Annotated in this window: 54 protein-coding genes and 1 tRNA gene (1 of these 55 only partly in view); 26 read left to right on the top strand and 29 right to left on the bottom strand. The window is 69.7% G+C overall.

Annotation, left to right across the window (positions count from 1 at the left end; genetic code table 11):
• Positions 1-933, bottom strand: partial view of an NAD(P)H-quinone dehydrogenase gene (locus tag IPV10_RS10945; RefSeq protein ID WP_207483683.1) — the 5' portion only. 516 nt of this gene lie to the left of the window's left edge; the window shows 933 of its 1449 coding nt (coding positions 1-933); the start codon lies at positions 931-933; the stop codon falls past the left edge of the window.
• Between the two features lie 48 nt (positions 934-981).
• Here IPV10_RS10945 and IPV10_RS10940 point away from each other — a divergent pair, with 48 nt between their 5' ends.
• From IPV10_RS10940 to IPV10_RS10930, 3 genes are read left to right on the top strand one after another with little or no spacing between them, the layout of a single operon-like run.
• The gene (locus IPV10_RS10940; RefSeq protein WP_207483680.1) at positions 982-1815 is read left to right on the top strand and encodes a purine-nucleoside phosphorylase; all 834 of its coding nucleotides are present in this window, start codon (positions 982-984) and stop codon (positions 1813-1815) included.
• The gene (locus IPV10_RS10935) at positions 1812-3482 is read left to right on the top strand and encodes a phospho-sugar mutase (protein ID WP_307861109.1); all 1671 of its coding nucleotides are present in this window, start codon (positions 1812-1814) and stop codon (positions 3480-3482) included. Before IPV10_RS10940 ends, IPV10_RS10935 begins: the two co-directional genes overlap by 4 nt.
• A gap of 14 nt (positions 3483-3496) precedes the next feature.
• Positions 3497-3760: an HPr family phosphocarrier protein gene (locus IPV10_RS10930; protein WP_207483677.1), complete on the top strand. Its 264-nt coding sequence runs from the start codon at positions 3497-3499 to the stop codon at positions 3758-3760.
• Positions 3761-3793: 33 nt separating this feature from the next.
• Here the strand turns inward: IPV10_RS10930 and IPV10_RS10925 are convergent, their stop codons facing one another.
• Positions 3794-5707: a transcription antiterminator gene (locus IPV10_RS10925; protein ID WP_207483675.1), complete on the bottom strand. Its 1914-nt coding sequence runs from the start codon at positions 5705-5707 to the stop codon at positions 3794-3796.
• 166 nt (positions 5708-5873) lie between these two features.
• Here IPV10_RS10925 and IPV10_RS10920 point away from each other — a divergent pair, with 166 nt between their 5' ends.
• Genes IPV10_RS10920 through IPV10_RS10895 form a run of 6 tightly spaced genes read left to right on the top strand, consistent with a single transcriptional unit; the run spans position 5874 to position 11289 of the window.
• A complete protein-coding gene (locus tag IPV10_RS10920; RefSeq protein ID WP_207483672.1) occupies positions 5874-6194 on the top strand; it encodes a PTS sugar transporter subunit IIB in 321 nt (106 codons plus the stop codon).
• The gene (locus IPV10_RS10915; RefSeq protein ID WP_207483670.1) at positions 6191-6475 is read left to right on the top strand and encodes an HPr family phosphocarrier protein; all 285 of its coding nucleotides are present in this window, start codon (positions 6191-6193) and stop codon (positions 6473-6475) included. Before IPV10_RS10920 ends, IPV10_RS10915 begins: the two co-directional genes overlap by 4 nt.
• Entirely contained in the window at positions 6472-8157 is a 1686-nt protein-coding gene (gene ptsP / locus IPV10_RS10910) for a phosphoenolpyruvate--protein phosphotransferase (RefSeq protein ID WP_207483667.1), read from the top strand. Before IPV10_RS10915 ends, ptsP begins: the two co-directional genes overlap by 4 nt.
• Positions 8154-9701 (top strand): PTS mannitol transporter subunit IICB, encoded by a 1548-nt coding sequence (locus IPV10_RS10905; protein ID WP_207483664.1) that lies wholly within the window; start codon positions 8154-8156, stop codon positions 9699-9701. The genes ptsP and IPV10_RS10905 overlap by 4 nt, the downstream gene beginning before the upstream one ends.
• A complete protein-coding gene (locus IPV10_RS10900; protein ID WP_207483662.1) occupies positions 9701-10132 on the top strand; it encodes a PTS sugar transporter subunit IIA in 432 nt (143 codons plus the stop codon). Before IPV10_RS10905 ends, IPV10_RS10900 begins: the two co-directional genes overlap by 1 nt.
• On the top strand, positions 10132-11289 hold the full coding sequence (locus tag IPV10_RS10895; RefSeq protein WP_207483659.1) for a mannitol-1-phosphate 5-dehydrogenase: 1158 nt from the start codon (positions 10132-10134) through the stop codon (positions 11287-11289). The genes IPV10_RS10900 and IPV10_RS10895 overlap by 1 nt, the downstream gene beginning before the upstream one ends.
• A 13-nt stretch (positions 11290-11302) precedes the next feature.
• Here the strand turns inward: IPV10_RS10895 and IPV10_RS10890 are convergent, their stop codons facing one another.
• From IPV10_RS10890 to IPV10_RS10845, 10 genes are all read right to left on the bottom strand, one after another.
• Positions 11303-12163 (bottom strand): carbohydrate kinase family protein, encoded by an 861-nt coding sequence (locus IPV10_RS10890; RefSeq protein ID WP_307861108.1) that lies wholly within the window; start codon positions 12161-12163, stop codon positions 11303-11305.
• Between the two features lie 26 nt (positions 12164-12189).
• Positions 12190-13293 carry a polysaccharide deacetylase family protein gene (locus IPV10_RS10885; RefSeq protein ID WP_207483657.1) on the bottom strand — a complete coding sequence of 368 codons (1104 nt, stop codon included), beginning with the start codon at positions 13291-13293 and terminating at the stop codon, positions 12190-12192.
• Between the two features lie 2 nt (positions 13294-13295).
• Positions 13296-14411, bottom strand: a complete 1116-nt coding sequence (locus IPV10_RS10880) for an adenosine deaminase (protein WP_207483654.1) — start codon at positions 14409-14411, stop codon at positions 13296-13298.
• Between the two features lie 52 nt (positions 14412-14463).
• Complete coding sequence (locus tag IPV10_RS10875; RefSeq protein ID WP_207483652.1) at positions 14464-15774, bottom strand: thymidine phosphorylase; 1311 nt, start codon at positions 15772-15774, stop codon at positions 14464-14466.
• Positions 15771-16169: a cytidine deaminase gene (locus IPV10_RS10870; RefSeq protein WP_207483650.1), complete on the bottom strand. Its 399-nt coding sequence runs from the start codon at positions 16167-16169 to the stop codon at positions 15771-15773. The genes IPV10_RS10875 and IPV10_RS10870 overlap by 4 nt, the downstream gene beginning before the upstream one ends.
• A gap of 2 nt (positions 16170-16171) precedes the next feature.
• Positions 16172-17458 carry an ABC transporter permease gene (locus tag IPV10_RS10865; RefSeq protein WP_207483648.1) on the bottom strand — a complete coding sequence of 429 codons (1287 nt, stop codon included), beginning with the start codon at positions 17456-17458 and terminating at the stop codon, positions 16172-16174.
• Positions 17455-18693 (bottom strand): ABC transporter permease, encoded by a 1239-nt coding sequence (locus IPV10_RS10860; RefSeq protein ID WP_307861107.1) that lies wholly within the window; start codon positions 18691-18693, stop codon positions 17455-17457. Before IPV10_RS10860 ends, IPV10_RS10865 begins: the two co-directional genes overlap by 4 nt.
• Positions 18690-20222: an ABC transporter ATP-binding protein gene (locus tag IPV10_RS10855; RefSeq protein WP_207483646.1), complete on the bottom strand. Its 1533-nt coding sequence runs from the start codon at positions 20220-20222 to the stop codon at positions 18690-18692. The genes IPV10_RS10860 and IPV10_RS10855 overlap by 4 nt, the downstream gene beginning before the upstream one ends.
• A gap of 81 nt (positions 20223-20303) precedes the next feature.
• The gene (locus IPV10_RS10850; RefSeq protein ID WP_207483644.1) at positions 20304-21410 is read right to left on the bottom strand and encodes a BMP family protein; all 1107 of its coding nucleotides are present in this window, start codon (positions 21408-21410) and stop codon (positions 20304-20306) included.
• A gap of 148 nt (positions 21411-21558) precedes the next feature.
• Positions 21559-22674: a mannose-1-phosphate guanylyltransferase gene (locus IPV10_RS10845; RefSeq protein WP_207483641.1), complete on the bottom strand. Its 1116-nt coding sequence runs from the start codon at positions 22672-22674 to the stop codon at positions 21559-21561.
• Between the two features lie 217 nt (positions 22675-22891).
• Between IPV10_RS10845 and sdhC the strand changes: the two genes are divergently transcribed.
• The 7 genes from sdhC to IPV10_RS10810 are packed head-to-tail and all read left to right on the top strand — an operon-like array spanning position 22892 to position 28941.
• Entirely contained in the window at positions 22892-23326 is a 435-nt protein-coding gene (gene sdhC, locus IPV10_RS10840; protein ID WP_192628033.1) for a succinate dehydrogenase, cytochrome b556 subunit, read from the top strand.
• Positions 23326-23769 carry a succinate dehydrogenase hydrophobic membrane anchor subunit gene (locus tag IPV10_RS10835; protein ID WP_207483638.1) on the top strand — a complete coding sequence of 148 codons (444 nt, stop codon included), beginning with the start codon at positions 23326-23328 and terminating at the stop codon, positions 23767-23769. Before sdhC ends, IPV10_RS10835 begins: the two co-directional genes overlap by 1 nt.
• 19 nt (positions 23770-23788) lie before the next feature.
• A complete protein-coding gene (gene sdhA / locus IPV10_RS10830) occupies positions 23789-25615 on the top strand; it encodes a succinate dehydrogenase flavoprotein subunit (RefSeq protein WP_207483636.1) in 1827 nt (608 codons plus the stop codon).
• Positions 25616-25617: 2 nt separating this feature from the next.
• Positions 25618-26376 carry a succinate dehydrogenase iron-sulfur subunit gene (locus IPV10_RS10825; RefSeq protein WP_207483634.1) on the top strand — a complete coding sequence of 253 codons (759 nt, stop codon included), beginning with the start codon at positions 25618-25620 and terminating at the stop codon, positions 26374-26376.
• A gap of 47 nt (positions 26377-26423) precedes the next feature.
• Positions 26424-27263 (top strand): exodeoxyribonuclease III, encoded by an 840-nt coding sequence (locus IPV10_RS10820; protein WP_207483632.1) that lies wholly within the window; start codon positions 26424-26426, stop codon positions 27261-27263.
• 59 nt (positions 27264-27322) lie between these two features.
• Positions 27323-28327 (top strand): tryptophan--tRNA ligase, encoded by a 1005-nt coding sequence (trpS, locus tag IPV10_RS10815; protein ID WP_207483631.1) that lies wholly within the window; start codon positions 27323-27325, stop codon positions 28325-28327.
• Positions 28328-28350: 23 nt separating this feature from the next.
• The gene (locus IPV10_RS10810; protein WP_207483630.1) at positions 28351-28941 is read left to right on the top strand and encodes a hypothetical protein; all 591 of its coding nucleotides are present in this window, start codon (positions 28351-28353) and stop codon (positions 28939-28941) included.
• A 46-nt stretch (positions 28942-28987) separates the two neighbouring features.
• On the opposite strand, the gene pth is transcribed toward IPV10_RS10810, so the two are convergent.
• Positions 28988-29569 (bottom strand): aminoacyl-tRNA hydrolase, encoded by a 582-nt coding sequence (gene pth / locus IPV10_RS10805; RefSeq protein WP_207483629.1) that lies wholly within the window; start codon positions 29567-29569, stop codon positions 28988-28990.
• A gap of 130 nt (positions 29570-29699) precedes the next feature.
• Positions 29700-30311 carry a 50S ribosomal protein L25/general stress protein Ctc gene (locus IPV10_RS10800; protein WP_207483628.1) on the bottom strand — a complete coding sequence of 204 codons (612 nt, stop codon included), beginning with the start codon at positions 30309-30311 and terminating at the stop codon, positions 29700-29702.
• A gap of 227 nt (positions 30312-30538) precedes the next feature.
• On the opposite strand from IPV10_RS10800, the gene IPV10_RS17195 reads away from it, so the two are divergent.
• The 5 genes from IPV10_RS17195 to IPV10_RS10780 all read left to right on the top strand — a co-directional run bounded on the left by IPV10_RS17195 (position 30539) and on the right by IPV10_RS10780 (position 35428).
• Positions 30539-30664, top strand: coding sequence for a hypothetical protein (locus IPV10_RS17195; RefSeq protein ID WP_278249335.1), 126 nt, complete (start codon positions 30539-30541; stop codon positions 30662-30664).
• A gap of 457 nt (positions 30665-31121) precedes the next feature.
• Positions 31122-31565 carry an NAD-binding protein gene (locus tag IPV10_RS10795; RefSeq protein ID WP_242684876.1) on the top strand — a complete coding sequence of 148 codons (444 nt, stop codon included), beginning with the start codon at positions 31122-31124 and terminating at the stop codon, positions 31563-31565.
• Between the two features lie 57 nt (positions 31566-31622).
• Positions 31623-33071 carry an NADP-dependent phosphogluconate dehydrogenase gene (gndA, locus tag IPV10_RS10790; protein ID WP_207483627.1) on the top strand — a complete coding sequence of 483 codons (1449 nt, stop codon included), beginning with the start codon at positions 31623-31625 and terminating at the stop codon, positions 33069-33071.
• A 126-nt stretch (positions 33072-33197) separates the two neighbouring features.
• Positions 33198-33926, top strand: a complete 729-nt coding sequence (locus IPV10_RS10785) for a response regulator transcription factor (protein ID WP_278249334.1) — start codon at positions 33198-33200, stop codon at positions 33924-33926.
• A 26-nt stretch (positions 33927-33952) separates the two neighbouring features.
• A complete protein-coding gene (locus IPV10_RS10780) occupies positions 33953-35428 on the top strand; it encodes a cell wall metabolism sensor histidine kinase WalK (RefSeq protein WP_207483626.1) in 1476 nt (491 codons plus the stop codon).
• A gap of 107 nt (positions 35429-35535) precedes the next feature.
• On the opposite strand, the gene IPV10_RS10775 is transcribed toward IPV10_RS10780, so the two are convergent.
• The 8 genes from IPV10_RS10775 to IPV10_RS10740 form a co-directional block, all read right to left on the bottom strand.
• Positions 35536-37086, bottom strand: a complete 1551-nt coding sequence (locus IPV10_RS10775; protein ID WP_307861106.1) for a flavodoxin reductase — start codon at positions 37084-37086, stop codon at positions 35536-35538.
• 15 nt (positions 37087-37101) lie between these two features.
• Positions 37102-38001, bottom strand: a complete 900-nt coding sequence (locus tag IPV10_RS10770) for an FAD:protein FMN transferase (protein ID WP_207483624.1) — start codon at positions 37999-38001, stop codon at positions 37102-37104.
• A 17-nt stretch (positions 38002-38018) separates the two neighbouring features.
• The gene (locus IPV10_RS10765; RefSeq protein WP_207483622.1) at positions 38019-38489 is read right to left on the bottom strand and encodes a hypothetical protein; all 471 of its coding nucleotides are present in this window, start codon (positions 38487-38489) and stop codon (positions 38019-38021) included.
• A gap of 100 nt (positions 38490-38589) precedes the next feature.
• On the bottom strand, positions 38590-39624 hold the full coding sequence (locus IPV10_RS10760) for a ribose-phosphate diphosphokinase (RefSeq protein WP_207483620.1): 1035 nt from the start codon (positions 39622-39624) through the stop codon (positions 38590-38592).
• A 6-nt stretch (positions 39625-39630) separates the two neighbouring features.
• Positions 39631-41061 carry a bifunctional UDP-N-acetylglucosamine diphosphorylase/glucosamine-1-phosphate N-acetyltransferase GlmU gene (glmU, locus tag IPV10_RS10755; protein WP_207483618.1) on the bottom strand — a complete coding sequence of 477 codons (1431 nt, stop codon included), beginning with the start codon at positions 41059-41061 and terminating at the stop codon, positions 39631-39633.
• A gap of 1 nt (position 41062) precedes the next feature.
• Positions 41063-41134, bottom strand: a tRNA-Gln gene (locus tag IPV10_RS10750).
• A gap of 86 nt (positions 41135-41220) precedes the next feature.
• Positions 41221-42741: a gluconokinase gene (locus IPV10_RS10745; protein WP_207483616.1), complete on the bottom strand. Its 1521-nt coding sequence runs from the start codon at positions 42739-42741 to the stop codon at positions 41221-41223.
• Position 42742: 1 nt separating this feature from the next.
• Positions 42743-44125, bottom strand: a complete 1383-nt coding sequence (locus IPV10_RS10740; RefSeq protein ID WP_207483614.1) for a GntP family permease — start codon at positions 44123-44125, stop codon at positions 42743-42745.
• 122 nt (positions 44126-44247) lie between these two features.
• Between IPV10_RS10740 and IPV10_RS10735 the strand changes: the two genes are divergently transcribed.
• On the top strand, positions 44248-44943 hold the full coding sequence (locus IPV10_RS10735) for a FadR/GntR family transcriptional regulator (protein WP_207483612.1): 696 nt from the start codon (positions 44248-44250) through the stop codon (positions 44941-44943).
• Positions 44944-44950: 7 nt separating this feature from the next.
• Positions 44951-45445 carry a MarR family winged helix-turn-helix transcriptional regulator gene (locus IPV10_RS10730; RefSeq protein WP_207483610.1) on the top strand — a complete coding sequence of 165 codons (495 nt, stop codon included), beginning with the start codon at positions 44951-44953 and terminating at the stop codon, positions 45443-45445.
• A gap of 72 nt (positions 45446-45517) precedes the next feature.
• Here the strand turns inward: IPV10_RS10730 and IPV10_RS17335 are convergent, their stop codons facing one another.
• Positions 45518-46459: an NADP-dependent oxidoreductase gene (locus IPV10_RS17335; protein ID WP_207483608.1), complete on the bottom strand. Its 942-nt coding sequence runs from the start codon at positions 46457-46459 to the stop codon at positions 45518-45520.
• Between the two features lie 108 nt (positions 46460-46567).
• Here IPV10_RS17335 and IPV10_RS10720 point away from each other — a divergent pair, with 108 nt between their 5' ends.
• Entirely contained in the window at positions 46568-47503 is a 936-nt protein-coding gene (locus IPV10_RS10720; protein WP_207483606.1) for a GlxA family transcriptional regulator, read from the top strand.
• Positions 47504-47519: 16 nt separating this feature from the next.
• Positions 47520-48440, top strand: a complete 921-nt coding sequence (locus tag IPV10_RS10715; RefSeq protein ID WP_207483743.1) for a pseudouridine synthase — start codon at positions 47520-47522, stop codon at positions 48438-48440.
• A 9-nt stretch (positions 48441-48449) separates the two neighbouring features.
• On the opposite strand, the gene IPV10_RS10710 is transcribed toward IPV10_RS10715, so the two are convergent.
• The 6 genes from IPV10_RS10710 to IPV10_RS10685 form a co-directional block, all read right to left on the bottom strand.
• Positions 48450-49112 (bottom strand): methionine ABC transporter permease, encoded by a 663-nt coding sequence (locus IPV10_RS10710; RefSeq protein WP_207483604.1) that lies wholly within the window; start codon positions 49110-49112, stop codon positions 48450-48452.
• A complete protein-coding gene (locus IPV10_RS10705) occupies positions 49112-50155 on the bottom strand; it encodes a methionine ABC transporter ATP-binding protein (RefSeq protein WP_207483602.1) in 1044 nt (347 codons plus the stop codon). The genes IPV10_RS10710 and IPV10_RS10705 overlap by 1 nt, the downstream gene beginning before the upstream one ends.
• Positions 50156-50242: 87 nt before the next feature.
• Positions 50243-51151 (bottom strand): MetQ/NlpA family ABC transporter substrate-binding protein, encoded by a 909-nt coding sequence (locus IPV10_RS10700; RefSeq protein WP_207483600.1) that lies wholly within the window; start codon positions 51149-51151, stop codon positions 50243-50245.
• A 91-nt stretch (positions 51152-51242) separates the two neighbouring features.
• Positions 51243-52955: a Na+/H+ antiporter gene (locus tag IPV10_RS10695; RefSeq protein WP_207483598.1), complete on the bottom strand. Its 1713-nt coding sequence runs from the start codon at positions 52953-52955 to the stop codon at positions 51243-51245.
• 43 nt (positions 52956-52998) lie between these two features.
• A complete protein-coding gene (locus IPV10_RS10690; RefSeq protein WP_207483596.1) occupies positions 52999-54825 on the bottom strand; it encodes an ABC-F family ATP-binding cassette domain-containing protein in 1827 nt (608 codons plus the stop codon).
• Positions 54826-54861: 36 nt separating this feature from the next.
• The gene (locus tag IPV10_RS10685; protein WP_207483594.1) at positions 54862-55590 is read right to left on the bottom strand and encodes an alpha/beta hydrolase; all 729 of its coding nucleotides are present in this window, start codon (positions 55588-55590) and stop codon (positions 54862-54864) included.
• Between the two features lie 100 nt (positions 55591-55690).
• Between IPV10_RS10685 and IPV10_RS17035 the strand changes: the two genes are divergently transcribed.
• Positions 55691-57039: HNH endonuclease signature motif containing protein (locus tag IPV10_RS17035; RefSeq protein ID WP_242684875.1), on the top strand; the 1349-nt coding region annotated here is incomplete at its 3' end.

Raw genomic sequence — 57039 nt, 5'->3', positions numbered from 1 at the left:
GACGTGCCCGGTCTCGTCGAGTTCCACGCCCGCCTCCGCGAGGCCGATGCCCGCGGTGTTCGGGATCGAGCCGACGGCCATCAGGCAGTGGCTGCCGTCGACGGTGCGGCCGTCGGAGAGGGTGACCGTCACGCCCTCCTTCGTCACCTCCACCTTGTCGGCACGCGACTTGGAGAGCACCTGCATCCCGCCGCGCTTGAACACCTTCTCGAGCACTCGTGCGGCGTCCTGGTCCTCACCGGGGAGCACCTGGTCACGGCTGGAGACGAGAGTCACCTTCGCGCCGAGGTTCATGTAGGCCGAGGCGAACTCCGCGCCGGTCACGCCGGAGCCCACGATGATGAGGTGCTCGGGAAGCTGCTTCATGTCGTACAGCTGGGTCCAGGTCAGGATGCGCGTGCCGTCGGGCTTCGCGGAGTCCAGCTCCCGCGGCGAGGCGCCGACCGCCACGACGATCGTGTCGGCCTCGACGCGGTCGAAGTCGGTGCCGCCCTGCCCGGTCGAGACGACGATCGCGTTCGGGCCCTCGAGCCTGCCGTGGCCGGAGAGGATCCGCACGCCGGCCTCGAGCAGCGTCGAGCGCATGTCCTCCGACTGCTGGCCGGCGAGCGCGATGAGCCGCTTGTTCACCGCGGCCAGGTTGATCGCGATCTCGGGCTTGAGCGGCTTGCCGTTCTCTCCCTTGGCGTAGAACTGCACGCCGAGGTCGCTCGCCTCGGAGATCGCGACGGCCGCATCGGCCGTCGCTATCAGGCTCTTCGACGGGACGACGTCGGTCAGGACCGCGGAGCCGCCGACGCCGACTCGCTCCACCAGGGTCACCTCGGCTCCGAGCTGTGCAGCGGCCAGAGCCGCCTCATAACCGCCGGGACCGCCGCCGAGGACGGCGACGCGCTGGGTGCGCTCGAAAGTGGTGGAAGACATGGAATCCATTCTCCCGCAATCCTGGCGGGGAGCCTTCCACCTTCCTAGAGTGGATCCATGCCCGAGACTCACAGCAACCCTCTCGACGACCCGGCTGCGAACCCGTTCGAGGTCGCAGCCATCGCAGCCGCGGACATCGCCCGGCTCAGCGGCGTCGAGCACCACGACATCGCCCTCACACTCGGCAGCGGGTGGGGCAAAGCCGCCGATCTCCTCGGAGAGACGGTCGCGAGCATCCCCGCCACCGAGGTCACCGGCTTCTCCAAGCCCGCACTCGAGGGCCACGTCGGAACTCTCCGCAGCATCCGCACGCCCGGCGGCAGGCACGTCCTCGTGATCGGCGCCCGCACCCACTACTACGAGGGTCACGGTGTCCGTCGGGTCGTGCACTCCGTGCGCACAGCCGCCGCCACGGGCGCGAAGATCATGGTGCTCACGAACGGCGCCGGCGGCATCCAGGAGACCTGGAGCCCCGGCCAGCCCGTGCTGATCAGCGACCACATCAACCTGACCGCCGACTCCCCCCTCGAGGGGGCGACGTTCATCGATCTGACCGATCTGTACTCGAAGCGACTCCGCGATGTCGCGCGCACGGTCGACGCGAGCCTCGACGAGGGTGTGTACACGCAGTTCCGGGGCCCGCACTACGAGACCCCGGCGGAGGTGCAGATGGCGAAGCGCATCGGCGGCGACATCGTCGGCATGTCCACGGCGCTCGAGGCCATCGCCGCACGCGAGGCCGGCATGGAGATCCTCGGCTTCTCGCTGATCACGAATCTCGCCGCCGGAATCCAGCAGACGCCACTCAGTCACACCGAGGTGATCGAAGCCGGCCGCGAGGCGGAGCCCGTGATCTCGGCGCTCCTCGCCCGAGTGGTCGAGGCGCTGTGAGCGAGGACCGCCTGGCACAGGCCCGCGCCTGGATGCGGCAGGATCCCGATCACGAGACCCGCGACGAGCTCGCCTCCCTGATCACGCGCTCCGCGGCCGGCGACGAGCACGCGGCAGCTGAGCTCGACGACCGATTCGGATCGCGTCTGGCGTTCGGCACCGCGGGCCTGCGCGGAGAACTGGGGGCCGGCAGCAACCGGATGAACCGGGTGCTCGTGGCGCAGGCCGCCGCGGGCTTCGCGTCCTACCTGCGCGAGAAGTCCTCCGGCGGGCGGCCGGCGGTCGTCATCGGGTATGACGGCCGTCGCAACTCCCGGGTGTTCGCCACGGACTCGGCCGAGGTGTTCGCCGGCGCCGGCCTTCGGGCGATCCTGCTGCCTCGCCTGCTGCCGACCCCCGTGCTCGCGTTCGCCGTGCGCCACCTCGGCGCGGACGCCGGCGTGATGGTCACCGCGAGCCACAACCCGCCGAACGACAACGGCTACAAGGTGTACCTCGGCGGCGCCGACGAGGGCTCGCAGATCGTGTCTCCCGCCGATGCCGAGATCGCCGCGCACATCCAGCGCATCGCCGACGCGGGCGACGTGTCCGCACTGCCGCGCTCGAGCGACTACGAGACCGTCGGGGAGGATGTCGTCGAGGCGTACATCACCGCGACGGCGGCCGTCGCCCCGGCTCCCGGCGCGGCTTCCGGGCTCCGCTGGGTCTACACGGCCATGCACGGCGTCGGCTGGGAGACCCTGTCGCGCATCCTGCGGTCGGCGGGGTATCCGCAGCCGTCCGTGGTGGACGAGCAGCTCCGGCCGGACGCGACGTTCCGCACCGTGGCCTTCCCCAATCCCGAGGAGCCGGGGGCGATGGACCTCGCCTTCGCCCGCGCGCGCCGCGCGAAGGCGGACTTCATCCTGGCCAACGATCCCGACGCAGACCGGCTCGCCGTGGCGATCCCGGACGGCACGGCCGATGGCGGCTGGCGCCGCCTGACCGGCAACGAGGTGGGACTGCTGCTCGGCGCACGTGCGGCACGCGCCGCCGAGGGCACGCCCGGCGCGTCGCTCGCCTGCTCCCTGGTCTCCTCCCCCGGCCTCGCGGCCGTCGCGGCGCACCACGGCCTCGACTTCCATGAGACGCTCACCGGGTTCAAGTGGATCTCGCGGGCTCCCGGCATCGTCTTCGGCTTCGAGGAGGCTCTCGGATACCTCGTGAACCCGGGAACCATCCGTGACAAGGACGGCATCTCGGCCGCCGTCGCCGTCCTCGGACTCGCCGCCGACGCACGCGAGCGCGGACTGACTCTCGCAGACCTGCTCGCCGAGCTCGGCGACACCTACGGTCATTTCGCGAGCGGACAGGTGTCGGTGCGCGTGGAGGATCTGTCCGTGATCGCGAACGTGATGCTCTCGCTCCGATCACTGCCCCCCACGCAGTTCGGCGGGCACGCGATCGCGGCGACCGAGGATCTGCTGGCAGCTGCAGCCGGTCAGCCCTCGGGTGACGTGCTGCGCTACCGGCTGACCGACGGCTCGCGCGTGATCGTGCGCCCGAGCGGAACCGAGCCGAAGCTCAAGGTGTACCTCGATGCGAAGGGCGAGTCCGCCGAGAGCGCGAAGTCGCTGATCGCGGAGCTCGAGGCCGGCGTGCGCGCGCTCCTGGAGGAGCGCTCCTGACCGCGGCGGCGCCGATGCCCAGCCGTCGTGTGAGGATCACCGCCCACAACGGCGCACATGCGCGCCCGGTGGCGGAGCTCGCGCGCCTCGCGATCGCGCACGCCGACCCGATCACCCTGACGACATCGGGCGGCGTCGTCGTCGACCTCTCCAGCATCCTCGCGGTGATGGACCTCGCACTCACCGAGGGTGACGAGGTGGTGTTGGAGACGCGCACGTCGGCCGGTGCCGAGACGCTGCTCGACACGATGGCCGCGGTGCTCGCGCCACCACGCTGACGGCCGCCGTCGATCGCTCAGCCGTCGACCGGCTCAGCCGTCGATCACGGCGACCAGCTCGTCGAGGAACGCCTCGAAGGTCGTGCCCCGGCGGACGATCCGCTGCACGCTCTCGCGCTCGCTGAACACCTCGACCAGCTGCTCGAACACGGTCTGGAAGGCCGCACGGTCGCTCTCGCTGAACGCGGCGAGCGCGACCACCTGGACCCGCCCGTCGCCCCAGGCGACCGAGCCGTCCGCCACGCCGATCGCGATCGCCGTGCGCTGCGCGGTCATCTGCAGCGCGTGCGGCACCGCGAGGGCGTCGGTGAACGCGGTGGACGACATCCGCTCGCGCACGATGGTGTTCTCGATGTACTCCTCGTCGATCCGGCCGGCCTCGACCAGCATGCCGCCGAGCGTCCGGATGATCGTCTCCTCCCCGGCATCCGCGAGCGGGAAGAGGAAGGCGCGGGCGTCGAAGTAGCGTGACAGCTCGGCGCGCAGCCGGGTCAGCCGGCGGCTGCGGCGCAGTCGCGCGGCCGCCTGCTGGATGCGCTCGACGTCCGCCTCGCCGAGGAACGGCTGGATCCGCACGAAACGATCACCCGTGACTCCGGGGGGAATCGTGCTCAGCACGAGGTCAGTGCCGAACGACGTCCATTCGGGGTCGACCGAGGTGACCACGCTGGTGACCTCGATCCAAGACCCGAGCGAGCGGTCGACGCTGGAACGCAGCAGCTCGTGCAGCTCGTAGTACCCGGGGCACACGATGGTGGCCGTCAGGATGGACTCCGCCTTGCGGCTGCGCTCCAGGCGCCCGCCGACGTGCATCGCGATGTAGGCGATCTCGTCGTCGTTCACCGGCATGCCCAGCCGGTCGTGCAGTCCGCTCGAGATCGAGACCGCCATCTCGAAGATCATCGGATACGAGGACTTCAGCGACCGCGTCAGCGGATTGCGCGTCCACGCCTGGGCCTGCGCCCGCCGGAGCAGGTTCTGCACGTGCAGGGCGAGCCGCAGCACGAACGCGTCGTCGGCCAGGTCGATCTGGAAGTCGTTCGCCGCCCTCTGGATCTCCGCCCGCACCGCGTCCTCGACAGCCGTCTCGACGCCGCTGCGCGCGACCTCCGACCCGGTCCCCTGTCCCGGTGCCACCACACGCGTGAGCACGAGCGTCGCCAGGTGGGCGCTGTCGCCGTCGCCGAGCGCGACGCCGAAGTGCTCGCCCGCGAGCCGGGCGATGGCGGCGCCGATGCGGGTGATCTCCTCCCGCGCGTCGCCGGGCACGGTCTCGAGTGCGTGACCGGCGGCGACGCGGTCGGCGGCGATCGCGATGTGCAGCAGCACGTCGGAGATCGCCAGCTCGTTCACGTAGTAGCCGAGCGCGCCCAGTTCTCGCACGAGCGCGGCCTTGAACGGCCCGACCGCATCGGCGGCGAAGGCGTCGCCCGTGAGGGCGCGGCGGATGCTCTCCGGGTGGAACGAGCCCGCGTCCATCTCATCGTGCGCCAGCCTGCTGAGCAGGCGCCGCTGCGCCGCCTCAGGACCACGAAGGCGGAAGAGTTCCCGGTCCCTCTCCAGGGCGAGCTCAGGCCGGTCGAGCAGGCCCCGGACCCGCGCGAGATCCGCCTCGACGGTCGCCTCGCTCACGTGCAGCCGCTCGGCGGTGTCGTAGAGATCGATGCCCTCAGGGTGCTCGAGCAGCAGACGCACGAGAGTGTGCAGACGATCCCGCGGCGCGGATTCGCCGGCGCGGGTGTGCAGAGCCGCTCGCGCAGCCGGACCCGCGCGGTACCCGGCAGGGCCTGATTCCACTGCACCGGTGGCCCTCCCGTTGAGGGCTGCGGCATAGGAGCGGATGCTCCGAGGCGTCACGCCCATCAGGTCGGCGAGACTCGCCGCGGTCGACCAGTCGTCGAGACGGAGCAGAGCCTGCAGGAGCTGGTCCTGGCGCTGACGCGACATGATCCCTCCGACTCGTTCCGGTGCGGCGACGACATCGTGCCGGCGTCTCCATGATGTCAGCAACCGGCGCCACCGGGGCCTGGCGGAGCTTTCCGCAGGGGCGGAAAGGATCCTGGTGGCACCGCCCGCTGCCCGTTTCCACAATGGAGGCAGGAAGGTGGCATCGATGAGGATCCTGGTGGTCTGCGGCGCGGGTGCGTCCAGCACATTCGTCGCACTGCGGCTGCGCCGCGCGGCTGAGGCGGCCGGTCTGGAGTGGGACTGCTCCGCGGGCAGCGCCGACGCCGTGGCAGGCGCCGACGCCGATCTCATCCTCGTCGGCCCGCATCTCGCCGACCGGCTGCGCGCCATCCGCGACGAGGCGGCTGGCGCCGTGCTCCCCCTGCCAGAAGACGTCTTCACCGACCGTGACGGCGGGCGCACCCTCGCGCTCGTGAGATCGGCACTGGCCCTCGACGCCGAGGCCTCCGAGAAGGGAACATCATGACCGCTGAATCGCGCACCGTCCGGATCGGATCATCGCACGGGCTGCACGCCCGCCCGGCGAAGCTCTTCGCCCAGGCGGCGAAGGAATCGGGCATCCCCGTCACGATCGCGAAGGACTCCGGTAAGGCGGTCAACGCCGCCAGCATCCTCGGTGTCATCGCCCTCGGTGCCGAGCACGGCGACTACGTGACGCTCTCCGCAGACGGCGAGGGCGCCGAGGCGGTGCTGGACACGCTGTCCGGGCTCCTCACCACCGATCACGACGAGGAGGGCGCCGGATGAGCATCCTGCGCGGAGTGGGAATCGGCGCGGGCGTCGCCCAGGGGCCCGTCGCGCGCATGGCCGAGGCGCTGCCCGCCCCGGAGAACGTCCCGAGCGCGCTCGGGGCCGAAGCCGAGCGCGCTCGGGTCCGCGAGGCGATCGCGGACGTGTCCGCCGAGCTGACCGCGCGGGGTGCTTCCGCCGGCGGCGCCGCGCAGGAGGTGCTCGAGGCGCAGGCGATGATCGCCGAGGATCCGACCCTCCTGGACGAGGTGGATGCCCGCATCGACGACGGCCGAACCTCCGAATGGGCCGTGCACGACGCGTTCGCCGGCTTCCGGGCCACCCTCGAGGCGGTCGGCGGGTACCTCGGCGAACGCGCGGCAGACCTCGACGACATCGCCCAGCGGGTGCTGGCGCGGCTGCGCGGCGTGCCCGCTCCCGGTGTACCCGATCCGGGCCATCCGTTCGTGCTGGTGGCCCGTGATCTCGCTCCGGCCGACACCGCGCTGCTCGACCTGACGCAGGTGCTCGCGCTCGTGACGACCGACGGCGGGCCCACGTCGCACACCGCCATCCTGGCGCGCGAGAAGGGGATGGTCGCGGTGGTGGGCACCGCCGAGGCCAGGGACCTCGAGAACGGCGCGACGGTCATCGTGGATGCCGCCGCCGGCACGGTGACGACCGATCCGGCCGCCGACGAGCTCACCAGGGCCGCGCAGCGGGCGGCCGCGAGGCAGTCCGCCGACGCGCTTCCCGCGTCGCCGGGAGCGTTCGCCGACGGCACTCCGATCGCGCTGCTCGCGAACCTCGGCAAGCCGTCCGATGCGGCGGATGCCGTGGCTCGCGGCGCCGAGGGCGTCGGGCTCTTCCGCACCGAGTTCCTGTTCCTCTCGTCGGCGCAGGCGCCCACCGTCTCCCAGCAGCGCGAGGCCTACCGGGAGCTGCTCGCGGCGTTCCCGAGAAAGAAGGTGGTCGTCCGGATGCTCGACGCCGGCGCCGACAAGCCGCTGGCGTTCCTGAACGACGCGCACGAGGAGAACCCGGCGCTCGGCCTGCGCGGACTGCGTGCCCTGCGCGCGAGCGAGGACATCCTCCGGGAGCAGCTCACCGCGCTCGCGGAGGCGGATGCCGAGACCGAGGCCGAGCTCTGGGTGATGGCGCCGATGGTGGCGACCGTCGAGGAGACCCGCTACTTCACGACGCTCGCGCGGGAGTACGGGCTGAAGACCGCCGGCGTCATGGTCGAGATCCCGGCGAGCGCCCTGCTCGCCGACCGCGTCCTCGCGCACGCCGACTTCGCGTCGATCGGGACCAACGACCTCACCCAGTACACGATGGCCGCCGATCGGATGCTCGGCTCCGTGGCCGGGTTCCAGGACCCGTGGCATCCGGCGGTCCTCCGCCTGGTGCGCGAGGTCGGCGACGCCGGCGCCAGGCTCGGCAAGCCGGTCGGCATCTGCGGCGAGGCCGCCGCGGATCCGCTGCTCGCCGTGGTCCTGACAGGTCTGGGAGCGACGAGCCTGTCGATGGCCCCGTCCGCGCTCTCCGACGTGCGGCTGGCGCTCTCCGAGCGCACCCCCGACGAGGCCAGACGCCTCGCCGAGATCGCACTGGCGGCGGACGACGCCGCCGGTGCACGCCTCGCCGTGGCGGAAGCCGCCGCGGCACTATCCCCTCACCAGAAGGAGACGACATCATGACGACGACGTCAGCAGCCGCACCGAGCACGGGCGGGATCCGTGTGGGCGTGCAGCGATTCGGCACGTTCCTCTCGGGCATGGTCATGCCCAATATCGCGGCGTTCATCGCCTGGGGATTCATCACCGCGCTGTTCATCCCCGACGGCTGGCTGGGCAGCAACAGCCCGGTCGAGGCCTGGCGGTGGGCGGACTCCGCGATCCTCGGCGGCGGCGAGGTCGGCGGTGTCGAGTACCCGGGCCTCGTCGGCCCGATCATCACCTACCTGCTCCCTGCCCTGATCGCCTACACGGGCGGTCGCATGGTGCACGGCGTGCGTGGCGGGGTCGTCGGCGCTGTCGCCGCGTTCGGCGTCATCAGCGGCGCCACGGGCACGGTCATGTTCCTCGGCGCGATGATCGCCGGCCCCCTGACGGCCCTCATCCTGAAGTGGGTGGAGAAGCCCTGGCAGGGTCGGATCAAGCCGGGCTTCGAGATGCTGGTCGACAACTTCTCGGCCGGGTTCGTGGCGTTCTTCATGGCTCTCGCCTCGTTCTTCTGGCTGGCGCCGATCATGCGCTGGCTGACCGACCTGCTCGGCGGGGCCGTCGGCTGGCTGGTCGAGACAGGACTGCTCCCGCTCGCGAGCATCATCGTGGAACCCGCGAAGGTGCTGTTCCTGAACAACGCCATCAACCACGGCGTGTTCACTCCTCTCGGCACCGAGCAGGTGCAGGAGGTCGGACGCAGCCTGCTGTTCCTCGTCGAGGCGAACCCCGGCCCCGGTGCCGGCATGCTCCTCGCGATCACCCTGTTCGGCGTGGGGGTTGCCCGCGCCACCGCGCCGGGTGCGTTCATCATCCAGTTCCTCGGCGGCATCCACGAGGTGTACTTCCCGTACGTGCTGGCGAAGCCGCTGCTGATCGTCGGCCTGATCGCCGGCGGCGCGACGGGCGTGCTCACCAACATGCTGTTCCAATCGGGGCTCGTCGCACCGGCCGCCCCCGGCTCCATCTTCGCGGTGCTCATCCAGACCGCGCCAGGCAGCCACATCGGAGTCATCTGCTCTGTGGTGTTCTCCGCCGCCGTCAGCTTCGCGATCTCGGCGCCGATCCTGCTGGCATCGCGTCGGCGCGACATCCTCGCGGAGGCCGCCGCCGGCGACCCGCTCGCTGCGGCGATCGCCAGGACCGAGGCGAACAAGGGCAAGTCCTCCAGCGCACTCTCGGGTCTCTCGGCTGCGGCAGCGGGCGGCACCGCGGTGCTCACCTCGCCCATCCGGAACATCGTGTTCGCGTGCGACGCCGGCATGGGATCGTCCGCGATGGGCGCGAGCGTGCTGCGCAACAGGTTCAAGAAGGCGGGCATCGAGGACGTCACGGTCGTCAACCAGGCGATCGCGAACCTCGACGGAACTGCCGACCTCGTGATCACGCAGCAGCAGCTCACCGACCGCGCCAAGGCGCAGTCGCCGAAGTCGATCCATGTCTCGGTCGACAACTTCATGAACGCGCCGCAGTACGAAGAGGTCGTCGAGATGGTGCGCGAGCAGCGGAAGGAGGCATGATGGACGTCCTCACCCTCGGACAGGTCCGCATCCACAACGGCGGAGCGACTCAGGAGACCGCCCTCCAGGAGGCCACCGACATCCTCGTGTCGGCCGGGGCCGTCACGCCCGCTTACGTCGACGCGATGCGCCAGCGGGAGGAGACCGTGTCCACCTACATGGGCAACGGCCTCGCCATCCCGCACGGCACGAACGAGACGAAGGACGCGATCCTCGCATCCGCGCTCTCGGTCGTGCGATACGACGGAGGCGTGAACTGGGCAGGTGACCCGGTCACGTTCGTCGTCGGCATCGCCGGGCGCGGCGACGAGCATCTCGAGATCCTCTCCCAGATCGCGATCCTGTTCTCCGATGAGGACGAGGTCGAGAGGCTCGCCGCCGCGCAGACTCCGGACGAACTGTTCGCCCGGCTCTCGGCGGTGAACGACTGATGAAGGCTGTCCACTTCGGGGCCGGCAACATCGGACGCGGATTCGTCGGCCTGCTGCTGCATGAGGGCGGCTACGAGGTCGTGTTCTCCGACGTCGCCGATGCGCTGGTCGATGCCATCAACGCGGTGGACTCGTACACCGTGCGTGAGGCCGGCCCCGGAGGGACCGACCATGTGGTCACCGGCTTCCGAGCCGTGAACAGCAGGACGGATCCGGATGCCGTGGCAGCGGAGGTCGCATCGGCCGACGTCGTCACGACCGCGGTCGGACCGACGGTGCTGCGGTTCGTGGCGCCGGCGATCGTGGCGGGACTGGCCCGCCGCTCTCCCGACTCCGCACCGCTGCAGGTGATGGCATGCGAGAACGCGATCGGTGCGACCGACCTCCTTCGGGAGGAGGTCGGTGCAGCCGCCGGACCGGACGCGGACGCGATCCTCTCCAGGGCCGTGTTCGCCAACACCGCGGTCGACCGGATCGTCCCGGCGCAGCCGGAGGACGGCGGCGTCGACGTCACCGTGGAGCCGTACTTCGAGTGGGCGATCGAATCGGCGCCGTTCGGCGGCGCGCTGCCGCATATCCCCGGCGCCCACTTCGTCGGCGACCTCGCTCCGTACATCGAGCGAAAGCTGTTCACGGTGAACACGGGACATGCGGCGACGGCTTACTTCGGCGCCCTCGCCGGCATCGAGCGGATCTCCGACGCGCTCGCAGACCCCGGCATCGCCGCGCGGGTCACGGCGGCGCTCGAGGAGACGTCGGCGGTGCTGGTGGCGGAGCACGGGCTGGACCCCGCCGATCTCGCCGAGTACCGCACCACGATCCTCGAGCGGTTCCGCAACCCCGCGCTCGTCGACACCGTGCAGCGGGTCGGCCGTCAGCCGCTGCGCAAGATCTCGCGGCACGAGCGGTTCATCGGCCCCGCGGCGATGGCCGCGGAGCGGGGTCTGCCGGCGCAGGCCCTCGTCTCGGCCGTCGCCGCGGCGCTCGAGTTCGACGACCCGGCCGACGAGCAGTCCGTCGAGCTGCAGACGCTGCTGCGCAGCACGGAGGCGACGGCGTTCACGACCCTGGCGACGGGTCTGGATCCCGAGCATCCGCTGTTCCCCGCTGTCCGCGATGCCGTGACGGTGCGTCAGGACGCGCTGCGCGAGCCCTGAGATCCGGGGAACCTCAGCCCAGCACCGCATCCAGGAGCGGATGCAGGTGACGGGTGCCGAGCACGGCGGATGCCGATCGCGCCCCGACGGCCAGGGCCACAGGAACCGGCTCACCGGACAGGCGCGCGTCGAGCACGCCGGCGAGGAACGCATCCCCCGCCCCGTTCGTGTCGACGACCTGCACCGGCACCGCGGCCACGCGATGCTCGACACCGTCGGCGTCCACCGCCACCGCGCCCTCCGCACCCAGTGTGCAGACGGCGAGCGTGGCACCGCCGGCGATGCATGACCGGAGGAATGCCACCGGGTCGTCGAGCCGGTCCGCATTGCAGAAGACGGCGTCGGCTGCCGCGAGGAACGGACGGTGGAACTCGGACTCGCCGTCGTAGTCGTGCACATCGACCCAGATAGGCCGGCCGGTGGCCTGCGCGAGCGGAAGCAGACGCAGCGGCTCGGCCGCGAGATCGAGGACGAGGACGTCGGCGGCCGCCATGGCGACGCCCAGGGCCTCGTCGTCACCGCCTGCGGTGGCGGACGGCGAGGAGAGATACAGCGACACCCGCCCGCCCTCGCGGGTCATCAGGTTGAGGTGCCGTTCGGTCGCATCGCCTCGCGCCCAGCGCGTCCGCACGCCGGCTGCCGCGAGCGCCGCCCTGACGCGCCCGCCCGGCTCGTCGTCGGCCGTGAGCGCGTGGAGGACCGTCGATCGTCCGAGCGCGGTGAGGCTCAGGGCCTTGCCGGCGCTCGTGCCGCCGACCGTCTCCCAGCTGTCCTCGGCGAACTGCATGTGGGGCACGGGGTCGGGAAGGCGGTCGAGGACCACGATCGAGTTCCACGATGCGGGGCCGGCGATGAAGACGGATGCTGCGCTCACCTCTCCATCCTGCCGCCTGCCGCGCCTCAGCCGATGCGCCTGATGAGCGAGTCGAGCCCCATGCCGTAGTCGATGCGCACGACCGGGAGGGCGAGCTTGTCCGTGCCGATCTCGACGTATCCGGGCTCGATCGTCCGCGCCATCTCGAAGCCGGCCTGCGTGACGCCCTGCTTGGCCGTGTCGTTGTGGTGCCCGAACGGGTAGGCGATCACCTCGCTCACGCCGAGAACGCCCGCCGACGCGCTCAGATCCGCGGCGATCTGCTCCGCCGTCCAGTTGACCATCCGCCCCTTGCCGTCGTCACCGGCCTGGTGCATATCGTGCGTGTGCGAGCGGCGCAGCACGTAGATCGACGGCGGCGGATCCTGCCGGTACGCAGTGACCATGAACGACGTCGTCAGCACCCCGTGCTTCTCGACGACGGGAACTGCGAGGTCGAACCAGGTCTGGTCGGCGTCATCGTCGGTGATGATCACCGAATGTGCCGGGAGGAAGAGCCTGCCGTCGATGAAGGCGCCGAGCTCGTCCCACGTCGGAAGATAGAAGCCCGTCGTCGCGATGTGATTCATCTGCGCCTCGAAGTCGCCGATGTACGCGTAGTTGCCGCGCAGCCATCCGGACTCCCCCTCCGGGTCCGCCGTGAACTGGTGGTACATCAGGATCGGGATCTGCGCGTTCTCCGCGACGTTCTCCTCGGGGCTCTTCCACCCGGCGAACAGCTCGACCTGCTGATCGGCGCACACGACGGGGTCCGCGCCGTTCACGCGGGCGGCGACGATGAAGGCCGCGGCATCCGCCTGCGTGGCGTACCAGCCGCCGAACACTCGACCGTCCTGCACCGGGATCGGCAGCATCTGGTAAAGCGCGTCCTGCCGCTGCAGCATCGGCGCCTCCGGCGCCCCCTCGCCGACGAACGTGACGGCGCACGCCAGCGGATCGTCCGCATCGGCGACGAGCTGCTGGGCCGGGGTGAGCGGATGCTCGAGAGCCGCGAAGCCCTCCCTCTGAAGCGGGTCGGCCGGAACGCGGTTCACCCACGCGAACGCGGCAGCAGCACCCCCGGCGAGCAGCACGGCACCGCAGACGATCAGTGCGACGCCGATCCGGCGCCGCTTCCCCCCGGAAGCCACCGTCAGATGTCGAAGCCCTCGGCGATCATCTCGACGAGCTCTTCCCGCTCCTCGACGGGCAGGAAGGCCGCGGAAGCCGCATTGAACTGGAACGCCTCGAGATCGTCGAGATCGTACTCGAACGCCTCGACGAGCAGCGCCAGCTCACGCGTGAGCGACGTCGCGCTCATCGTGCGGTTGTCGACGTTGACGGTGACGGCGAAGCCGAGCTGGTACAGGAGGTCGAAGGGGTGATCGGCGAGGGTCTTGCCCCACGCCGCGATCGCGCCCGTCTGCAGGTTCGACGACGGCGAGATCTCCAGCGGGATCTCCCGGTCGCGCACCCAGCGCGCGAGGTCGCCGAACTGCACCTGCACCTCGTCGCCCTCCTCTGTCACGACCTGGAGGTCCTCGGCGATGCGCACGCCGTGTCCGAGGCGCAGCGCGCGCCCGTCCAGCAGCGCCGAGCGGATGGAGGCGAGCCCTGCCGCCTCGCCGGCGTGCACGGTCACCGGGAAGAAGTTCTCGGCGAGGTAGTCGAAGGCGGCACGGTGGTTCGACGGCGGGAAGCCGTCTTCCGGACCAGCGATGTCGAAGCCGACGGCACCGCGTCCGCGGAATCCGACCGCGAGCTCCGCGATCTCTCGCGCGCGGTCGGTGTGACGCATCGCGGTGATGAGCTGGCCGACGCGGATGCTGTGGCCTGCGCGGTCAGCCGCATCCTCGCCCTCCTCGAGTCCCTGCTGCACGGCCTCGACGGTCTGCTCGAGCGTCAGCCCGCGGGTGAGGTGCTGCTCGGGCGCCCAGCGGACCTCGCCGTAGATGACGCCGTCTGCGGCGAGATCCTGCACGAACTCCCGCGCGACGCGGGTGAGGCCCTCCTGCGTCTGCATCACCGCGGTCGTCAGATCGAAGGTCTTCAGGTACTCGACCAGCGAGCCGGAGTCGCTCTGCGTCGCGAACCACTTCCCGAGCGCCGCGGCATCCGTCTCCGGAACCGCGACACCGGCGGCATCCGCCAGCTCGATGATCGTGGCCGGGCGCAGGGCACCGTCGAGGTGGTCGTGCAACGACACCTTGGGCAGGCTGCGCAGGGACGCGCCCTGGATCGTGACATCGCCGTTCGCATCGATCGACATGGGATTCCTCTCGGTCGCGGAAGTGCTCAGTTCAGGCTAGTGGTCGCGGACGTCAGGCAGTGATGCGCTCGCGCACGATCGACCCAGCCTCATATCCGGTCCCTGAGCCTGACGAAGGGTCGCCGATCTCCCACGAGCCCTCGAGCGCCTCGAGCGCGCGCGGGAACCGCGCCTCATCGGCCGCCGAGAGGGTGAAGAGCGGCTGCCCCGCGGTGACGCGATCGCCGGGCTTGGCGTGCAGGTCGATGCCTGCCTCGAAGATCACGGGGTCCTCGGCCCTTGCGCGCCCTGCGCCCAGCCGCCAGGCGGCGATGCCGAACGGCAGCGCCTCCATGCGGGTGAGGACGCCGTCCGCCTGAGCCGTCACGACGTGCGTCTCCCGGGCCGTCGGCAACTCTGCGTCCGGATCGCCGTCCTGCGCGCGGATCATGGCCTTCCAGCTGTCCATCGCACGGCCGTCGTCGAGAGCGGCCTCGACGTCGGCATCCGGCTGCCCCGCGAGTGCGAGCATCTCGCGGGCGAGTGCGACGGTCAGCTCGCGCACATCGGCAGGTCCCCCGCCGGCGAGGATCTCTACGGACTCGCGGACCTCGTTCGCGTTGCCGATGGCGAGGCCGAGCGGCACGTTCATGTCGGTGAGCAGCGCCGTCGTCGCGACGCCGGAGTCGGTGCCGAGCGCGACCATCGTGCGCGCGAGCTCCCTGGCGCGGTCGATGTCCTGCATGAACGCGCCGGAGCCGAACTTCACGTCCAGCACCAGAGCGTCGGTGCCCTCGGCGATCTTCTTCGACATGATGCTCGAGGCGATCAGCGGGATCGCCTCGACCGTGCCGGTGACGTCCCTGAGCGCATACAGCTTCTTGTCGGCGGGCGCGAGGCCGGAGCCCGCGGCGCAGATCACCGCACCGACGTCGGACTGCATCTGCGCGAACATCTCCTCGTTGCTCAGCGCCGCACGCCAGCCGGGGATCGACTCGAGCTTGTCGAGCGTGCCGCCGGTGTGGCCGAGTCCCCGGCCGCTCAGCTGCGGCACCGCGACGCCGAAGACGGCGACCAGCGGCGCGAGCGGCAGCGTGATCTTGTCTCCCACGCCTCCGGTCGAGTGCTTGTCGACGGTCTTCTTGCCGAGGGTGGCGAAGCTCATCCGCTCTCCCGAGGCGATCATCGCGTCGGTGAGCACGCGGATCTCGTCGCGCTCCATGCCGCGCTGGAAGACCGCCATCGCGAACGATGCCATCTGCGCGTCCGACACATAGCCGCGCGTGTAGGCGTCGACCATCCAGCGCAGGGCGGGTTCGGGCACCGCGCCGCCGTCGCGCTTGGCGCGGATGACGTCCACGGCGTCGTAGGGCTCAACGCTCATCGTGCGTCCTCCAGATCGCGGGGGCCGAAGGCATCCGGCAGTACTTCATCGATCGTCCGGATGCCGGAGACGGTCTCCAGCAGCATTCCGGGCATCGCGTGCTCGTAGAGCAGCTGGCGGCAGCGGCCGCACGGCATGATCGTCTCGCCGTCGTTGTTGACGCACACGAATGCGACGAGCTGCCCGCCGCCCGACATGTGCAGGTCGCCGACCAGCGCGCACTCCGCACACAGCGTCACGCCGTAGGACGCGTTCTCGACGTTGCAGCCGGCGACGATGCGGCCGTCGCCGACGAGGGCCGCCGCCCCGACACGGTAGCGCGAGTACGGCGCGTACGCCTTGGTCATCGCGTCGGTGGCGACCTGACGGAGCTCGTCCCAGTCGATGTCTGTCATCGTCATTCCTTGATGTACGGCTTGCCGTCGGCGGCGGGCGCGCGGACCTTGCCGGCGAAGCCGACGACCGCGAGCACCGTGACGACGTACGGGAGCATCTTCATGAACTCGCCGGGAACCGGGGATCCGAGGTTGCTGAGCAGGGTCTCGAGGTTCATGGAGAAGCCGAAGAGCAGCGCCGCGAGCGTCGCGCGGATCGGATCCCAGCCGCCGAAGATGACTGCGGCGAGTGCGATGAAGCCCAGCCCGTCGGTCATCTCCTTGTCGAATGCGCCGACCGAGCCGAGGGTGAAGTAAGCGCCGCCGATACCGGCGATCGAGCCGGCGAGGAGCAGGTTCCAGAACCGGGTCGGATTGACCTTGATGCCGACGGTGTCCGCCGCCTGCGGGTGCTCGCCCACCGCGCGCAGGCGCAGGCCCCAGCGCGAGCGGTAGAGCGCCCACGCGACCAGCGGCACCGCGATGTACATCATGTAGACGATGAGGGTCTGGTTGAAGAGCACAGGACCCAGGACCGGGATCTCGTGCAGCAGCGGGATCGGGATGCGCGGCAGCCGAGGCGGGGTGTTGAAGAGTCCCTCGTTCTGCCTCATCACGGCACCGTGCAGGAAGCTCGTGAGGCCCGTGATCAGCACGTTGAGGACGACGCCGACGATGACCTGATCGACGATGTAGCGGATGGCGAAGAGCGCGAGCACCGCGGCGACGAGAGCGCCGCCCACCATCGCCGCGAGGATGCCGACGATGTAGCTGCCCGTCATCGACGCGACGAGGGCCGAGGAGAACGCCGCAAGCAGGAACTGCGCCTCGATGGCGACGTTCACCACGCCGGCGCGCTCTCCGATCACGCCGCCGAGTGCGCCGAAGATCAGAGGCACGGAGAGCGACACGGCGCCGAAGAGCAGGCCGGTCACCGGCACGAGCCCGTCGGCGGCCGACCAGGTGAGGAACGCGAAGACGGCGACGAACGCGAACACGATCGGGAGCCAGATCCCCACGCGCCGGTACCGGGCGACCTGCGCTGCGGCGTACGCGGTGAGGGCGACCAGGATGAGGGCGCAGACGAACACGGTCGGCCAGGTCGGGACGCCGATGTCGGGCAGGGCGAGCGACGAGGTGCGGTCCGCGAGGCGGAACACGCTCGTGCCGCTGCGCCCGGCGGGCAATGCCAGCAGCAGGATCAGCGCCGACACGATGCCGAGGGCGATGGGCAGCTTGAAGCTGCGCTGGCGGACGGTCTCGCGCTGGATCGTGCCGTCGGCGGCCGTGGTTGCTGCGATGGCGCTCACGCGGCCACCTCCTTCTTCGCGCGACGTGCAGGTCGCGGCGCGCCGTCCTTCGGGAGGAAGAAGATCGCCCGGATCAGCGGCGGCGCCGCGATGAAGAGCACGATCAGCGCCTGCACCACGAGGACGATGTCCACCGGGATGTCCTGCGAGGTCTGCATCGTGAAGCTGCCGGCCTTGAGCGCGCCGAACAGGATGCCGGCCCACAGCACGCCCCACGCCCTGCTGCGCCCGAGGAGCGCCACCGTGATCGCGTCGAAGCCGATGCCTGCGTCGATGCCCGCCTCGAAGCCGCTGGTGATGGTGCCGGACATCTGGTTGACGCCCGCGAGTCCTGCCAGGGCCCCGGCGATCCCCATCGCGTACACGATCGTGCGTCCGACGTTGACGCCGGCCGCGCGTGCCGCGTGGGGGTTCTCCCCCACCGCGCGCATCCTGAACCCGAGACTGGACCGCTCGATGAGCCACCAGACGAAGACCACGGCGGCGACGGAGACCAGGAAGCCGGCGTTCACCGACAGCGGTGCGGGGAACAGCAGCGGGAACTGCGCGGTGTTCGGGGTCGGCGGGGAGATCGGCTGCGATCCGCCCGCGCGCTGCAGCAGCCCCGGCGTCGCGAGCAGCCAGGAGATGAAGTAGTAGGCGATGAAGTTGAGCATGATCGTGAGGATCACCTCATGCGCACCCGTCTTCGCCTTGAGGAAGCCGACGAGCCCGCCCCACACCATGCCGCCGACGAGGCCGGCGATGATGGTGAGCGGCAGGTGGATCAGCAGCGGGGCCTGGACCGTGAAGGCGACAGTCGACGCCGCCGCGACGCCCATGAGCATCTGGCCGCGGCCGCCGATGTTGAACAGGCCGACCCGGAACGCGAGGGCGACGCCGAGTCCCGCGGCGATCAGCGGCGTCGCGAAGTTCAGGGTGTCGGTGATCGGCTTGATCGCACGGACGAAGTTCGGCGCGTTGTAGTTGTAGATCGCGCCGCGGAACAGCGCGGCGTATGCGCCGGAGACGGCCTCCCAGATCGCCGCGAAGGTGTCTCCGGGTCGCTGGAAGAAGTAGCCGAGCGCCGACTGCACGCCCGGGCTGGTCGCGGCGATCAGGATGCCGCCGATCACCATCGCCAGGATGATCGCGAGCACGGCTCGCAGCGCGGAGCCGGAGAGGATGTCGCGGATGACGGTGTTCTGCCGAGGTGCGGCCTCGGTCACGTTCTTCTTCTCGGCGACGTCGCTCACGAGCCGACCTCCTCTTCCACGGCGGCGCCGGGCAGCTCGCCCGCCATCATCAGGCCGAGCACTTCGCGCGGCGCGTTCCCCGGGACGATGCCGACGATCCCGCCGCGGTACATCACCGCGATGCGGTCGGCGAGGGCCGAGACCTCGTCGAGCTCGGTCGAGACGACGATCACCGGAACGCCGGAGTCGCGGGTCTCGACGATCCGCTCGTGCACGAACTCGATGGAGCCGACGTCGATGCCTCGCGTCGGCTGCGAGGCGACGAAGAGCTTCAGCTCACGGCTGAGCTCGCGACTCAGGACGACCTTCTGCTGATTTCCGCCGGACAGCCGGCCTGCTGCCGTGTCCGGGCCCTGGGTGCGGATGTCGAACTCGTCGATCTTCTCGCGGGCGAAGGCGTCGAGCACCTTGCGCTGCAGGGTCGCGAGCCGGAAGAACGGCCCGCCGTTGGTCGAGCGGTTGAGGATGAGGTTCTCGGCGACGCTGAACTCGCCGACCAGGCCGTCCTCCTTGCGATCCTCCGGGACGAAGCCGACTCCGGCGTCGATTATCCCCTGCACGCTGCGGCCGAGCAGTTGCTCGCCGTCGAGGGTGATGCTCCCGGTCGCCTTGCCCTGAAGCCCGATGATCGCCTCGGTGAGCTCGGTCTGGCCGTTGCCCTGCACTCCGGCGATCGCGAGCACCTCTCCTGGGCGCACCTCGAAGCTGACGTCGTTGACGACGATCTGTCCCGCGTCGTCGATGACGCGGAGGCGGTCCACGACGAGCCCGCCGCTGCGGAGGTTCGGCTCGCCCTTCTTGACCGTGAGCTCGACCGCCCGGCCGACCATGAGGGCCGCCATCTCGGTGTTCGTAGACTCCGGATCAGCCTCTCCGACGACCTTGCCGAGGCGGATGACCGTGATCTTGTCCGCGACCTCGCGGACCTCACGGAGCTTGTGGGTGATGAAGACGATCGCAGTGCCCTCGTCGCGGAGCTGGCGCATGATGCCCATCAGCTCGTCGGTCTCCTTGGGCGTGAGCACAGCCGTCGGCTCGTCGAACACGAGGACCTTGGCGTCCCGCGAGAGCGCCTTGATGATCTCGACGCGCTGCTGCACGCCGACCGGGAGGTCCCCGACGATCGCGTCCGGATCGACCTCGAACCCGAAGCGCTCGCTCACCGCGCGCACGTGTGCGCGGGCCGCACCGAGGTCGAGGCTGCCGGCGAAGCCGGTCTGCTCGTGGCCGAGCATCACGTTCTCGGCGACGGTGAACACCGGGATGAGCATGAAGTGCTGGTGGACCATGCCGATACCGGCCGCCATCGCATCACCGGGGCCGGAGAATCGCTGCACCACGTCGTCCAGGACGATCTCGCCCTCGTCTGCGGTGTACAGCCCGTAGAGGACGTTCATCAGCGTCGACTTGCCGGCCCCGTTCTCGCCGAGCAGGCAGTGGATCTGCCCCGGCTCGACGGTGAGGCTGATGTGGTCGTTCGCGACGAGAGATCCGAATCGCTTTGTGATCCCGCGGAGCTCGAGCTTCATGGTGCCAATCTATCGATCAGTGGAGCGGCCGGACAGATGCTGAGCATCTGTCCGGCCGCGTCCTTCACTGCTGGGTTGTCGTTACGGCGAAGCGGGCGACTCGACCGCGATCGAGCCGTCGACGATGCCCTCCTTGATCGCCGTGAGCTCGTCAGCCAGAGCCGGGTCGACCTTGCTCTCGAAGTCGTGGAACTCGGACAGCGAGACGCCGCCGTTCTCCAGCGTCCCGACGAACGGGGTGGCGTCGAAGTTGCCCTCGGCCGCCTCCATGACGGCGTCGTACACGGCGACGTCCATGCCCTTCATGATCGACACGAGCAGCAGATCGGCGACGCTCGGGTCGGTGGTGTACACGTCGGCGTCGACGCCCATCAGGGCGATGTTGCCGCCGGAGTCGCGGATCGCCTGTGCGGCCGACTGGTAGATCGGGCCGCCGACCGGGAGGAGCACGTCGGCGCCCTGGTCGATGATGCCCTGCGCGACCTGCTTGGCCTTGTCGTTCGCGGCGAACTCGTCCGTGAACTGACCCTCCTGCGAGTCGATGCTCCAGCCGACGACCTTGACGGCCTCGCCCTTCTGCTCGTTGAAGTAGTTCACGCCCAGCTCGAAGCCGTCCATGAAGATCGTGACCGGCGGGATCTTGGCGCCGCCGAAGGTGCCGACCGTGCCGGACTCGGAGTACGACGCCGCGGCGTAGCCGCCGAGGAACGCGGCCTGAGCCGTGTCGAAGACGAGGGGCTTGATGTTCGGAGCATCCGTCTCGCCGTTGAAGTCGGCGTCGGCCCAGTCGTCGATGATCGCGTACTGGATGTCGGGGTTCGCCGTGGCGGCCTCGATCGTCGGAGCGCTCAGCTTGAAGCCGACCGAGACGATGAACGTGCAGCCCTCGGACGCGAGTGCGTCCAGGTTGGACGTGTAGTCGCTGGCGGACTTGGACTCGGTCTTGCTGACCTCGACGCCGAGCTCCTCGGCGGCCTTGGTCAGACCTTCGAAGCCGAGCTGGTTGAACGACTTGTCATCGAATCCGCCCTCGTCCGAGACCATGCAGGGCTTGAAGTCGTCGACCGCGGGGCCGCCATCGCCGCCCTCAGGAGTCTCGGTCGGAGCCTGGCCGCAGCCGGCCAGTGCGAAGATGACGCCCGCGGCGACAGTAGCGCCCAGCAGCTTCTTGGTGGTGGAGATGGTCAACTGATGCCTCCCTCAACGAACCCGCGGCCATCGCGGATCGCTCAAAGTTACCTACTGTTGCGACTTTTGTGCACACCGCCGCCGCAGACGCTAGCGAATGGTTACAAACCTGAAATCAATACTGCCGGTGAGCATGTGGGCATGCTCATCAGAGCACGTCGCCGCGGCCGGTGAGCTTGAGCGACTCCACGACGCCCTTCACGCGCTGGGCGTGCTCGACCGTCGTCACCAGAAGGGCGTCAGGGGTGTCCACCACGACGATGTCCTGCACGCCGACGAGGCTGATCACCCGTGACGTCTGGCTGACCAGGATCCCGCTCGCGGCGTCCGAGAGCACCCGCGCGTTCGGCCCGAGCACGGCGAGGTCGTTCTTCCGGCCGTTCGTGATGAGCTTGGTCAGCGACGCGAAGTCCCCCACGTCGTCCCAGTCGAAGTGACCGGGCACCACTGCCAGCCGCCCCCGGCGCGCCGCCGGCTCGGCGACCGCGTAGTCGATCGCGATCTTCTTCAGCCCCGGCCAGATCCTGTCGACGGCCGGTCCCCTGCGCTCGCGGTCGTCCCAGGCCTCTGCCAGCTCGACCAGCCCCGCGTGCAGCTCCGGCTCGTTCGTGGCGAGCTCCTCGAGCAGCACGCTCGCCTTGGCGATGAACATGCCGGCGTTCCAGAGATAGCCACGGTCGGCGATGTACGCCTTCGCCGTCTCGAGATCGGGCTTCTCCACGAAGCTCTCCACGAGCGCGGCCTCCCTGGCGCGCTCGACGACGAGCTCGGGCCCCTTCCTGATGTAGCCGAATCCGATCGCGGGCTCGGTCGGCGCGATGCCGATAGTGCAGATGTAGCCCTCGCGCGCGACCTCGACAGCGTCGCGCACGGCGAACTCGAACACGCGGGTCCCGCGGATCACGTGATCGGCGCTGAACGAGCCGATGATCACGTCGGGATTGCGCCGGTGCAGGATCGCGGCGGCCAGCCCGATCGCGGCAGCGGACTCGCGCGGCTCCGACTCGAGGAAGACGTTCAGGTCGGGGATGCCTGGGAGCTCCGACTCGACGGCCGCGCGGTGCGCGCGACCGGTGACCACGGCGATGCGATCGGGCCCGGCGAGCGGCTCCAGGCGGTCCCAGGTGTCCCGCAGCAGCGAGTGCCCCGATCCGGTGAGGTCGTGCAGGAACTTCGGCGCGTCGGCCCTGGAGAGAGGCCACAGCCGGCTGCCGATGCCGCCGGCCGGGATCACGGCGTAGAAGTCCTCGATGGGTTCGGTCATCCCGCCAGGGTACCTGCCGCCCACCATGTCGAAAGGCTCTCGACACCATGCAGAAAGGCTCTCGACACCGAACCTGTTAGGTTCGCCTTCGTCGCTCCCAGGCTTCTGACAGGAATAGGATGGACATCGATCGGCCGTGCCTGATGATCTGCCCAGGCTCACACTTGGACTTCCGCAGTGCACGCGACCGAGTCGATTCGATCCAGGGAGGACGACCGTGTCCACAAGCGCTCGCTTGACACCGTCGATTTCGGAAACCACTTCCAAGAGCCCCCGCGGAACCCTCTACCGGGGTCGCGAAGGCATGTGGTCGTGGGTGCTTCACCGCATCACCGGAGTCGCCATCTTCTTCTTCCTGTTGGTGCACGTGCTCGACACTGCGCTGATCAGGGTGTCGCCGGAGGCGTACAACGCCGTGATCGGCACCTATAAGAACCCGATCATGGCTCTCGGCGAGGTGGTCCTGGTGGCCGGCATCGTGTTCCACGCGATGAACGGCCTGCGCATCATCGCGGTCGACTTCTGGTCGAAGGGCGCCAAGTACCAGCGCCAGCTCTTCTGGGGCGTGCTCCTGGTGTGGGGCATCATCATGGCTGGTTTCGTCCCCCGCCATCTCATGCTCGCGTTCGCCGGCTTCGGAGGAGGACACTGATGGCCACGCAGACCGCCGTCGCGCCGGCGCGCCGCCCGCGCGGTGTCAACCTGGAGAAGTGGGGCTGGGTCTTCATGCGCGTCTCGGGCGTCCTGCTCGTCGTGCTGATCTTCGGCCACCTGTTCGTCAACCTCATGGTCGGCGACGGCATCCACGCGCTGGACTTCGCCTTCATCGCAGGCAAGTTCGCCACGCCGTTCTGGCAGTGGTGGGACGTCCTGATGCTGTGGCTCGCACTGATCCACGGCGCGAACGGCATGCGCACCATCGTGAACGACTACGTCACGACCGAGAAGGTCCGCAAGGTCCTGGTCTGGGCGCTCGGCCTCGCGGCGGGTCTGCTGATCCTCCTCGGCACGCTGGTCGTCTTCACGTTCGACCCGTGCCTCGGAGTGAACGAGGCGAGCACGCTGTGGGACACCTGCCAGGCGCTGGGCAAGTAGAAGAGAAGGCATACGAGAAGTGACTACCGAGACCCAGGATTCCGTCGTCCGCGACGGTGTGCACTACCACCAGTTCGACATCGTCATCGTGGGCGCGGGTGGCGCCGGCATGCGGGCCGCCATCGAGGCAGGGCCTGGCGCCAGGACCGCGGTGATCTCCAAGCTCTACCCGACGCGTTCCCACACGGGCGCGGCGCAGGGCGGCATGGCCGCCGCCCTCGCGAACGTCGAGGAGGACAGCTGGGAGTGGCACACCTTCGACACCGTCAAGGGCGGCGACTACCTCGTCGACCAGGACGCGGCGGAGATCCTCGCCAAGGAGGCCATCGACGCGGTGATCGACCTGGAGAACATGGGTCTCCCCTTCAACCGCACCCCCGAGGGCAAGATCGATCAGCGGCGCTTCGGCGGCCACACCGCCGAGCACGGCAAGACCCCGGTGCGCCGCGCCTGCTACGCCGCGGACCGCACCGGCCACATGATCCTGCAGACGCTGTTCCAGAACTGCGTCAAGCTCGGCATCAACTTCTTCAACGAGTTCTACGTGCTCGACTTGCTCACGGTGAAGGATGCCGACGGCAAGACGCAGGTGTCGGGCGTCGTCGCATACGACCTCTCGACCGGCGAGCTGCACGTCTTCCAGGCCAAGGCCGTGATCTTCGCGACCGGCGGCTTCGGCAAGATCTTCAAGACGACCTCGAACGCGCACACCCTCACCGGTGACGGCGTCGGCATCGTCTGGCGCAAGGGCCTCCCCCTCGAGGACCTGGAGTTCTTCCAGTTCCACCCGACCGGCCTCGCCGGTCTCGGCATCCTCCTCACCGAGGGCGCGCGCGGCGAGGGCGCGATCCTGCGCAACGCCTCCGGTGAGCGCTTCATGGAGCGCTACGCCCCCACCATCAAGGACCTCGCGCCCCGCGACATCGTCGCGCGCTGCATGGTCCAGGAGGTCGCGGAGGGCCGTGGCGCCGGCCCCGACAAGGACTACGTGCTGCTCGACTGCACGCACCTGGGCGCCGAGGTCCTCGAGACCAAGCTCCCTGACATCACCGAGTTCGCCCGCACCTACCTGGGCGTCGACCCCGTGGTCGAGCCGGTGCCGGTGATGCCGACGGCGCACTACGCGATGGGCGGCATCCCCACCAACAACAACGGCGAGGTGCTGGCAGACAACGACACCGTCGTTCCCGGCCTGTACGCCGCCGGGGAGTGCGCCTGCGTCTCGGTGCACGGTGCCAACCGCCTCGGCACCAACTCGCTGCTCGACATCAACGTGTTCGGCAAGCGCAGCGGCCGCAACGCCGTGGAGTACGTCAAGACCGCCGAGTTCGTGCCGCTTCCCGAGGACCCGGCCGGGTTCGTCAAGGGGATGCTCGAGGGCCTGAGGAACAACCAGGGCACCGAGCGCATCGCGGTCCTGCGCAAGACGCTGCAGGACGAGATGGACAAGGGCGCCCAGGTGTTCCGCACCCACGAGTCCCTGCAGCACGTCCTCGGCGTGATCGCGGAGCTCCGCGAGCGCTACAGGAACGTGCACGTCGACGACAAGGGCAAGCGGTTCAACACGGACCTCCTCGAGGCCGTCGAGCTGGGCTTCCTCCTCGACATCGCCGAGGTCGTCGTCTACGCCGCGCAGAACCGCGAGGAGAGCCGCGGCGGCCACATGCGCGACGACTTCCCCCAGCGCGACGACGAGAAGTACATGCAGCACACCATGGCCTACCTGACCGGTGACGCGCACTCGTCCGACCCGAGCGACCACATCAAGCTCGGCTGGAAGCCTGTCGTGTTCACGAAGAACGAGCAGGGCGAATTGAACTACCCGCCGATGGAGAGGAAGTACTGAGCATGTCGAACGCTGTCGCCGAGGTTCCGGCTGCGGACGCCGCCGTCCAGTCCTTCATCGTCACCTTCAACATCCGCCGCTTCGACCCTGAGGTCGACGCGGAGCCGCACTGGGTCGACTACGACGTGGAGCTGTACTCCACCGACCGAGTGCTGGACGCCCTGCACAAGATCAAGTGGGAGGTCGACGGCTCGCTGACGTTCCGCCGCTCCTGCGCGCACGGCATCTGCGGTTCGGACGCCATGCGCATCAACGGCCGCAACCGCCTCGCCTGCAAGACGCTGATCAAGGACCTGGACATCTCCAAGCCCATCTACGTCGAGGCGATCAAGGGCCTGCCGCTGGAGAAGGACCTCGTCGTCGACATGGAGCCGTTCTTCGCGTCGTACCGCGAGGTGCAGCCGTTCCTCGTCGCGAGCTCGGCGCCGGAGAAGGGCAAGGAGCGCGTTCAGACGATCGCGGACCGCGAGATCTTCGACGACACCACCAAGTGCATCCTGTGCGCCGCATGCACGTCCTCGTGTCCGGTGTTCTGGACCGACGGCCAGTACTTCGGCCCGGCCGCCATCGTGAACGCGCACCGGTTCATCTTCGACTCGCGCGACGACAACGCCGCCGTGCGCCTCGACATCCTCAACGACAAGGAGGGCGTCTGGCGCTGCCGGACCACCTTCAACTGCTCCGAGGCGTGCCCGCGTGGCATCGAGGTCACCAAGGCCATCGCCGAGGTCAAGCAGGCCGTGCTGCGCGGACGCCCCTGACCGACGCTGCGGCGACGGGTGTCCCACCCTCGCCCTAGGCTGGAACCATGCCTCATCTGCGTATCGCCTCAGTCAATGTCAACGGGATCAGGGCGGCCGCCCGCAACGGCATGAGCACCTGGCTCGACGCCGCCGAGGTCGACATCCTCACGCTGCAGGAGGTCCGCGGGCAGGACGAGCACATCGAGGCCGCACTCCCCGGCTGGTCGTTCGTGCACGACGAGGCGACCGCCAAGGGCCGGGCCGGCGTCGCGATCGCCAGCCGGACCCCGGCGCTGGCCGCACGCACCGAGTTCGGCGATGTCGACTTCGACTCCAAGGGCCGCTGGATCGAGGCGGACTTCCAGCTCGGCGACCGGCCGCTGACCGTCGTCAGCGCCTACGTGCACTCCGGCGAGGCCGACACGCCCCGCCAGGAGGAGAAGTGGAAGTTCCTCGACGCGTTCGGCATCCGCCTCGCGTCGCTCGCGTCCGACGGCGCCCTCGCACTGGTCACCGGAGACCTCAATGTCGGGCACCGCGAGCTCGACATCAAGAATTGGCGCGGCAACCGCAAGAAGGCCGGCTTCCTCCCTCGCGAGCGCGCCTACTTCGACCGGTTCCTCGGTGACGCCGGCGCCGAGATCGAATGCGTCGACGGCTCGGTGGGCACCGGGCTCGGCTGGGTGGATGTCGGCCGCCGCTTCCACGGTGAGATCGACGGGCCGTACACCTGGTGGTCGATGCGCGGGCAGGCCTTCGACAACGACTCGGGCTGGCGCATCGACTATCACCTCGCGACGCCGTCGCTCGCAGAGCGCGCCACCGCCTATCACGTGGCGCGCGCCGCGTCCTACGACCAGCGGTGGAGCGACCACGCCCCCGTGGTCGTCGACTACATCTGCTGAGCGCGCGTGCCGGACCGCTCCCGCGCGGAAGCGGTCCGGCATCCCCATAGGATTGACATGTGACCAAACCGCGCCTCTACTCAGGAATGCAGCCCTCAGCCGACTCCCTCCAGATCGGCAACTACATCGGGGCCCTCCTGCAGTGGCGCGAGCTGCAGGGCTCTTACGACGCGTACTTCTCGGTCGTCGACCTGCACGCGCTCACCGTCGCACAGGACCCGGCGGAGCTGCGCGAGAAGACGCGCCGCACGGCCGCCCAGTACATCGCGGCGGGAATCGAGCCGTCGCAGTCGACGCTGTACGTGCAGTCGCACGTGCGCGCGCACGCCGAGCTCGCCTGGATCCTCTCCACGATCACGGGCTTCGGCGAAGCCGGCCGGATGACGCAGTTCAAGGACAAGTCGGCGCGCTACGGCGCCGACGCCACCAGCGTGGGGCTCTTCACCTACCCGGTGCTGATGGCCGCCGACATCCTGCTGTATCAGACCGACGTCGTGCCGGTCGGAGACGACCAGAAGCAGCACGTCGAGCTCACCAGAGACCTCGCAGAGCGCTTCAACTCCCGGTTCGGCGACACCTTCGTCGTGCCGCGCCCGGTGATCCAGAAGGACACCGCGCGCATCTACGACCTGCAGAACCCGACCGCCAAGATGTCGAAGTCGGCCGAGAGCGACGCCGGTGTGCTGTGGATGCTCGACGACCCGGCGAAGTCGGCCAAGAAGATCATGCGCGCGGTGACGGACAATGAGGGCTCCGTGCGGTTCGACCGCGAGAGCAAGCCCGGCGTCTCGAACCTGCTGACCATTTACGCCGCCCTCACCGGGCGCCAGGTCGCATCGATCGAGGACGAGTACGCGGGCCGCGGGTACGGGGACTTCAAGAAGGGCCTCGCCGAGGTCGTGGTCGAGGAGTTCGGCCCGGTGCGCGAGCGCGCCCTGGAACTCCTCGACGACCCCGCGGAGCTCGACCGGATCCTCGCGGAGAACGCCGGCAGGGCGGATGCCGTGGCCGACGAGACCCTCGGCGCCGTGTACGACCGAGTCGGGCTGCTGCGGCGCGTCTGACGCGCCGGCCATAGGATGGGGGCGTGACTGATCCGCAGCTGCCCCCGCCGTACGGAGCCGTTCCCCCGGTGCCGCCCGCGCCAGGGTTCACGGCCCCGCAGCCGCCCGCGTTCACCGCCCCGCAGCCGCCGGCAGCCTATCCCGTGCCTCCGCAGGCCGCACCCCCGGGTGCCTACCAGGTCCCGGTGGGCGGCTATGCCGTGCCGGCCGGCGCCTACGCGGTGCCCGCACCCGTCGCGACGAGCTCGAAGCTCCCAGGCGTCCTCGCGCTCGTGTTCGCCCTCGTCGCCGCGGTCGTGACCCCGATCGTCGCGGGCGTCGCCGGGTTCGAGATCGGCCGACGCATCCCGAGCGGGCTCGACGCGAGCACGACGGAAGTCCTCACGGTCCTCTCCCCCGCCCGCGATCAGGTGCTCTGGGCGGAGATCTCGTTCTGGGCCGGCACGATCCTCGGTATCGTCGCGATCGTCCTCGGGATCATCGCCATCCGCAGGAAGCAGGGACGCGGCCTCGGCATCGGCGCCCTGATCGTCGCCGTGCTCGGGCCGATCGTCTTCGGCGTGGTCCTGCTGTTCGCCTTCGCCGCCGGAACAGCCACCGGATTCCTGCCGTAGCGGCCGTCCCTCCGCTCAGCGCTCGACGCTCAGCGCTCGACGCAGCTCAGCGCGGAGCGTGATGCTTCTGCTGAGCGGCGAGCAGCCCCTCGGCCACGAGGAGCTCGACCGCGTCCGCGGCATCCGACACCAGGATCGGCAGGTTCGCCCGCTCGTCCTTCCCGAAGGGTGAGAGCACCCAGTCGGCGGGGTCCTGGCGGCCGGCCGGCCGGCCGATCCCCACTCGCACCCGCGGGAAATCGGGGGTGGTGATGGCGCGCGCGATGTCGCGGACCCCGTTGTGCCCGCCGTGTCCGCCGCCGATCTTCAGCTTGACGGTGTCGAAGGGGATGTCGAGCTCGTCGTGCACGACGATGACCTGCTCCGCCGGCACCGAGTAGAACCGGACGAGAGCGGCGACAGGCGTCCCCGAGACGTTCATGAACGTGTTGGGCTTGGCCAGGACCAGCTTGTCGGCGCCGGGGCGGAGCCACGTCTCCACGACCCTGGCGCCGCCCTTGTGCTCGCGGAAGCTCTCGCCGCGACGGGCGGCGAGCTCGTCGACGACCATCTGGCCGACGTTGTGCCTCGTCGCCTCGTACCGCGGGCCGGGGTTTCCGAGCCCCACCACCAGCCAGGTGGATGCCATGTCCTCGTCCTCTCGTCCTGCGGGTCCCGGACCCGGTCAGGATACGACAGAGGGGGCGCGATGTGCTCGCGCCCCCTCTGCGGTGAAAATCGCCTGCGGTGGAACCGCTATGCGACGAGACCGGCGGAGATCACTCCGCGGCGGCCTCCTCGGCCGGAGCCTCGGCCTCGGCGGCGGGGGCTTCGTCAGCCTCCACGGGAGCTGCGGGGACGGAGATCGCGACGACGAGCACCTCGGGGTCGGCGAGCAGCGTCGAGCCCTTGGGCAGCGTGACGTCGGCGGCGGTGATGTGAGCGCCCTCTTCGAGGCCCTCGACCGACACCTCGAGGTGCTGCGGGATGTGCGTCGCCTCAGCCTCGATCGACAGCGTCGTGGCGTCGAGGTTCACGATGGTGCCGGCGGCGGACTCGCCGACGACGACGACGGGAATGTCGATGGTGACCTTCTCGCCCTTCTTCACGACGAGCAGGTCGATGTGCTCGATGATCTGGTGCACCGGGTCCTTCTGCACGTCCTTGACGAGGGTGAGCTGGTCCCCCTTGCCGTCGATCTCGAGTTCGAGGACCGCGTTGGCACGACGGATGATGAGCGAGACCTGGTGGCCGGGCAGTGCGACGTGCACGGGCTCCGTGCCGTGGCCGTAGATGACGGCCGGGATCTTGCCGGCGGCGCGGAGGCGACGGGCGAAGCCCTTGCCGAAGCTCTCGCGGAGCTCGGCGTGGACCTTGGTGTCTTCAGACATGAGGTTCTCCTTCGGGGCACGCAGCGAATCGGCCGCGCGGTGGTCTTGGAATTGTGATCTCGTGCGCAGACGCGTGAGGAAAGCCACCGGGCTTGCTTCGCCGCGTCGATAACGGACGTCCGCGCACGCGCGAAAGCGTCCCTCGCCGAGGTACTCCTCCAATGGTACCGGATGACCCGATAGGCTGAGGACACCCGCCCCCATCCACGCAGATCACGGAGAACCCCATGCTCGACGGCGCATTCCTCTCACACGCACTCGGATGGCTGATCGGCGCGATGACGGTGTGCGCAGCGGGTCTCACGTTCGCCGCGCTGTTCTCGCTCGGCCGCTCCGGCTACCGCAAGGACTGATGCCCTCCGATCTTCAGCCCTCGAGGCCGAAGTCGAGGAGCACCTTGCAGGAACTCGCCGGATCCGCGGCCAGAGTGCGACCCGGGTGGCGAACGCACCCTGGGTGTGCGGAAGATGCATCGCAGAACCCAGATAGCTGGACGCGGGCGCGAGATTGGGACGATCCTGCGGCCACGGGGTGACCCCGTCGCCGTGCGGTGTGAGCGGATGCACCGTCACGGGTGCGCCTGCGGCCGGTCCTGAGCCGTCTGATGCCGCGGCCTCGATGCGCAGATCGTCGGCGCCATGCGCCACGACGGCGAGATTCTTCATCCTGTGCTCCTTGTCGGTCATGCCGGCGGCGTGACGAGCTCGACGCCGGCGCATCCTGGGCCGCGACTCCTCGAGAGCTCGCCGCCGGAGTCGACGTGCTGCTCGTGATGCTCCCCGACCTCCCGCAGCTCGAGGCCCTCCTCGAGTGGACGGCGCCACTGCCGGCACGCTGTCGATCATGCTCGGCGGGGCCCCGGATGCCGCGGCCATCGCCGCCGAGATCCTGTCCGCCTGCGGGACCCCGGTGCTGCTGGGGCCGCTCCGCGCCGGCGAGGTGGCGAAGGCGTGCAACCAGCTCGTCGTCTCCGCGATGTGGGAGCTGCTCTCGGGCGGCTATGCCGGTTCGCGCCTGCTGGAGAGCCGCAGGGACAAGCTCGTCACCGGCGACGACTCGCCGTCGAGCATGGCCGTGTACATGGTGAAGGATCTTCGCTTCGCCGCCGACATCGCCGACGCCACCGGCACCTCGGCCGTCCTGCTGCCGACGCTGCGCGCCGCTTTCGACGAGCTCGTCGAGGCGGGGCTCGGCGAGCGCGACATCGCAGTATCTCGCCGGTTCGTGGCATCCCGCGACACACGGGCACGCTGACCTCGGCCGCCGCGATAATCTGAATCCATCCCCTACTTCACGATCGAGGAGCATTCTGTGCCCGAAGCATCTGCCAACATCGGAGTCGTCGGACTCGCCGTCATGGGCTCGAACCTCGCCCGCAACCTCGCCAGCCGCGAGGGCAACACCGTGGCGATCTTCAACCGCAGCTACGAGAAGACGCAGTCCGTGCTCGACGCGCACCCCGAGGCCGGGTTCGTGCCCGCTGCGACCTACCGCGAGTTCGCGGACTCGCTGCAGAAGCCGCGCACCGCGATCATCATGGTCAAGGCCGGCGGCCCGACCGATGCCGTGATCGATTCCCTGGTCGAGGTGTTCGAGCCCGGCGACATCATCGTCGACGGCGGCAACGCGTTCTTCCCCGACACGATCCGCCGCGAGAAGGCCGTCCGCGAGACCGGCATCAACTTCGTCGGCGCCGGGATCTCCGGCGGCGAAGAGGGCGCCCTCACCGGCCCCTCGATCATGCCCGGCGGCTCCGACGAGTCCTGGATCACCCTCGGCCCGATCCTGAAATCGATCGCCGCGATCGCCGAGGGCGAGGCGTGCGTCACGCACGTCGGACACGACGGCGCCGGCCACTTCGTGAAGATGGTGCACAACGGCATCGAATACGCCGACATGCAGCTCATCGCCGAGGCCTACGACCTCATCCGCCGCGGCACCGGCAAGACCCCCGCCGAGATCGCCGACATCTTCGCCGAATGGAACACCGGCGAACTCGAGTCCTACCTCATCGAGATCACCGCCGAGGTGCTCCGCCAGGTGGATGCCGAGACCGGCAAGCCGCTCGTCGACGTCATCCTCGACCAGGCCGGCGCCAAGGGCACCGGCGCCTGGACCGTGCAGACCGCCCTCTCCCTCGGCGTCCCGGTCTCCGGCATCGCCGAGGCGACCTTCGCCCGCTCCCTCTCCTCCCACCCCGAGCAGCGCGCCGTCGCCGTCAACCTCCCCGGTACGGACGAGGAGTTCACCGTCACCGACGAAGCCGCATTCATCGAAGACGTCCGCCTCGCCCTGTACGCCTCGAAGATCGTCGCCTACTCGCAGGGCTTCGACGAGATCCGCGCCGGCGCCGCGGAGTACGACTGGAACATCGACCTGGGTGCGATCTCGAAGATCTGGCGCGGCGGCTGCATCATCCGCGCGCAGTTCCTGAACCGCATCGCCGACGCGTACGCGGCAGAGCCCGAGCTCCCGGTGCTGATGACCGCGCCGTACTTCGCCGAGGTGTTCACCCGCGCCCAGGCCGCCTGGCGCCGCGTCGTCGTGACCGCCGCGCAGGCCGGCATCCCCGCACCGGCGTTCTCGTCGTCGCTGTCGTACTACGACGGCATCCGCGCCGACCGCCTCCCCGCCGCCCTCGTGCAGGGACAGCGCGACTTCTTCGGAGCGCACACGTACCGCCGCATCGACAAGGAAGGCACCTTCCACACCCAATGGTCCGGCGACCGCACCGAGATCGAAGCCATCGACACGCACTGACCCCTCTGCGACGAGAAGGCCGGGAACCCGTGGGTTCCCGGCCTTCTCGCATCTGCGGGGCATGCTCCCAGTCAACGCATAGAGCTTTCCATAGGAATCCCATAGGAGATTCCGCAGAATGGGTCCATGAGCACCGAGCATCCCGAAATGCGCCGCCCAGACGGCACACCCCTGCGCATCCTCGCCGTCGACGACGAGCAGATGCTGACCGACCTGCTTGCGATGGCGCTGCGGATGGAGGGCTGGGAGGTGCGCACCGCGTCGTCTGGTCTGGAGGCGCTGCAGGTCGCTCGCGAGTTCGAGCCCGATGCCCTCGTGCTCGACATCATGATGCCCGACCTCGACGGGATGTCGGTGCTGAGGCGCCTGCGCGAGGGAGGGAACCTCGTCCCCGTGCTGTTCCTGACCGCGAAGGACGCCGTCGGCGACCGCGTCGCGGGGCTCACCGCCGGCGGAGACGACTACGTCACCAAGCCGTTCAGCCTGGAGGAGGTGATCGCCCGCCTGCGCGCGATCATCAGGCGCACCGGTCACGCCACCACGGACGACGGCCAGTCGATCCTTCGGGTCGCCGATCTGACTCTCAACGAGGACAGCCACGAGGTCGTCCGCGACGGCACCGAGATCGAGCTCACCGCCACCGAGTTCGAGCTGCTGCGCTACCTGATGCGCAACGAGCGCAGGGTGCTGTCGAAGGCGCAGATCCTCGACCGCGTGTGGAGCTACGACTTCGGCGGCAAGTCATCCGTCGTCGAGCTCTACATCTCCTACCTCCGCAAGAAGATCGACGCCGGCCGCACTCCCCTGCTGCACACCGTCCGCGGCGTCGGCTACATGATCAAGGCGCCGCAGTGACGGCTTCGGGGATGACGCGGCGCCCGATGAGCCTGCAGACGCGGCTGATGACAGCCGTGATCGGGTTCGTGTCGCTCATCCTCGTGATCGTCGCCGTGATCACCAGCGCGACCCTGGGGCGGACGCTCGAGGACCAGCTGAGCGAGAGACTGGCGGGATACGCGACCGAGCTCAAGCGGTGGGTGGAGCAGGTCCCCGCCGAGGCTGCGACAGTCGAGAACGTACTCACTGGCAAGACCGCACAGGTACCGGGGCTGCTCTTCGCCGTCTCGAGCCCCGCCACCGGGACCAGCGGCATCATCCTCTCCAGCGACGAGAGCGAGCTGAGCGGCAGCGCCCGGGAGCTGACGAGCACCCAGATCCGTGAGATCAGCGAGGCGCTGGACGGCGGGCACCTCGCGACAGTGACGATCGACGACGCCGGTTCCTATCGCATCCTCGTGACGACCGCCAAGACGGGAGTGGTCGTGGTCACCGGCCTCCCGGCGGCCGAGATCCAGAACCAGCTCACGCAGCTGCTCACCGTGATCGTGCTCGCGACCCTCGGCGGCCTGATACTCCTCGCGCTCACCACCGCGATCACGATCCGCGTGAGCCTGCGTCCGCTGCGCGCGGTCGCCGCGACCGCCACCAGAGTCGCCAACCAGCCGCTCGACCGCGGCGAGGTCGAGATCACCGAGCGCATCCCTGCGTCCGAGGCCGACCCCCGCACCGAGACCGGGCTGGTCGGCGCCTCGCTGAACAAGCTCCTCGACCATGTGAACGACTCACTCGCGGCGCGGCAGAAGAACGAGGAGCGGATGCGCCGGTTCGTCGCCGACGCGAGCCATGAGCTGCGCACGCCGCTCGCCTCGATCCGCGGGTACTCGGAGCTCTCGCTGCGCGCGCTGAGCCAGCAGCAGGGCCCCGCCGTGATCGAGGGCACGACCACCTCGCTCGAGCGCATCCAGGCGCAGTCGCTGCGGATGACCCGCCTGGTCGAGGACCTGCTGCTGCTCGCGCGCCTGGATGAGGGCCGGGAACTCGTGCACGGGACGGTCGATCTCGCGCAGCTCGCGCTCGAGGGGCTCTCGGATGCCCGCCCGACGGCCGCCGACCACCACTGGAGCATCGAGGTGCCCGACGAGCCCGTCACTGTCGTCGGCGATGCCGGACGGCTCCACCAGGTGGTCGCGAACCTGCTCGCGAACGCGCGCACGCACACTCCGGCCGGCACCTCGATCACGCTGCGCGTCAGCCGCGACGAGGAAGAGGCCGTGCTCAGCGTGCACGACGACGGACCCGGCATCGACCCCGGCGTCCGCGAGGAGCTGTTCGCGCGATTCGCCCGCGGCGACAGCTCGCGCGCACGGCAGACCGGCGGCACGGGGCTGGGCCTCGCGATCGCGAAGGCGATCGTCGAGGGCCACGGCGGGCACATCGAGGTCGAGAGCGAGCCGGGAGGCACCACGTTCACGGTGCGGATCCCGGTGAGCCCTGCACCGGAGGGGCCTGCCGCCTGACGGGACAGGGTCGGTCCTGAGCGTCATCCGAAGCCGGCAGGGATGCTTCCGGCCGGTTCCAGACCCGTGAACCGGCCGAAACCATCCCCCGAAGCCGTCACCCGGACTCAGTACCCGGCGAAGGCGTCGGTCGTGAGGCCATGCGCCTTCTGCAGCGCGGGCGCGAGGTCGGCGATCAGACGCGGCGGACCCGAGATGAACGCGTGGCGTGCGGCGATGTCCGGCACGTGCCGCTCGAGCCCCTCGGCATCCAGCCGCACTCCCTTCGCCCACGTCCAGTGCTCCGGCAGCCCGGCGGGCTCATCGCGGGTGAACACGACCACCCGCGCGCCGGTCTCGGCCAGCTCGTGGCGGAACGCGAGCTCGGAGGAGTCGGATGCCACGTACACGAGCACCACGTCGCGCTGCTGCCCCGAACTCTGCAGCTGGCGCAGCTGAGAGACGAACGGCGTGACGCCGATTCCGGCGGCCACCATCAGCACGGGCGCAGTGCCTCGCGGCAGGAGGAAGTCGCCCCAGGTTCCGGTGACCGCGAGTGTGGCACCCGGCTCTGCCGCGGCGAGCGCGCGCTTGTAGCTCGACGGATGCTTCTGGTCGCCGTCCTTGTATGCGATGCGCAGAGTCGGCAGGTCGGCAGGGGCAGACACGATGCTGAACTCCCGTCGCGTGCCTCGGGCGTCGGGGTGGCGATGCGGGACGTCGAGTTCGAGATACTGCCCGGGGAGGAACTTCAGCTTCCCCTTCGCGCGGAAGGTCAGCTCCTGTGCGGTCGGCGTGACGAACCGACGCTGCTCGAGCGTGAGACGCACCGACCCGCGCAGCGCGAAGGCGAACGCGAGCAGGTTGCCGATGAGCAGCGCCCGCTCCTGCCCGAGCGAGAAGAGGCCGCCGACCATGATCGGCCAGCCGGCGAGCACCCCGACCAGGGCGGCGACGGAGAACTGCTGCCAGCGCCTCGGCGGAAGCGTCAACGGCTCGGAGAGCATGAACGCGCCGAGGAACAGGTAGGGCGACTGCAGCAGCGCGAACGACAGGGCCGTCCCGATCTCGAAGTCGGCTCCGAACTGCTGCGCCTGCACCGCCTGCCGCGTCAGTGACACCGCGACGGCGACGAGGAGGAACACGAGCACGATCCTCACCTTCTCGGTGCGCCACAGCACGATGAGCCCGAGGAGGGCGACGGGGGCGAACAGCGCGGGCGTGCCCACCCACCAGGCGGAGAACGTGCCGAGGCCCGCGATGGTCACCACCGCGGCTCCGAAGGCCGCGGGGTTCAGGATGTGGCGTCCTCGCCACGCGATCACGTACTTCGAGGCGCTGGCGAGCACTCCCGCGAGAGCGATACCGCCGAGCTCGGGAAACGTGAGGCCGGGCTGCAGCACGAAGAGCAGGATGAGTGCGGTCACAAGCGACGACTCGATGCGCCACGGCAGACGCAGCAGCCGCTGCACGACGGCGTCGACCGCCGAGATCACGGCGGCCAGCACCGCGAAGGACGCGATGAGCGCGAGCGGCGCGGGCGAGACGATCCTGAACAGCGACAGCACGAGCGCGATCGCGCCGAGGGTGAGCAGCGAGAACAGCACGAGCCGGTACATGGAGATCGCGCCGAGGAGCGCCAGCACCCGCTGCCGCATCGCGGTGAATGAGGTGAACACGACTTCTACTCTTCCCTACTTCTCGGTGACCGGCGCCGCATGCGACCCGGCGTCGGGCCGGCCCGCGAGGAACAGCTCGGCCGGGCAGCCCGGTGAGCGCTCGACCCTGCCGTCGGTCGTCATCCGCACCCACTCGACGCCCCACATCGCCGCGAGCTCAGGCCCGCCGTCGAAGAAGAGCGCGGTGGCGACGGCATCCGCCCGCATCGCGTCGCCGGCGATCGCCCAGGTCGCGGCCCAGGTGCGCACCGGCAGCCCGGTGCGGGCGTCGATGACGTGATGCAGGCCGTCGCCCCAGGACCTGCGGTTGACCGCCGATGCGCACAGTGCCGCGTCCTGCAGGCTCACGACTCCGATCGCCCTCGCCGGATCGTACGGATGCTCGAGGCCGACGCGCACGGCGCCGCCGCGCACCCGGATGTCGCCGCCGGCGTCGACGACGAGGTCGCCCGGAACCCCCTCGGAGAGGATCGCCATCACGAGATCGACCAGGCGCCCCTTGCCGAGCGCGCCCACGTCGAGAAGGACAGGGCCGGATGCCGTCGCCTCGTCGTCCGCCCAGGCCAGCAGCTCCGTCCAGGCCGGCGGCGCCGGCACCGGCTCCCCCGCCGTCATCGAGTACGAGGCGTCGTAGCCGAGTGCGCTGAGACTCGCCCCGACCAGCGGGTTGACCGCTCCCCCCGTGGCTGCGGAGAGCTCACGATAGGCGTCGAGCATCGCTGCGGCATCCGCCGACCGCACCGACCCGCCCAGACGAGCGACACGGGTCACGGCGGAGTCGACGCGGAAGCGCGACCACTCCCGATCGAACCGCTCGATCTCGGCGGTCACCGCCGCCCTGGTATCCGCCGCGAGCTCGTGCGAGGTCTCGATCTCCCAGCGGGTGCCGATCGCGTCGAAGCGCCAGAGCGCCATTCTCGGATCGCAGGGGCCTACGCGGCCGCCTGCTCCTTGATGGCCTCGACAGCCTGGTTGAACCCTCCGCTCGTCAGCGACGAGCCTGCCACGCGGCTGACGTCCAGTTCGTCGAGCGCGACCCCGACCACCTCGTCGCCGATGCCGTCGATGAACTGCCCCTGGTAGTTCTCGGTCTCGGGTGCCTGCGGGTCTCCGGTGACCTCGACCGCTTCCACGACGCCGTCGGCGATCGTGAGCGTCACCGAGATCGACTCGACCGTCTCGGGGGTCTGATAAGCCCCGTCTGCGGTGTACGTGCCGTCGGCGTAGGAGCCGGACGTCGTCTCGCTCGTCGACGTGTCATCGTTCGCTGCACCGGTGTCGCCACCGGTCGCGTCGTCCTGCGCGTCGGCGGCACCGGAGCACCCGGCGAGCACGAGGAGTCCTGCGATGCCGGCGAGCGCCGAGCCCTTGCGAACGGAAGTCGGTACCGTCGTGCGGATCATGATGGTCCTCCCGGCTGAGTATCGTTCGACTGCATGTCGACGTCTCGACGGTAGACAGCCGTCCTATGTGCCCGCTGTGCCGCCTCGATGAGCGCTCCGCTCAGGCGTCGCCGCCGAACATGCTCGTCACGGAGCCGTCCTCGAAGACCTCGTGGATGGCGCGGGCGAGCAGCGGGGCGATCGGCAGGATCGTGAGATTGTCCCAGCGTCGCGACTCGGTCAGCGGGATCGTGTCGGTGACGACGACCTCGTCGATCGAGGAGTCCTGCAGGCGCTCGGACGCAGGGTCGCTGAAGATCGCGTGCGTCGCGGCGACGATGACACGGTGCGCGCCGTTCGCCTTCAGCGCCTGCGCCGCCTTCACGATCGTGCCGCCGGTGTCGATCATGTCGTCGACCAGGAGGCACGTGCGCCCCTCGACTGTGCCGACGATCTCGTGCACCGAGACCTGGTTGGCGACCCTCGGGTCACGACGCTTGTGGATGATGGCCAGCGGGGCGCCGAGACTGTCGGACCATGTGTCGGCGACGCGCACGCGGCCCATGTCGGGCGAGACGACCGTGAGGATCTCGCGGTCCTCGGGCGTCAGGGTCTGCCGGAAGTGCTCGAGCAGCACGGGCTTGGCGAAGAGGTGGTCGACGGGGCCGTCGAAGAAGCCCTGGATCTGCGCGGCGTGCAGGTCGACGCTCATCACACGGTCGGCGCCGGCGGTCTTGAGCAGATCCGCGACGAGCCGGGCGCTGATCGGCTCGCGACCGCGGCCCTTCTTGTCCTGACGCGAGTACGGGTAGTACGGTGCGACGACCGTGATCCGCTTGGCCGAGGCGCGCTTGGCCGCGTCGATCATGATGAGGGTCTCCATGAGCCACTCGTTGACCGGTTCGCCGAACGTCTGGATGAGGAACAGGTCGCAGCCGCGGATCGAGACCTCGAAGCGCGCATAGATCTCACCGGAGGCGAAGGTGCGATGCTCGGTCGGCGCGAGCTCGGTGCCCAGCGCCGCGGCGACGGCCGCGGTCAGCTCGGGGTGGGAGCGTCCGCCGGCGATCACCAGGCGCTTCTTGGTCTTGGCGACCAGCCCGGGGGCGATGCCGTTGTCGCGATCCAGATCGACAGTCTTCTTCTTGCGCGCCATTTCCGCCTATTCCGCCGATCGCTCTCGGGCCGCGGCGTCCGCCGCACCCGTGCCTGCCCTGTTCTTCTCGACCCAGCCCTCGATGTTGCGCTGAGGCGCGACGCTCATCGCCAGCGCACCGGCCGGGACGTCCTTGCGGACGACGGCGCCGGCGCCGGTCTTGGCGCCAGCCCCAAGCCTAACGGGCGCGACCAGGGTCGTGTGCGATCCGGTGTGGACCTCGTCTTCGACGACCGTGCGGTGCTTGTTCACGTCGTCGTAGTTGGCGGTGATCGTGCTCGCGCCCAGGTTCACGCCGCGGCCGATCGTGGCGTCGCCGACGTAGGAGAGGTGCGGGACCTTGCTGCCCTCGCCGATCTCGGCGTTCTTCGTCTCGACGTAGGCGCCGATCTTGCCCCTGGCGCCGAGGACGGTGCCGGGGCGGAGGAAGGAGAACGGCCCGACCGTGGCCTCGGCGCCGATCACCGCGAGCGTGGCGTCGGTGCGGCGGACGATCGCGTCCGCTCCGACCTCGCAGTCGACGAGGGTCGTGTCTGGGCCGACGATGGCGCCCTCCGCGATCACGGTCGCCCGCAGGATGTGCGTGTTCGGGAGGATCGTGACGTCGGGCGCGAGCGTCGCGTCGTCGTCGATCCAGGTGGTGGACGGGTCGATGACCGTCACGCCGTCCAGCTGCCAGCGGCGCACGATGCGCGCGTTCAGGAGGCGCCCGACCTCGGCCAGCTGCGCACGGTCGTTGACGCCGTACGTGACCGTGACGTCGGAGACGACGGATGCCGCGACCCGGCTGCCGTCGCGGCGCAGCATCCCCGGCACGTCGGTCAGGTACATCTCGCCCTGGGCGTTGTCCACGCCGACTGCGGGGAGGTACTGGCGGAGGACGCCGATGCGGAAGGCGTACATGCCCGCGTTGATCTCGCGGACCGACGCCTCCTCCGCGCTGGCATCCTTCTGCTCGACGATGCGATCGACGCCGCCGTCGGCGTCGCGGATCACCCGGCCATAGCCGTTCGGGTCGTCGACGACCGCGGTCATCAGGGTCGCTGCGGCGTCCGCCGCGCGGTGCGCCTCGAGGAAGGACCGGAGCGTGTCGGCATCGGCGAGCGGGCAGTCGCCGGAGAGCACCAGAACGTCGCCGTCGAAGTCGGCGGGCAGAGCGTCGACCGCGACCTGCACGGCACGACCGGTGCCTGGCACGTCGTCCTGGTCGATGAAGACCGCCTGCGGGTAGTCCTCCCGGAGGGCGGCGACGACCTGGTCCCGCTCGTGGCGGACGACGACCTCGATGTGGTCGGCCTCCAGCCGCACGGCGGTGGTGAGCACATGCCCCACGAGCGGACGCCCGCCGATCGGATGCAGCACCTTCGGCAGGCGCGACTTCATGCGGGTGCCCTGGCCTGCGGCGAGGACGATGATGGCGAGATTGTTCCCAGTCATGCTCCGCCGCCAGGACTCGAACCTAGACCTAACAGCTCCAAAGGCTGTCGTGCTGCCATTACACCACGGCGGACCGCGGCGCCCTGCAGGACCCCGCGCGTCAAGTCTGCCATGCCCGGCCGCATGCGACATGATCGGGCGCGGCCGGGCGATGCGACCTCAGCGCACCGCGGGCAGTGACGGCGCGAGCCGTCGCAACCGGCGGTAGGTGGGCAGCAGCGCGTCGTAGAGCTCGTCGAACACCGGCAGCAGCGAGGAGTACACCGCCGCCTCAGCAGGGCGGGGGCGCACGGTCCTCTCCACTGGCTGCAGCTGGGCCGCGACGTCGATCGACTCGATCAGCCCGAGCGCCTGCATCCCGAGCAGCGCGGCCCCGAAGCTCGACCCCTCCTGACCTGCGAGCAGGCCGATCGGTGCGCCGAACGCGTCGGCGAGCGTCTGCTGCCAGAGCGGATGCCGGATCACGCCGCCTGTCGCGCGGATCTCGTCGATGTCGAGGCCGGCCGCACGCATCGACTGCAGCACCAGCGCGAGCTGGAGGGCGACGCCCTCGAGTGCCGCGCGCACCATGTGCTCGCGCGTGTGCGCCCTGGTGAGGCCGATGTACGCGCCGCTGGCCAGGCTGCTCCAGTGCGGTGCCCGCTCGCTCAGCAGGTAGGGCAGCATGAGCAGGCCGCCGGAGCCTGCGGGGATCTCCGCCGCACGATCGAGCAGCTCCTCGATCGGCACGTCTGCCTCGGCGATCTCGGCCCGTACCCAGTCGAGTGTGACGCCGCCGTTGTTGATCGCGCCGCCGATCACCCAGCGGTCCTCTGTGAGGGCGTAGCAGAACACGCCGCCGCGCGGATCGACCACGGGCCTGTCCACGGCGACCCGCAGGGCGCCGCTGGTTCCGATCGAGCACGCGGCGACGCCCGGCCGCACGGCGCCGACCCCGAGGTTGGCGAGCGGGCCGTCACCGGCCCCGACCACGACGGAGGTCGACATCGGCAGGCCGGTGGCCGCCGCGCCCTCCTCCGTCAAGCCCTCCAGGACGGTGGTGGTCGACACGAGCTCGGGGAGCTGCTCGGCCCGGATGCCGGCGAGCGACAACGCCTCCTCGTCCCACTCGAGCCGGTGGATGTCCATCAGCCCCGAGCTCGATCCGAGGGAATGATCGGTCACCAGAGCGCCGCACAGCCGCAGGAGCACCCAGTCCTTGGCGTTCACCCACATCGCGGCGGCCTGCCGGATGCGCGGCTCCTGCTCCCGGAACCAGACGAGCTTGGGAAGCGGCGACATCGGATGCACCGGCGTGCCGGTGCGGCGATGCAGCTCGAGCCCCCGTGCGGACGCGCGGATCCGCTCGGCCTGCACGGCCGCACGCGTGTCGGCCCAGGTGACGACCGGGGTGATCGGGTCCAGCTGCGCGTCGAGCGCCATCACGCTGTGCATCGCGGCGGAGAACGAGAGTCCAGCGATCCGCTCGGCGCCGATCTCGGCGACCACCTCCCGCACCGTCTGATAGACGGCACCGAGGATGAGCTCCGGATCCTGCACGGCGTGACCCGGGTGAGGCTCCTCGAGCGGGTAGCCGTGCGATGCGGTCGCCAGCTGCTCCCCCGCGACCGAGTAGGCCACGGCCTTGGTCGCGGTCGTCCCCATGTCGACGCCGATGACGATGTCGCGTGCGGCGCTCATGTCAGAAGATCGCGTAGACCGCGAGCACGAGCGCGAAGCCGACGACGGACTCGATCGCCTGCTGCACCGTCCAGGTCTTGAGCGTCGTCTTGACGTCCATGCCCATCAGGCGGCCGACGAGCCAGAAGCCGGAGTCGTTGACGTGGCTCGCGAACACCGATCCGGCAGCCGCTGCGAGCGTGATGGCGGCGACGTCGATGACGCTGAAGTTCCCCCCGATGACCGCGGGGGCGAGCAGGCCGGCCGTGGTGACGAGGGCGACGGTCGCCGACCCCTGCGCGACGCGGAGAGCGACGGCGATGAGGTAGGCCGCGAAGATCACCGGCATGCCGAGATCGCCGAGGCTGGACGAGAGCGCGTCGCCGATGCCGGACGCGCGCAGCACGCCGCCGAACATCCCGCCGGCACCGGTGATCAGGATCACTGAGGCGACGCTGCCGAGGGTGCCCTCGACGAGCTTCTCCAGGGCGCTTCCGTTCTCGCCGCGGAACTTGCCGAGCACCAGCAGGGCGACGAGAGCCGTGATGAGCAGCGCGACCGGCGACGTGCCGATGAGCATGAGCGCCTGCACCCAGGTCTCATCGCGGTCGACCGCGCCGATGCTGCCGAGCGAGTTCAGGCCGGTGTTGAGGAAGATCAGGACGAGCGGCAGCAGCAGGATGGCGACGACCGTGCCGGCCTTGGGCGGGTTCACCGGCTGATCGTCGTCCTTCGCGCCGAACAGCTCGGGGACGATCATCGGGTACCGCGAGTTGACGAACCGGCCCCACAGGTAGCCGGACAGGTACCAGGTCGGGAAGGCGATCACGAGACCGATGAGCATGACGATACCGAGGTTCGCGCCGAACAGCTCGGTGGCCGCGACCGGCCCGGGGTGCGGCGGGAGGAACACGTGCATGACCGAGAAGGCCGCCGCGCCGCTGAAGCCGTAGAGCAGCAGGTTGGTGCCGCCGATGCGCCGCGCGACGGCGAAGATGATCGGCAGCATCACGATGAGCCCGGCGTCGAAGAAGATCGGGAAGCCGAGGATGAGCGATGTGATGCCGAGGGCGAAGGCCGCGCGCTTCTCCCCGAAGATCGACACCATCTTCTCGGCGATGACCCTCGCGCCGCCGCTGGACTCGATGAGCCGGCCGATGATCGCACCGAGTCCGATGAGCAGCGCGACGGCTCCGAGGGTGCCGCCGAAGCTGGACACGAGCACCTCGTTGACGAGCGCGCCGAGCGGCAGGCCAGTCGCGATCGCGGTCAGCAGCGACACCACGATGAGCACGAGGAACGCATGCAGCTTGAGCTTGATGACGAGGAAAAGAATGAGGGCGACGGCTGCGGCGGCGATCCCGAGAAGGGGGCCGGTGCCGAGCGTCTGGGTCCAGTCTTCCATTGGTTTCTCCATTGAAAAGGGGTGGATGCAGGCTCAAAGGTACTACTTATGGGATCCGGAAGTCAATAGTAGTATCAATGCCGAATCCAGTATGGCCTGATGCCCACGACGGAGGAGCGATGATGCCCGCTGACCTGCACGGTGACGTCCTCGACGACCTCGGGAGCCGCATCGTGTCCGGCGAGCTCGCGGAAGGCGAGGTTCTCACCCTCGCCCAGCTCGAGGCGGAGTACGGCGCCTCGCGCACCCTCGTGCGCGAGGCCGTGCGCGTCCTGGAGAGCATGGGGATGCTGGCCTCCCGTCGCCGTGTCGGCATCACGGTCCAGCCGCGCTCGCGGTGGGACGAGTTCGATGCGGAGGTCATCCAGTGGACGCTGCGCGGACCGGACAGGCAGCAGCACCTCGAGGCTCTCATGGAGCTGCGGGTCGCCGTCGAGCCGATGGCGGCCGGCCTCGCCGCGCGGCGGGCGAGCGCGGAGCAGCGCGTCGAGATCCGGCGCCTCGCGGAGGTGCTGGACGACCTCGGCCGCCGAGGACTCGGTGACACCGGGCCTTACCTCGACGCTGATCTCGCGTTCCACTCGCTCGTCCTCGCAGCATCCGGCAATCCACTCCTGGCCGCCCTGGAGCGGCCAGTCCGCGAGGTGCTCGCCGGAAGGACTCGGCTCGGACTGCATCCGAGCACGCCGGCGCCCGGCACGCTCGAGCAGCACCTCCGCGTCGCAGTCGACATCGCCGGAGGAGACGCCGCCGCTGCCGAGCAGCACTCCCGAGAGCACCTGAGCGGCGTATGGGGCGAGATCGCGCCCGAGAGATAATGATCGGATGAGCGAGGCGGATGAGGTCGACCGGATCGTCGGAGCCTGGAACACCCAGCGGCCCGACCTCGATTTCTCACCCCTCGAGGTGCTGTCGCGGATGGACCGGCTCTCGCGCCTCCTCGACCGCGCCAGGCGCGACGTGTTCCGGCGCAGCGACCTGGAGCCATGGGAGTGGGACGTGCTCTCGGCGCTCCGCCGCGCCGGCTCGCCTTTCCAGCTCTCGCCCAAGCAGCTGCTGCAGCAGACCCTGGTGTCCAGCGGCACCATGACCAACCGGATCGACCGGCTGGTCGGCCGCCGCTTCGTGCGAAGGGAGGCCGACCCGGACGACGGGCGCAGCGTGCTCGTCATCCTCACGGACGATGGCCGGATCCGCGTGGATGCCGCGATCACCCGGCTCGTCGACGTGGAGGACGACCTGCTCCAGGCGCTGTCCCGCGGCGACCGCGACCGGCTCGCAGGGCTGTTGCGAAAGCTCAGCCTCAGCTTCGACGCCTGAGCTTCGACGACGGAGTTTCGACGACGGAGTTTCGACGACGGAGTTTCGACGACGGAGTTTCGACGACGGAGTCTAGACCGACGGATCGACGACCACGGCGACCTTTCCGGTGACCCGCCCGGTCTCGACGCGTTCCTGCGCCGCGACGAGCTCCTCGAGCGCGAACTCCGAGTCCAGGTGCACGTCGACCTCACCGGCATCCGCGAGCGCGGCGATCTCCGCGAGCTGCGCGCCGTTCGCCGCGACGAGGATCCGCTCGACCGGCGCGGCGCCCCACTCGCCGAGCCGGATCCGGTCGCCCTCGGACAGGCCGGTGATGGAGATGACGGCGGTGCCCTCGGCGACCGCGCCGCGCGGCGGCAGCGTGTCGTCGACGGTGACGATCACGGTGTCGAACCGATCCAGCGCGGCGAGAGCCTGGTCGTCGCGATAGTCGACGACGTGGCCCGCGCCCCACCCGCGCACCAACTCGTGCTTAGCGGCGCTGGCAGTGGCAGTGACCTCGGCGCCCCGCGCCTTCGCGAGCTGGATCGCCAGGTGCCCCACTCCCCCGGCACCGCCGAGCACGAGCACTCGCTGCCCCGAGCCGACGGCTGCCGCCTCCAGAGCCTGCCACGCGGTGAGCGCGGCGAGGGGCGCGGCGCCCGCCTGTGCGGTGCTCCACACGGCAGGAGCCGGAGCCAGATCCCTGGCAGCGACCACTGCGAACTCGGCCAGCGTGTGCGCGGCGGCGGGGAACGCGGCGAGCGCGAACACCCGATCGCCGGGCGACCACTCGCTCACATCAGGCGCCACGTCCGCGACTGTTCCGGCGACGTCCCAGCCCGGCCGATCGGAGTACCTGATCGGCCCGAAGTCGGTCGCCGCCGCGCGGATCTTGACGTCGACCGGATTGAGGCCGGCTGCGCCGACCCTGACGACGACCTCGCCCGGCCCCGGAGCCGGGACGGCGGTCTCTGTGATCGAGATGACCTCGGAAGCGGATCCCGCACCGGAGTACTTCGCTGAACGCACGTGCTCTGCCTTTCATGCTGACGGCCGGTCCGGCCACTGCTTCCAGCATGCTGGGCCGTCCGGTCGCGCGACAGTGGCTGAACAGGCAACATGTGTCATGATGTGGCCATGCATCGAGTCGTGATCGTCGCCCTTCCCGGCGTGTACCCGTATGAGCTCGGCGTCCCCTCCCGCTTCTTCCGCGCCGCCCGGCGCGGCGGACGGCCGCTGTACTCGGTGACGACCTGCACCCTGGACGGCCGGCCGGTGCAGACCGACGCCGACTTCTCGATCACGCCGTCGGCGGACAAGAGCGCACTGGCGAGCGCCGACACGATCATCGTCCCGCCGTGGAGGGCCGCCGAGACCTCGGGCGACCCGATCGGCCTCGCCGAGTTCTCCGACCGACGCGTGGTCAGCTACTGCACCGGCGCGTTCACGGTCGCGGCATCCGGCCTGCTCGACGGCAGGGAGGCGACCACCCACTGGGACTCCTCGGCAGACTTCGCGAGGCGCTTCCCTCTGGTGCGCCTGCGACCAGACGAGCTCTTCGTCGACACCGGCTCGGTACTCACGGCCGCCGGCGCCTCGGCCGCGGTCGACGCGACGATGCACCTGATCGCACGCGACCATGGTGCGGCGGTCGCGGCGACCGTCTCCCGGATCACGCTCGCGGCCCCTCATCGGGGAGGAGGACAGCGTCAGTTCATCGCGAGGCCCGCGATCGCGCCGTCGAACAGCGGCTCGGCCAGCGACATCCAGCACTGGCTGATGTCCCGGATCGACGAGCCGCTCTCACTGAACGCCGTCGCCGACAGGTTCGGGATGAGCGTGCGCACCCTGACCAGGCGCTTCCGCGCCGAGACCGGCCGCACCCTCGGGGACTGGTTCGCCGACGCCAGGGTCGATCGCGCTCGCGAGCTTCTCGAGACCACCGACCTCCTCGTCGATGCGGTCGCCGCGGGTTCCGGGTTCGCCACGGCGGCGGCACTGCGCAAGCACTTCCGCGACCGGGTCGGACTGTCTCCGCACCAGTATCGATCGCGCTTCACCCAGGCCGTCTAGGCTGGTTCGAATGGGCATGCTCTCCCCCCTTCCCATGCGCGACGGCGTCGGCGCGACCCGTCTGCACGTTCCGATGCAGGGTGCCTGGCCGACCGTCGCGTCCTACATGATCGAGCGGTTCTTCCATCTCGACGCCGAAGGCCTGCTCGCCCGCTTCGACCGCGGGGAGATCGTCGACCGCGACGGCAGTGCACTGAATCGGGACACCCCGCTCGGGGACGCGGAGTTCGTCTGGTACTACCGTGACCCGCCGGTGGAGAAGCGGATGCCGTTCGAGGTCGAGCTCCTGCATCAGGATGAGGAGCTCGTCGTCGTCGACAAGCCGCATTTCCTGCCGACGACCCCCGGCGGCCGGTACCTGCAGAACTCCGCGCTGGTGCGGCTGCGGAATCTGCTCGGCATCCCCGAGCTCACACCGATCCACCGCCTCGACCGTGCGACCGCCGGCCTGCTGATGTTCTCGGTCCGTCCGGCGACCCGCGGCGCCTACCAGCTGCTGTTCGAGAACCGTCAGGTGCAGAAGGTGTACGAGGCGGTCTCGGCGCGCCCTGTGGACTGGGATCCCGGCCGCTTCCCGCTCGTGTACCGCAACCGCATCACGAAGAACCGCGGCGAGGTGCGCGTGCGGATCGACGACGGGGAGGAGTCCAACTCCGAGACGCTGATCGAGCTGCTGAGCGCCGACGATCGGGTCGTACACACGCTGCTGCGCCCGCACAGCGGCAAGATGCACCAGCTGCGCGTCCATCTCGCGGCCGTCGGCCTCGGCATCCTGAACGACGGCTTCTACCCCGAACTGCTGCCCGAGACGCCGGACGACTTCGACCGGCCGCTGCAGCTGCTCGCGCGCGAGCTGCGCTTCACCGACCCGCTGAGCGGCGAGGCGCGGGAGTTCACGACGCGCCGCCGGCTGCAGGACGCCCCGGCGGCTCCCTGACCCGGCCGGTCAGCGCCGCATGACCTTGCGCGCCAGCCTGTTTCCGAGCATCTGCACGAGGTGCACGAACACGACGATCAGGATGATCGCGGCCCACATCACGACCGGCTCGAACTGGCGGAAGCCGTAGATCTGGGCGAACGCGCCGAGTCCGCCGCCGCCGATCAGCCCCGCCATCGCGGTCATGTCGATCAGCGCGACGATGATGAACGTGTAGCCGAGGATGAGCGGCCCGAGCGCCTCGGGGATCGCGACGGTGAACAGGATCCGCCAGGGGCCCGCGCCCATCGAGCGCGCCGCCTCGATCACGCCGGGAGACACCGAGACGAGGTGCTGCTCGACGATGCGGCCGATGGCGAAGGACGCAGCGAGGCCGATCGCGAACGCGCCGGCGTTCGTGCCGATGCCGGTTCCGATGATCAGGCGCGCGAGCGGCTGCGAGACAGCGGCGATGAAGATCACGAACGGGATCGGCCGGAAGATGTTGATGATGGTGTTCATCGCGATGCTGACCGGGCGGTTCGGCAGGATGCCGCCGCCCCGGGTGACATAGAGGACGACGCCCCAGACGAGCCCCAGCACGCCGCCGAGCACGAGCGCGATCGAGGTCATGTAGAGGGTCTCGAGGGCGGCGACCCAGAACTCCGGCCACAATTCCATCAGACGATCCATCAGCGGACCTCCTCTCCGGCGATCTCGGTGACTTCGACGCGCTCGGCGATGGCGGCCAGCGTCCGGTCGATCGCGACGCCTTCACCGCGGATCGCGAGTGTCAGGTGACCGAACGCGCGTCCGCGGATGTCGTTGATCCCGCCGAAGACGAGCTCGAAGTCGAGTCCGGCCGTGGCGAGGTCGAGGAACACCTGCGCCTGCGAGGAGTCGCCGTCGCGGAACGAGAAGGTGACCAGACGGCCCCTGTGCCGCTCCCGCAGCACCGCGAGCTCGGAGGGCGAGGGGATGCCCTTGACCACGGTGCCCACGAACCGCTGGGATGCGGGATTCTGCGGGGCGGAGAACACGTCGAACACGTCTCCCTGCTCGATCACGCGTCCGTTCTCCATCACGGCCACCTTCGTGGCGATGGTCTGGATGACGTCCATCTCGTGCGTGATCACGACGATCGTGACGCCCTGCTCCTCGTTCACTCGCTTGAGCAGGTCGAGCACCTCGTGGGTGGTCTGCGGGTCGAGGGCGCTGGTGGCCTCATCGGCGAGCAGGATGGCCGGGCCTGTGGCGAGCGCACGGGCGATGCCGACGCGCTGCTTCTGGCCGCCGGAGAGCTGCTCTGGGTACGCCTTCGCCTTGTCGGCGAGGCCGACGAAGCTCAGCAGCTCAGCCACCCTGGCGTCGATGTCCGCTTTGGACCACCCCGCCAGCTTCAGCGGATAGGCGATGTTCGCCCTGACGCTCTTCGAGGCGAACAGGTTGAACTGCTGGAAGATCATGCCGATGCCGCCGCGGACCCGGCGCAGCTCCCGCTCCCGGAGTGCGGTGATGTCGACGCCGTCGACCGTGATCGTGCCGCCGGTCGCGGGTTCGAGCGCGTTGATCAGCCGCACGAGGGTCGACTTTCCTGCACCCGAATAGCCGATGATGCCGAACACGTCGCCCTTCTCGATGGCGAGGGTCACATCATCGACGGCGACGACGTCACCGGCATCCGCTGCGCTCGGCGGGTACGCCTTCGACACGTTCGTCAGTGTCACGATCGGCATCTGCTGCTCCGGTCTGCTGCTGGTCCGCTGGGTGCGAAAAGGAAGAATCGGGTGGCGCTGGCGCCACCCGATTCTCTCAGTCCAGGATCACTTCTGGGCTTCGGTGTCCTCTTCGACCTTCTTCAGCGCGGACACGAGGTCCTCCGCCGGGGTCTGCAGGGAGACGGCCGTGCCACCGGAGGACTCGAGGAGCCCCGCCTGCACGTCGGCGTCGGTCTGGAAGATCTCGACCAGCTTCAGGTAGGTCTCGTTGTCGGCGTCGTCGGCGCGTGCCGCGAAGATGTTCACGTACGGCAGCGCGTTCGGGTCCTCCGGGTCGTCCTGCGCGATCGCGTCGTCGAAGGTGAGACCGGCGTCCTCGACGAAGTCGTTGTTCAGGATCGCCGCGGCGACATCGGGCAGCGATGTCGCGAGGAGCGCCGCCTCGAGGGCGGTGACCTTGACCTTGGACTTCTCGGTGTCGACGTCGGCCAGGTCGGAGAAGATGCTGCCGCCGCTCTTGAGTTCGATGAGCCCGGCGGACTGCAGCACCAGCAGCGCACGTGCCTGGTTGGACGCGTCGTCGGGGACCGCGACGGTCTCGCCCTTCGGGATGTCCTTCACATCGTCGAACTTCTTCGAGTAGAGGCCGAGCGGGTAGATCGCGGTGGAGCCGATCGGGACCAGTCCCTTGCCCGAGTTCACGTTGTAGTCCGCGAGGTACACGATGTGCTGGAACTGGTTCAGGTCGAGCTCGCCCTCGGCGAGAGCCGGGTTCGGCTGCTCGTAGGAGCCGAAGTCGACGAGCTCCACCGTGATGCCCTCTTCGGCCGCGGCCTCGACGAAGGGCGCCCACTGCGCGTCGCCCTTGCCGACGATGCCGATCCTGACCGTCTCCCCGCCGGATTCTCCGTCGCCGGAGCCGGCGTCGGAGGATGCCGTGGCGCAGCCTGCGAGCGCCACGAAGAGCGGGACGGCCGCGAGGGCGGCGATGATGGACGTCGTGCGACGGGACATGTGAAGGGTTCCTCTCTTGGGGGACTCTCCCACGTTATTCATGGCCTCCGGCACCCGTGGAATCGGGTGTCACAGAGCGTCACAGCGCGTGTCAGTCGAACTCCTCGATGCCCTGCAGGCGCACCTGCTCCAGGTCGAGCCGCGCCGCGATCCGGCGGACGACGATGTCATCGACCGTGCCGGATCTGCGAAGGCCGAGCAGCACCTCGCGCTTGCGGTCCAGGAGTGCGAGCTTGAGCCTGGTGTGCTCCTCATGGCGGATCAGCGGCGAGCGCTGGGCGAGGTCGACCGCGGTGGAGGTGGCGATGATCTGCAGGCTCGCTCCGCCTGCGGCATCCGCTGCGTCCTGACCATGGACGCCCTCGAACGGATCCGGCTCGTCGAGCATCTCGTCGAGCGCGCGCGCCTCGGCATCGACCAGCGCCTGCTCCCTCGCGAGCGATCGCGCGTTGGCGAACTCGAGCATCTGATACCCCTCGGTGCGGACACGGTCGAGCACCTCCTGCCCGATGCCGTGCTCCAGCGCCAGGTCGTCAAGCGCCGCGAGCGCTGCGCCCGAGATCGCGCGCTCCGCGAGCTCGTACTCCTCGACCTCCGCGGAGTCGATGGGAAGCCGCGCCCAGCGCGCGACAGCGGGGAGCGCCGGGCCCTGGACGAGCAGGCTCAGCAGGATGACCCCGGCCGTGACGAACACGATCTCCTCGCGCCCCTCCCCGCCGATCGTGGCAGGCACCGACAGGGCGATGGCGAGCGATACGGCGCCGCGCATGCCGGCGACCGTGGACACGACGCGGGCGCGGGCCCGGAGGCCTCGCGGCGGGCGTGGTCCCGGCTGACGCTGGAACGGCACGCTCAGCCACTGGAACAGGTAGCGGACGATGACGAGCGCGCCCCAGACGGCCAGGGTGATCAGGACGAGGCGGCCGATCGCCGCCGCCGAGATCTCGTGCACGACGAACTGCACCTCGAGCCCGATCAGCACGAACAGGGCGCCGTTGAGGAGGAAGACGCCGAACGGGAACGCCGCCTCAGCCTGGCGGCGCGACGACGCCGTGGTGATCCGCGGCGACACGTACGCGATCACCAGGCCCGCGACGACCACGGCGAGCACTCCGGAGGCGTGCACGATCTCGGCGAGCAGGAACGCCGTGAACGGCACCAGCAGCAGGGCGACGTTGATCACGACCGTCCTGGACGTCCGGCGGAGCAGCAGGTAGGCCAGCGCCGCGATGACGGCGCCGGCCGCGATCCCGCCGACATAGGAGATGAGGACCCTCGTCGTGACGGTGAGGGGCGTGATGTCATCGCCGACGGCGAGCGAGACCGCGATCGCGTAGAGCACGAGCGCGGTGCCGTCATTGGTGAGGCTCTCGGCCTTCAGCTTCATGAACATGCGCTGCGGCAGCAGGCGCCCGAGCGCCGCGACGGCGGTGGCGTCCGGCGGCGCGACGGCAGCCCCGAGGATCAGGGCGATCTCCCACGGCATCCCGAGCAGGACGCCGACCCCGGCGACGGAGAACGCGGATGCCACCACCAGCAGAGTGCTCATCGGGAGGATGTAGCGGAAGTCGCGGCGGATGGAACGGAGAGACGTCGTGAGGCTCTCCCAGAACAGCATCACGGGCAGGAACAGGAGCAGCACGGTCTCGGGCGGGAGCTGGATCTCGCGCAGCGCCGGGACGAACCCGAGCAGCAGCCCGAACAGCACCAGGACCAGCGGCAGCGCGAGCCGGATGCGGGGCGCGAGCAGCGCACCGGTGAGGATCGTCAGTCCGAGCAGGACGGTGACTTCAAGGCCTTCCATCTCCACCTCTCAACAGCGGTGACTGAAGGATATTCCTCCTGAGTCAGCCGAGCGCCTCCGTGAGCTCGAACCAGCGGAGCTCGAGCTCCTCGATCTCCGCCGCCTTCTCGCTGATCGACTTCATCTTGTCGCCGAGGCCGGCGTAGTCCGCCTGATCGTGCTCCGCGAGCGCGTGCTTGGCGGCATCCACCTGCTCCGTGAGCTTCTGGATGCGGCGCTCGAGAGAGGCGACCTCCTTCTGCGCGGCGCGGAGGGCTGCGCCTTCGAGCCCCTTGGGCGCGCCGGGCGCCTGCGCGGACTTCGCGGCGGGCGCGGCATCCTGCAACTGGCGCAGCCGCAGGTACTCGTCGACTCCGCCGGGAAGGTGGCGCAGGTGACCCGCTCCGTCGGGGCCGGCGAGGATCGCGTACTGCTGATCGGTGACGCGCTCGAGGAAGTAGCGGTCGTGGCTGACGACCAGGAGCGTTCCCGACCACGAGTCGAGGAGGTCCTCGATCGCGGCGAGCATGTCGGTGTCGAGGTCGTTGGTCGGCTCGTCGAGGATCAGCACGTTCGGCTGGTCGAGGAGCACGAGGAGGAGCTGAAGGCGGCGCTGCTGGCCGCCGGAGAGGTCCTTCACGAGAGTGGAGAGCTGCGCCGAGTCGAAGCCGAGCCGCTCGAGGAGCTGTCCGGGGGTGAGATCCTGCGCCTTGGAGCCGGCACCCATCGTGTAGGAGGTGCGCAGTCCCGAGATGACGACGCGCACCGGGTCTTTCCAGTGCTGGTCGAGCTCGTCGAGGCGCTGGGTGAGCGTCTGCACCTGCACGGTCTTGCCGCGCTTGACGCGCCCCGTCGTCGGCTCGACGGTTCCGGCGATCAGACCGAGAAGCGTGGACTTGCCGGCGCCGTTGACGCCGAGGATGCCGGTGCGCTCCCCCGGCGCGATCCGCCATTCGACGTCGCGGAGGACGGTCTTCTCCTGGCCCCCTGAGCCTGTCGAAGGGAAGGAGACGCTCACGTCGAGGAGGTCGACGACATCCTTGCCGAGGCGCGAGACGGCAAGCGACTGCAGCGACACCTTGTCGCGGATCTCGGGGACGTCGGCGATCAGCTCGTTGGCCGCGTCGATGCGGAACTTCGGCTTGCTGGTGCGGGCCGGAGCTCCTCGGCGTAGCCAGGCGAGCTCCTTGCGGGCGAGGTTCTGACGCTTCGCCTCGGTGGCCGCGGCCATCCGGTCGCGCTCGACGCGCTGCAGGATGTACGCCGCGTATCCGCCCTCGAAGGGCTCGACGATGCGGTCGTGCACCTCCCAGGTCTCGGTGCAGATCTCATCGAGGAACCACCGGTCGTGTGTGACGACCATGAGCGCGCCGGAGTTCGCCGACCAGCGCCTCTTCAGGTGCCCGGCGAGCCAGGTGATGGCCTCGACGTCGAGGTGGTTGGTCGGCTCGTCGAGCGCGATCACGTCCCAGTCGCCGGCGAGCAGCTTCGCGAGCGACACGCGGCGCCGCTGACCGCCGCTGAGCGAGCCGATCTCGGCATCCCACGGCAGGTCCCGCAGGAGGCCCTCGATGACGTCGCGGACCCGCGAGTCACCCGCCCACTCGTGCTCGGGGGTGTCGCCGACCACGGCCGCGCCGATGGTCAGGTCGTCGGGGAGGGTGTCGGCCTGGGCCAGCACGCCGATCGTGGTGCCGCCGCGTACCGTCACCCGGCCCGAGTTCGGCTCCTTGAGACCCGCCAGCATCCCCATGAGGCTGGACTTGCCGTCGCCGTTGCGACCGACGATCCCGATCCGGTCCCCCTCGTCGATGCCGAGGGTCACGGAGTCGAAGACGACCCTGGTCGGGTATTCGAGGTGGAGGGCTTCTGCCCCGAGAAGATGTGCCATGTCACTGTCAAGGGTAGTTGCGCGGGGACGCGGCGATCACCGGGCGGCGAACATCTCGGGGACGGATGCCGTGAACTCCGCGAAATGGCTGTACCAGACTGTGTGCGCGGCGCCTGGGATGCTGCGGATGACGGCGCCGCTCTCCTCGAACCCGCGCGCGGCGTCGTCCGTGACCCAGACGCTCGGATCGGCGCGGACGACGATCGAGCCCGGCGCCGGCCGCCACGAGTGGTCGGGGCCGCAGGAGATGGAGGCAGAGGTGGCGGGGTCGAAGCGCTCGGCGGCGCGGGCCTCGACCGTGGCGTCCGTCTCCGAGTAGTAGGGGCGTGTCTTCCGCAAGTGGCCACGGGTGCGCGCTCGTCGGTCGCGCTCGTAGCGGGCGATGAGCGTCTCGCGGTCCTGCCCGCCGCTCAGGGCGAGCCCTGCGTCGACGTAGACCGCCAGCTCAGGCTGCAGTTCGTGTGCGGCGGCGGCCAGCACCGAAGCGCCGTAGGAATGTCCGATGGCCGCGATCGGTCCTTCGGACGCTCTGCTCCGGACGGTCTCGACGACGGATGCCGCGGCGCTGTCGATCGTGAGGTGCGGGTCGCGCGGGGAAAGGCCGTGACCGGGAAGGTCGAGGGCCAGCACCCGGAAGCCGCGGTCGGCGAGGAGAGGAGCGACCCGCCACCAGCTCTCGGCGGAGCCCATCAGACCATGCAGGAGTACTGCGGTCCGGCCGCGGTCGGGCCCCTCGGGCTCGCGCTCGATGACGTTCAGCAGCATCGGGACAGTCAATCACGTTCGTTATCGTTCTGTGACCCTGCACCCCCGTTTCGAGGCGAACAGAGGTTCGAATGTCGGAGGTGGGTGGTTCACTGGTTTCATGGAAGCTCTGGTCGACGCGACGGATTCCCAGATGGTGATGCTCACCGATCTGGTCGAGTCGCTCGCTGCGGCGGAGTCGACGCTGGCGTCGATGATGGCGGCGCGGGACGGGCTGCTCGCGATGGCGGGGCGGCTGGCGGTCGACATCGCGAAGCAGGGTGATCATCCGGACGGCGCGGACATGACCTTGCGGGTCGTGGCGGCCGAGATCGGGGCGGTGCAGCGGGTCAGTGACCGGACGGTGCAGCGGCGGATGTCGCAGGCATCGTGGCTGGTCGACGGGTTCCCGGCCGTGTGGGAGGCGCAGGGTGCGGGGCGGATCAGCGCGGGGCATGCGGCGGTGATCGTCGAGGCCGCAGGCCACCTGCAGGGCGATGACGAGCGCGCCGCGTACGCGGTGGCGGTGCTGCCGCTGGCGGAGACCGAGTCCCCGAACCGGCTGCGGCCGTTGGCGCGGCGGATCGCGGAACGGTTCCGGGAGCGCAGCATCGATGACCGGCACCGGGACGCCCGCCGGCTGCGTCGCACCTGGACCACCGAGGGCGAAGACGGCATGGGTGGGTTCCACGTGCACGCGCCGGCCGCGCTCGTGCACGGCATGATGGACCGGCTCTCCCAGATGGCGCACCGCGTCCGTCAGGACAACGCCCGGGCCGTGAAAGAGGCGAAGACCGCAGGGGTGCCGTTCGAGGCTGACACGCGCACGATCGATGAGATCCGCGCGGATCTGCTCGTCGATCTCGTCCTCACCGGCGCGCCGACCGGACACGACACCGTCGACGGGCTCCTCGCAGAGATCCGCGCGAACATCGAGGTCACCGTCCCCGTACTCACACTGATGGGCGAGGACCTGACCCCCGAGCCCGACACGGACACAGAGACAGAGAACGCCGATACCGGCGCGGATGCCGAGGATCGGCTGTGGGACGGCGACACCGACGACGACACAAGCGCCGCGTATGCCGACGATGTTGACGAAGCGGATGCCGCTCCCGACGGCCCCGCGGATACCGGCGCCGCTGACGCCGCGTCATCTGTACCGGGTGACGGCCGGCCATCGTTTCCGCCGGCGCTGCTGGACGGTGTGACGCCCATCGACACCGCGACCGCCCGGTTCCTCGCCGGTCGTGCGACCGGGTGGGACAGGGTCCTCACCCACCCGATCACCGGGGCCCTGCTCGCCGTCGACCGCTACCGGCCCTCCGCACACCTCCGACGCCACCTCCGAGTCCGCGACCAACGCTGCCGCTTCCCCGGATGCCGCATCCCCGCACGCAAATGCGACGCCGACCACAACCAGGCAGCCTCCACCGGTGGCGCGACCTGCGACGAGAACCTCTGCGCGTT

Source organism: Microbacterium sp. SD291 (assembly GCF_017355365.1).
Lineage (GTDB): Bacteria > Actinomycetota > Actinomycetes > Actinomycetales > Microbacteriaceae > Microbacterium.
Note: the sequence above shows the minus strand (reverse complement) of the source record. Positions and strands in the feature narration are given on the sequence as shown.

Bases quoted from the DNA above. Each gene is read 5' to 3' on its own strand.
- IPV10_RS10940 (WP_207483680.1), top strand. From the start codon at position 982: ATGCCCGAGACTCACAGCAACCCTCTCGACGACCCGGCTGCGAACCCG.
- IPV10_RS10930 (WP_207483677.1), top strand. From the start codon at position 3,497: ATGCCCAGCCGTCGTGTGAGGATCACCGCCCACAACGGCGCACATGCG.
- IPV10_RS10925 (WP_207483675.1), bottom strand. From the start codon at position 5,707: ATGTCGCGTCAGCGCCAGGACCAGCTCCTGCAGGCTCTGCTCCGTCTC.
- IPV10_RS10920 (WP_207483672.1), top strand. From the start codon at position 5,874: ATGAGGATCCTGGTGGTCTGCGGCGCGGGTGCGTCCAGCACATTCGTC.
- IPV10_RS10915 (WP_207483670.1), top strand. From the start codon at position 6,191: ATGACCGCTGAATCGCGCACCGTCCGGATCGGATCATCGCACGGGCTG.
- ptsP (WP_207483667.1), top strand. From the start codon at position 6,472: ATGAGCATCCTGCGCGGAGTGGGAATCGGCGCGGGCGTCGCCCAGGGG.
- IPV10_RS10905 (WP_207483664.1), top strand. From the start codon at position 8,154: ATGACGACGACGTCAGCAGCCGCACCGAGCACGGGCGGGATCCGTGTG.
- IPV10_RS10900 (WP_207483662.1), top strand. From the start codon at position 9,701: ATGGACGTCCTCACCCTCGGACAGGTCCGCATCCACAACGGCGGAGCG.
- IPV10_RS10895 (WP_207483659.1), top strand. From the start codon at position 10,132: ATGAAGGCTGTCCACTTCGGGGCCGGCAACATCGGACGCGGATTCGTC.
- IPV10_RS10880 (WP_207483654.1), bottom strand. From the start codon at position 14,411: ATGTCGATCGATGCGAACGGCGATGTCACGATCCAGGGCGCGTCCCTG.
- IPV10_RS10875 (WP_207483652.1), bottom strand. From the start codon at position 15,774: ATGAGCGTTGAGCCCTACGACGCCGTGGACGTCATCCGCGCCAAGCGC.
- IPV10_RS10870 (WP_207483650.1), bottom strand. From the start codon at position 16,169: ATGACAGACATCGACTGGGACGAGCTCCGTCAGGTCGCCACCGACGCG.
- IPV10_RS10855 (WP_207483646.1), bottom strand. From the start codon at position 20,222: ATGAAGCTCGAGCTCCGCGGGATCACAAAGCGATTCGGATCTCTCGTC.
- IPV10_RS10845 (WP_207483641.1), bottom strand. From the start codon at position 22,674: ATGACCGAACCCATCGAGGACTTCTACGCCGTGATCCCGGCCGGCGGC.
- IPV10_RS10835 (WP_207483638.1), top strand. From the start codon at position 23,326: ATGGCCACGCAGACCGCCGTCGCGCCGGCGCGCCGCCCGCGCGGTGTC.
- IPV10_RS10825 (WP_207483634.1), top strand. From the start codon at position 25,618: ATGTCGAACGCTGTCGCCGAGGTTCCGGCTGCGGACGCCGCCGTCCAG.
- IPV10_RS10820 (WP_207483632.1), top strand. From the start codon at position 26,424: ATGCCTCATCTGCGTATCGCCTCAGTCAATGTCAACGGGATCAGGGCG.
- pth (WP_207483629.1), bottom strand. From the start codon at position 29,569: ATGGCATCCACCTGGCTGGTGGTGGGGCTCGGAAACCCCGGCCCGCGG.
- IPV10_RS10800 (WP_207483628.1), bottom strand. From the start codon at position 30,311: ATGTCTGAAGACACCAAGGTCCACGCCGAGCTCCGCGAGAGCTTCGGC.
- IPV10_RS17195 (WP_278249335.1), top strand. From the start codon at position 30,539: ATGCTCGACGGCGCATTCCTCTCACACGCACTCGGATGGCTGATCGGC.
- IPV10_RS10785 (WP_278249334.1), top strand. From the start codon at position 33,198: ATGAGCACCGAGCATCCCGAAATGCGCCGCCCAGACGGCACACCCCTG.
- IPV10_RS10780 (WP_207483626.1), top strand. From the start codon at position 33,953: ATGAGCCTGCAGACGCGGCTGATGACAGCCGTGATCGGGTTCGTGTCG.
- IPV10_RS10770 (WP_207483624.1), bottom strand. From the start codon at position 38,001: ATGGCGCTCTGGCGCTTCGACGCGATCGGCACCCGCTGGGAGATCGAG.
- IPV10_RS10765 (WP_207483622.1), bottom strand. From the start codon at position 38,489: ATGATCCGCACGACGGTACCGACTTCCGTTCGCAAGGGCTCGGCGCTC.
- IPV10_RS10760 (WP_207483620.1), bottom strand. From the start codon at position 39,624: ATGGCGCGCAAGAAGAAGACTGTCGATCTGGATCGCGACAACGGCATC.
- glmU (WP_207483618.1), bottom strand. From the start codon at position 41,061: ATGACTGGGAACAATCTCGCCATCATCGTCCTCGCCGCAGGCCAGGGC.
- IPV10_RS10745 (WP_207483616.1), bottom strand. From the start codon at position 42,741: ATGAGCGCCGCACGCGACATCGTCATCGGCGTCGACATGGGGACGACC.
- IPV10_RS10740 (WP_207483614.1), bottom strand. From the start codon at position 44,125: ATGGAAGACTGGACCCAGACGCTCGGCACCGGCCCCCTTCTCGGGATC.
- IPV10_RS10735 (WP_207483612.1), top strand. From the start codon at position 44,248: ATGCCCGCTGACCTGCACGGTGACGTCCTCGACGACCTCGGGAGCCGC.
- IPV10_RS10730 (WP_207483610.1), top strand. From the start codon at position 44,951: ATGAGCGAGGCGGATGAGGTCGACCGGATCGTCGGAGCCTGGAACACC.
- IPV10_RS10720 (WP_207483606.1), top strand. From the start codon at position 46,568: ATGCATCGAGTCGTGATCGTCGCCCTTCCCGGCGTGTACCCGTATGAG.
- IPV10_RS10715 (WP_207483743.1), top strand. From the start codon at position 47,520: ATGCTCTCCCCCCTTCCCATGCGCGACGGCGTCGGCGCGACCCGTCTG.
- IPV10_RS10710 (WP_207483604.1), bottom strand. From the start codon at position 49,112: ATGGATCGTCTGATGGAATTGTGGCCGGAGTTCTGGGTCGCCGCCCTC.
- IPV10_RS10705 (WP_207483602.1), bottom strand. From the start codon at position 50,155: ATGCCGATCGTGACACTGACGAACGTGTCGAAGGCGTACCCGCCGAGC.
- IPV10_RS10700 (WP_207483600.1), bottom strand. From the start codon at position 51,151: ATGTCCCGTCGCACGACGTCCATCATCGCCGCCCTCGCGGCCGTCCCG.
- IPV10_RS10695 (WP_207483598.1), bottom strand. From the start codon at position 52,955: ATGGAAGGCCTTGAAGTCACCGTCCTGCTCGGACTGACGATCCTCACC.
- IPV10_RS10690 (WP_207483596.1), bottom strand. From the start codon at position 54,825: ATGGCACATCTTCTCGGGGCAGAAGCCCTCCACCTCGAATACCCGACC.
- IPV10_RS10685 (WP_207483594.1), bottom strand. From the start codon at position 55,590: ATGCTGCTGAACGTCATCGAGCGCGAGCCCGAGGGGCCCGACCGCGGC.